Genomic DNA, 57671 nt, shown 5'->3' with positions numbered 1-57671 from the left:
TAGCGTAAAAGCCGATGTCATTTCCATTATTCCGCCTCCAGAACCATTGCCGCACCCAGACCACCTGCTGCACAGGCTGTCACTAAACCAAAACCACCACCACGACGTCGTAACTCATGGAGAGTTTGGGTGATCATGCGAGCACCGGTGGCGGCGAAGGGGTGTCCATAGGCAATCGATCCGCCCAGCACATTAAATTTACTGTCATCAACCTCGCCCGTGGCATGCGCCCTGCCGAGCACTTCGCGGGCAAAACGTTCGCTACCCAGCAGTTGAAGATTCGCCAGCGTTTGTGCGGCAAATGCTTCATGCATATCGATCAGGGTTAAATCAGCCATGGTCAGACCCGCTCTCTCCAGGGCAAGCGGCGTTGACCACGCCGGCCCCAACAGCATGTCCTGCCAGACATCGATGGCGGTAAAGGCAAAACTACGCAGGTATCCCAGCGGCACCAGCCCCAACTCTTTCGCACGCGATTCCGTCATCATAATCACGGCGGCTGCGCCGTCCGTTAGCGGGGTACTGTTCGCCGCGGTAACGGTGCCGTGCTTTCGGTCAAAGGCCGGACGCAGTTTGGCGTAATCGGCCAGCGTAGAGTTACCGCGAATATTGTTATCTTCTGAAAAAGGATCTTTGAAAGGTGGCGCGTAGGTGGTCATCACCTCATCTGCCAGTTTGCCTTCAGACCACGCCTGAGCGGCGCGCTGATGAGAACGGTGCGCCAGGGCATCCTGTTGCTCTCGCGTAATCCCATAAGTTTTGGCCATTTGCTCGGCCGTATCCCCCATGCGTAAACCGGTGGAATACTCGGCGACGGCTGGCGGTACGGGCATCAGGTCACGTAAGCGCAGTCGGGAGAAAAGTTTAAGACGCTGACCGGTGGTCCGGGCCTTATTGACATCCACCAGCATCCGCGCCAGCTTTTTGCTAACGCCAATAGGCAGAACTGACGAGGAGTCCGCACCGCCGGCAATTCCTGCACGAATAGTCCCCGCCATCAGGCTTTCCGCGACATTCGCCACCGCCTGGAAGCTGGTGGCGCAGGCTCGGCTTACGCTGTAGGCATCGGTGTGCACATTCATCCCGGTTCCCAGCACGATTTCACGAGCAATATTTGGGGCCTCGGGCATTTGCACCACCTGGCCAAAGACCAGTTGCTCAATCACATCAGCAGAAATTTCGCTGCGCGCCAGCAGCTCGCCAACGACCATTTTCCCCAAATCTACGGCGGGAATGCCATGAAACGCGGTTGCCTGGCGGGCAAATGGCGTACGCAATCCGCTTACGATGGCGATGCGATCGCCCTGGCGGGTAACCAGCGGTAAAGCCTGACTCATAACACTCCCCTGTAAAAAATAAAAATAAGTGGTCTGACCTGATCACAGTCTTAACCAATTTTTTACATTTAGCCAAGCAGGGAGAAAAGAAAGTGGGAGCTAAGACACAGTGAATAATCACTGACAGTGACGAAAAAGCCCTTGCTACCGGGTAACAAGGGCTTTTAAAGAAGGGATTAACGCAGACCCAGTTGGAAGATCAGCGTTTCAGCTTCACAGGCAAAAACAAAGTCGATATCCAGACGCACACCTTCAGACTCTTCAGTAAAGGTCGAGGTGATTTGGCAAGGCTCAGATTCCACGCCACGCGCCTTCTCAGTCAGAGCGGCCAGCGTTTCTTCTGCCTCTGCACGATTCGCGAACACACGGCTGTATGACGCGGTGCAATCGGAGTTGTCCATGATGGTGCCAACATCCATACAGCAGCAAACCGGGGTTTCATCAGCACTGCATTTACTCATTGTAGATTTCCTCTGTATTCGCACCTGTGGTGCCAGATAAACGATGGGGATATTTTACGCTCCCATTATTCGCCTCTCCAGTCGTTAATTGTATGAAATGGGATAAGTGACCGAAATCACACTTAAAAATGATCTAAAACAAAAATCACCCAAACAGGTGAGTGTGCATACCCGCAATTTTGCCAGCTGGATCGCGTTTCCGAGATCAGAATTGAAAATATTTATAAACATACTTGCAACATTTCAGCTGGTCAGACCTATACTCTCGGCACTGGTCTGATTTCTAAGTTGTACCTCAGACCCTACACTTCGCGCTCCTGTTACGGTATGTAACATTGTTTGTATAAAAATAAATCAATGAGGTTATGGTCATGAGCCAGAAAACCCTGTTTACAAAGTCTGCTCTCGCAGTCGCAGTGGCAATTATCTCCACACAGGCCTGGTCTGCAGGCTTTCAGTTAAACGAATTTTCTTCCTCTGGCCTTGGCCGGGCATATTCGGGTGAAGGCGCTATTGCAGATGATGCAGGTAACGCCAGTCGTAACCCGGCGCTGATTATGATGTTTGACCGCCCTACTTTTTCAGCGGGTGCGGTGTATATCGATCCAGACGTGAATATTTCCGGTAAATCGCCATACACCGGTCGCAGCACCGATGCGGACAACATCGCGCCTACGGCGTGGGTTCCCAATGCTCACTTCGTGATGCCGATCAACGAACAGTTTGGTTGGGGGGCTTCTGTCACGTCAAACTATGGCCTGGCAACCGAATTTAACGATAACTACATCGTCGGCGAATACGGCGGGAAGACCGATCTTAAAACGGTCAACCTGAACCTGAGCGGTGCCTACCGTCTGAATGATAGCTGGAGCTTTGGCGTTGGTTTTAATGCCGTCTATGCCGATGCAAAAATTGAGCGTTATTCCGGTGAACAAACTGCCGCATTGCCAAAAGTCAGCCAGAAAATTGCCAGCCTGAAAGGTGACGAATGGGGTTACGGCTGGAACGCCGGAATTTTGTACGAGCTGGATAAAAATAACCGCTACGGTTTAACGTATCGGTCTGAAGTCAAAATCGACTTCGATGGCGATTACAAGAGCGGCATCCGCACCCAGGCCAACGCGTTACCTGGCGCAGGCACGGCGTTCCCTTGGGGAACCACCAACGCCACCGTCCCAGGTTCTCTGACGCTTAACCTGCCGGAAATGTGGGAACTGTCGGGTTACAACCGCGTTGCACCACAGTGGGCTATTCACTACAGCATGGCTTACACCAGCTGGAGTCAGTTCCAGGAACTGAAAGCAACCGGCACCAACGGGCAGACGCTGTTCTATAAAGAAGAAGGCTTCAAAGATTCTTACCGCATCGCGCTGGGTACGACTTATTACATGGATAAAAGCTGGACCTTCCGTACCGGTATCGCCTATGACGATAGCCCGGTTCCTGCGAGCAAGCGTTCCATCTCCATTCCGGACCAGGACCGTCTGTGGCTGAGTGCGGGTACCACTTACGCCTTCAATGATGACGCGTCCATTGACGTAGGCGTTTCTTATATGCACGGCCAGAAAGTGACCGTCAAAGAAGGCCCGTATACTTTCGATTCTGAAGGTAAAGCCTGGCTGTTCGGTACCAACTTCAACTACGCATTCTGATTTTCTTCAGATATAAAAAAGGTGAGCTTTTTAGCTCACCTTTTTATTTTCATCCTTCCTTACTCAGAATCGATCTCTTTTAAATCGTCCTGAATATCTTTCGCGTTCGGGTTTTCTTCTGGTTTGAGTTTGCCACCGTTCGCAATAAAGTCATGACGCTGGAAGTAAGCTTCTCGCACCATGATGTAAGGGTCGGAAGACTGACGCAGCAGACCGTCGGAATCAAGCAGTTGCGCGCGGGTTTCAATCCCTTCAACCGTCCATTTACCTATCGACAACGGCCAGGTCAGCCAGGACAGTACCGGATACAGCGTATCCACCATGTCGCCGCCATCATCACGCAGCGTGAAGCTGCCGTAGAATGGAAGCTGCATATACGGTCCGTAACCAACGTCATAGTGGCCTAACGTACTACCAAAACGGTGTGGTTCAACGCGCTGTAACTTCGGATTAGCCATACCCGCCACGTCGATAAATCCGCCCATACCTAACAGGGTGTTCAGGAAGAAACGGGTGAAGTGCACCATCCCCTGATAGGGGTCACCTTGCAGGAAGTAGTTGACCATAACGGCCGGCTCTTCAAGGTTGCCGGTAAAATTGCTCAAACCGTTACGCGCCGGCTGCGGGACATAATCACGCCAGGCAACTGCCACCGGTCGAACAACGTATGGATCTAAAACATTAAAGTTGAAGTTGTACATGGTGCGGTTGAACCCTTCAAATGGGTCCGAACGCCCCTGCTGTTCAGTACCAGAGCTCGCACACCCCACCAAAAGTGTGGTTCCCAGCGCAAGCGCCGACAGGCGAAGCTTCATAAGTGTCTCCCTGTGTATTATGGCTATCGCTGATTGCCATCCATGACGGAACGATGACGTATCCGCCTGTTTAGATGTGAGCGATTGTAACAGCACGTCAAATGATGTCTATATACCCTGTGTTACTGATTTGATCATAGCCTGGTAATGCGTACTCCGCGGCGGCTCTATTCTAGCTACCCCAATAAAAACAAACGTTACCATTTTTGCTATCTCAGACTTTCTCCCGCTGATTTTCGGGCAAAAGCCGCTACGCTTTAGCAATACGTGCTAATTCAGGATTCGGCTATGAATGACATTGAGAACGAAAAGATTGATCGGCACAGCGACGAACTCCAGGTCGACAGTGACGAAAAGCTAGAGGGTAAAAAGATTGAGGTCGATGAGGACAGACTCCCCTCCCGCGCCATGGCGATCCATGAACATATCCGCCAGGATGGGGAGAAAGAAATGGAGCGCGACGCGATGGCGCTAATGTGGTCAGCCATCGCTGCGGGACTCTCGATGGGCGCCTCGCTACTGGCTAAAGGAATTTTTCATGTGCAACTGGAAGGTGTGCCTGGAGGATTTTTGCTGGAGAACCTCGGTTATACCTTCGGCTTTATAATTGTCATTATGGCTCGCCAGCAACTGTTTACCGAAAATACCGTCACCGCCGTCCTGCCGGTAATGCAAAACCCTACGCTCGGCAATTTTGGCCTGCTGATGCGCCTGTGGAGTGTGGTTCTGCTAGGTAATATTATTGGCACCGGGGTTGCCGCATGGGCGTTTGAGCATATGCCGATTTTTGATGAAGAAACCCGCGATGCTTTTGTCAAAATCGGCATGGATGTGATGAAAAACACGCCAACGGAGATGTTTTCCAACGCCATCATTTCTGGCTGGTTAATTGCCACAATGGTATGGATGTTTCCCGCCGCCGGGGCAGCAAAAATTGTGGTCATTATTCTGATGACCTGGCTGATTGCGCTGGGCGATACCACGCACATCGTCGTCGGTTCGGTGGAAATTCTCTATCTGGTCTTTAATGGCACGCTGCACTGGAGTGATTTTTTCTGGCCCTTTGCGCTACCAACGCTCGCCGGGAATATCTGTGGCGGAACGTTTATCTTCGCGCTGATGAGCCACGCGCAGATCCGCAATGATATGAGCAATAAACGCAAAGAAGAAGCCAGGTTGCAAGCCAGGCGGGATGAGCAAAAGCAGAAAAACCAGAAAAAACAGGCTTGAATGGTGACGGTTTGAGCAGTTGGGCGGCCTGAGGCTTACCGTTGTGAGTAAAAAACGCTATACTCGTGCCGCTTCGTCCCCTTAGTTAAATGGATATAACGAGCCCCTCCTAAGGGCTAGTTGCAGGTTCGATTCCTGCAGGGGACACTTTTAATTAAATGCATCCGGCTAAATCCTTTCATTTACCTGTCAGTTCATCCCTAAGCCAGGCGATAAAACGGCACATTCCTCACCGTTGCAGTAAGATTGTCGGACACCATTGTCTGCTCAGTAGCTATCCGCATCCCTGATTTTCTCAGCCTCAGTACGTCAGCAGCAATACGTTGGCTGCCAAACCAGAAAAGCCCGTCCAAAGCAGTGACATCAAGGCCTGATTCCAGTGCCAGCTTCAGACGCTCACGCGGTGCTTTCACCATTTTAGCAATTTGCTGATATGGCGCTTCGCTTGAACCTGCACGATTAATGCGTCGAATACGATGCGACAGGCGGTACTGAAATTCATCCGGTATCCCGCCGAGACTGGCTTTCAGGCTGTAAACACAACCAAAGCGTTTACCGTTAAAGATTACGTTTTTCTGACTAAGCTGTAGCTCTTCACGAACGCTGGCAATCAGTTGCGGGGTACGGAGTAATAACAAACGGAAAGGCAGCTCAAAGCTGGTCACATAGTCCACATTCAATAAAGCAATACGCAGACGCTCTTCCGGACCCGCCTTCATTTCCCGACATTCAGCAATAACATCAGCCCACTGGCCAGCCAGACGGGAACTTTCAGTCGCCTCAGTAAAGCTGTATTTTTCAGTCTGATAATCAATACGTTCGGTCACTCGGAATTCCCTTCTGGCCACATCTCGGTATTGGTTGCTCACTTTACCAGCGACAGACTGCAACCGGAAGCCCGCAGGTATAGGCAGTGGAATTATCGCTACTTTGCCCCTTAGTAACTTACTGACTGCTCTTGCATGGTGAGAGACGCGGCCGTCGATAGGGCTGGTGATCCAGGGTAACGCAGAAATTATGCCAACAATGAAACCGTGGCGGTATACGCAACCGGCTCCGGAGAAATGTTTACCCGCACGCTGACCGCATACAACATTATCTTATCAACAAGCATCCCTCTAAAAATACCTGCTGGTAGAAGTCACCAGGGGGCCCGGCATCCGCAGTTACTTCAACCTTGGCAACATAATGAATATTGATTGAACTCATATACTTGAAGGCTTCCACACTGATAATCTCGCAAGATTCATTTGTTGGCAGACAGGATCACTGTGTTAGAAATCTTTTCTTAACCCACTGAAAAATATCTAACAAATATTTTTCTCACATAAAAACGATGGTTCGTTCAAAACGGATCCGAATTTATTTGGGTTAAAAAAGGTACAGTATGAAAGTCACATGGACTGTCACCCCTGTCGGTTACCAGCGCATTGCTAAGCGCTGCCCATCATGTAATGTAAAACGCGAATTCGCACCTTCCGGCGCATTCAGAGTCAATTCGCAAAAGAAAGTGCTCGATATCTGGAGCATTTATAAATGCACCCACTGCGAATATACATGGAATATCTCGCTGTATTCACGACTTCACATCAGCAAAATAAATCGCGAGCTGTATCATCGATTTATCACCAACGATGCCAGTACGGTTCACTATTTTGCCAATGATAAAGCCACCCTGAGCCGTAACAAGGCTGAACTTGCAGGTAAACCTGATTTTCGTATTCAGGAGCAGTGGCAGGTCAGCATCAAAACCGGCCAGAACGTCACCGTAAGCATCAGACTTTCCCATTCTTTTCAGATTAGTGTGCTATCGATCTTGAAGCGCCAGCTTTTCCTCAGCACCGCGGAGATAAAGAAACTGATAGATGAAGGCCATATTAGTGGTATTACGATGAAAGAACTCAAATCCCGAAAACTAATGACAGGATATTTGGATTTTCAGCTGTCAGCAGTCACATTATATGCTCGGCGAAAAGTTGTTATGACCCAACGTTAACAGTATGAAGCTCACGATAAGATGGTGAGGCTTAACCGACCCGGTATGTTGTCCGGGTCGGTTAAACGGCGTCATGTCAGACAACAAAACGATTGACCAGATCCTTCATGGTGACAGACAGATTGTCCAGGCGCTGGCTGTCGCTTGCGGCCTGAGAAACCAACGCCGCGTTTTGCTGCGTGACCTGCTCCATAGGTCGCAGTGCCAGGTTAATCTGAGTTACCCCTTGCGATTGTTCCGTCGCTACACGAGCGATATCCGCAATATATTGCTTCATGCTGGTGGTATTGTCCGCCGCGGCTTCTAGCGCGGTAGCGGACGCCGTAACCCGCTCAACACCCTCACTAATTTTTACCATATTCTGCGCGACCAGCTCGCGGATCTGATTAGCTTCTTTGGCACAACGCTGCGAAAGATTCCGCACTTCACTGGCGACAACCGCAAACCCCCTGCCCATCTCTCCTGCCCGAGCAGCTTCCACTGCCGCATTCAGCGCCAGCAAGTTAGTCTGAAACGAAATATCGTCTATCGAGGTCACAATATTCGAGATTTTCTCACTGGAAGAACGAATATCCCCCATGCTTTGATTTGCCGCACTGGCGACGTTACTGGCCTGGCGGACCTCTTTTTCCAGCCTGATTGTCAGATGCTCCGCTTCGCGGGCATTGTCCGCCGTTTGCGTAATCGTCGTGGAGAGCTGTTCCATACTGGCCACCGCTTGTACTATTGATGCTGCCTGTTCATCCGTGCGTTGGGCCAGGTCCTGATTACCCGCCGTAATGCTGCTGCTGGCATCGGATAAAACCACGGAGCCTTGTTTAATCTCCTGGACGATATGCTGAATACTTTCCAGCATCGTGTTATAGGCGCGATTAAGTGAGGAAAGCTCATCTTTCCCCGGGGTCGCCAGTCGTTGAGTCAGATCGCCGTTCATACCCGCAATCTTGCGGAGCGTGTCACTAAATTGACGATGCATATTGATAGCGATTGCCCCTGCGAACGCCAATGATGCCAGGAGCGCTAACAAGCTGACAATCATATATATTTGCCAGTTTTTTCGTGCATCCTGCGCGAGTTTTTCCGCATTCGCTAACAGAAGATTCGCCGTCACATCTTCTATCTGCCGCATCACTTCAATACGCTGGGTTTGAACCTTGAACCAGACAGTAGGATCGACATCAAATCCACCGTTCGCGGCATGACTAAACGCGGTTTCGCGTAATGAGAGGGCTTTTGACGCTTCTGTGGACTGTAAGCGGCTTTCCAGCATGGCCGCCTGTTCCGGTGGGCTCAGACGCAACGATTGTGCCAACCAGACGTTCTGTTTACTGACGACATCACTGAGTTGATGTAACTGCCCCTCGGCGAAATGACCGGAGGAAAAGATATTTGACAGCAGCGCGCGTTCAATACCTGCTTGTTCTTTCAAATTCAGCAAGTTGTAGTAGGCGGCGAATGCGTTCGCCATCTCGCCTGAATCCGTCAACTGTCCCAACCTGCCCACAAAACTCAGCACATCAGCAATGACATTAGTATAAAACTTAACGACATCGGAGGCCGGAAGCCCCAATCGCGTGACGTTTTCCCTGATGGTGGCGAGCGACAGAATGTTTTTCTTGAACGTGGTGACAGAATTGGCGGCATCCCCTTCTGGTAATGCAGTATCGGACAGTGAACGCACAAAGACCTCGATCTCGCGATCGGTTAAAGCCCGCTGTGCGGTTAACTCATCTTTGAACGTCTTCCCTTCAGCCCCCAGAAATCCGACGCTCATTCCCCGTTCTTTTTGCAGCTCATGCACCACATTTCCGGCACTACGCGCGAGCGCTGTCAGTTGAGCAATATTTTCCATCTGCCGTTCTGTCTCAATTCGCGTCAATATTCCTGAACCAGCAAACCAACATAACGCCAATAATAGTGGTTGTAGCGCGATTATTAACTTCATTTTCATCGGCATTCGATAAACCCACCACATGCCACTTCCCTCCATTGTCCATATTTTCATTATGGTTATCGGCGCAATGAGGCTGCACTTTAAATTTGATCAAGAGACAACTGATTGTTTTTTAGATTAAATACCTGCCAAAATAACTCTATTTGATTACGACAATCAGGATAAATCACTGGAATATTTATATTTATGATATCTATTCTCAAGTTAGTTAAATCATTCAGCATATTATTTCTTATTAAAAAACGGGTTAACTATCAACACGATTCGGAAAGGGAGTAAGACACAGAACGGTGACGCCTACTGGAGATAACCGTCGTGGCACGGCCATTTTCTGGCATCCCGCCGAACGTTAAGGTTATAATCCTGACAACGATTTTATTGGATTAGAAGCGACGATGACAAAACTTACCCTACAAGAACAGATGCTTAAGGCAGGTCTGGTCAGCAGCAAAAAAGTGGCCAAAGTGCAAAGAACGGCGAAGAAATCGCGCGTTCAGGCTCGCGAAGCCAGAGAAGCGGTTGAAGAGAATAAAAAAGCGCAAATTGAGCGCGACAAGCAGCTCAGCGAACAGCAGAAACAGGCCGCGCTGTCTAAAGAATATAAAGCCCAGATCAAGCAACTGATTGAAATGAATAAAATCACCATTACCCGTGGCGATATTGGTTACAACTTTACTGATAATAACCTGATCAAAAAAGTCTATGTTGATAAGGTGACTCAGTCTCAGCTGATCAAGGGCCGTCTGGCCATTGCCCGACTGACGGCTGAAAGCGGCAACGATAGCGAATACGCCATTATCCCGGCTGTCGTCGCCGACAAGATTGCGCAGCGCGATGCAAGTTATATTGTTTTAAATTGCGAGCTGAGCCAGGAAGCGAAGGACGAAGACGATCCGTATGCTGATTTTGTCATCCCTGATGATTTGATGTGGTAAGAAAAACAACCAGATAATCACCCGGACTTCCGTTGCCTATTTCGGTGAACGCCAACGCCGCCACCGAAATACTCTCGACGTCCCTTCTCCCCCAATCCTGGCGACTAAAACTTATAGTGTTCTTTGCTCAGCCCGTATTTTCTCATGCGTAAATACAATTTTTTACGCGGGATTTGTAAATACTCCGCCACTTCATTAATGCGCCCCTGATGAATATTTAGCGCTTCAGTAATGATCTGTCGCTCGTACTCTTCAACCCGCCGATCGAGCGGTGTTGGTTCAGGCAGATGCAGCTGCGGATTCGCGGTTTCAGCCAGCGGGAGTAGCCCAACGGCAAAAAGCTCGGCGGCATTCGCCAGTTCTCGAACATTACTTAACCACACGCGACGCCGCATGCCTTTCAGTAACTCCCCTTCAACCTCGGGCACGGGATGGTTCAGGCGCAGACAGGCTTTCTGCAGGTAATGACGAAACAGCGGCTCAATATCATCCGGACGCTGTGACAGCGGCTGACAACCGATTTGCGTCATCGCAAAACAGTAGTAGAGTTCGGCCACAATCTGGTTGGTTGCCGCCAGTTCCACTAACGATGTGTCACCAATGCCTATCAGACGAAACGGACGCCGCTCCTGACTTTGCAGATGCACCAGATGGTGCTGCTGTTCACGTGTCAGGCACTCAATATGGCTCAGGACCAGCGTTCCTCCTTGCGCCTGTGCAATAAGGTCATTGAGTAGTCCCGCGTTCCCGGGCGTTAGTTCACTGCGGATAAACGGCCCATCAGCGCTGCGCCCAAGCTGATGCAAATACCGGGCTCCGGTCATACGTCCCGTTCCCGGCTCGCCATAAAACCAGACGGCAATATCCGTTTCCGCCAGGTGTTGCAGACGTTGACGATACTGATTGACCCAGTCACTGTAGCCGAGCAGTTCAACCTGAAGCTTTTGCTGGCAATAATGGCGACGGGCAATCACGGATTTTCTCTGACGCAGCGCATCCTCTACCAGCGACAGCAGTTTGCCGGGGTCGACTGGTTTTTGCAGAAAGTCCCATGCGCCTTTCTTTACTGCCTCCACCGCCATCGGGACATCGCCATGCCCGGTGATTAGCAGGATAGGTAGCTGATTATCATCCTGATGAAACAACGTCATCAGGTCTATTCCATTGCAGCCAGGCATACACACATCGCTCAGAACAATCCCCGGCCAGTCGGCTTGCAGCCAGTTTCGGGCATCAAAAGGGTTATTGCATGCATAGACACGGTACCCCTCTTGTTCAAGCAACAGAGTGTAAGCGTCGAGAACATCGGCATCATCATCAATCAGCAGAACAGAATAGTCATCACACAACATCGTTTACATCCGTCAGATTAAATTGCAGAACGACGCAGGCATTACGCCCCGGTGTCGACGCCAGGCGCAGCTCGCCGTTCATTTGCCCCATTAACGATACACAAATCGATAAGCCAATACCGAGCCCCACATCCTTACTGGTGGTAAACGGCTTTAATAGTGATGGCAATAACGCCTCCGGCCAGCCGGGGCCGTTATCGCAGACAAAGACGCACAATCGGCTGCCCTCAGCCTGCCAGTGAACCTCTATTTGCGCGCCAGTCGGACTGGCATCCAGCGCATTTGCCAGTACGTTTACCAGCACCTGCTGAATACGCACTTCATCACCTGTCACCCATACACTCTGGGCTGGAAGCGTCAGCGTACCCTGCTGAGGCTTATGCCGCATGGCCAACAGTTCCCAGGCGGCGCTGAATGTTTGTCGCAGATCGACCGGATGCAAAGGCGCGCCCGGCTCGGCCCGACGTGCAAACTGACGCAGCGAACGGATAATGGCATCAATACGGATAATCAGCCCCTCCGCTTTGGTTAACGTACTTCTGGCCTGAGCGGATTGTCCTTGTTCAATTGCCCTTCCCGCCGTAAACAGGTACATCGACAGCGCATTCAGCGGTTGGTTAATCTCGTGCGCCAGCGTGGTCATGGTCTGTCCAACCACTGCCAGTTTTGCCGTCTGGATCAGTTCATCCTGCGTTGCCCGGAGATCGGATTCTATCTCCTTGCGCTCTGTCACTTCCTGCTCCAGCTGATTTTTTTGCGCACTCAACTGGCCCAGAGTATGGCGCAGCAATCCTGCGATGCGCCCGAGCTCATCGCGCCCATAAACCGGGATGGTGGCATCCGTTCTGCCAAGACCAATTTGCACCACGGCCTGGTTGAGTGCGGTAAAACGCTTCACCAGACGCGAACGAATAAAGTAATGGTTGAGCCCCCAGGCGAGAAGTAGCGCCAGCAGCGTCGCCAGCAGAATAAGTCCACCGCTGACGCGAACAATTTGTTCCAGCCGCTGGTTAAACATCTGCATTTGCTGATGGCTACTCCCCAACTGCGCCTCAAGCAGTGTTCGAAAGCGCCCGAGCGTTGCCTCTCTGGCATGGTTAGCATCAACGAGCGCTTTTTGCGCGGCGACATAATCGCGCATGGTATCGGGCATTTTATTTTTCATCATCCCGATTTCCAGTAACTCATCAATGGTTTGCCGCAGGGTGATAGTACTGGGCCAGTCATCGAGGGTACGGATATTTTCATCCGCCGTTTTCTTCAGGTTCTCCAGATAGCGGATATGATTCTCCACCAGCATTCCGTCGTCGCTACCCGACTTCAGTTCATTGAGCCTGTCGCGTAAATCATCCACGATCTGATTTTCAATTCTTGCCAGGGTGTAAACCTGCTGCTGCTCGTTTTGTACCTCTCTGGCACGTTTGAGATACTGCGCTGCATCGCCGTTTTTGGCCTCAATTTGATCCAGCAACGTCCCCTGCTGCCAGGTAAAATCCTGCACCAGCGAATTCAGCTCAGTAGTAAAATCATCATGTAGCCAGTCGATGCGCGCGGAGAGTTCACTCACCTTTTCGCGCACGAGGAACATGTTGTAGAGCACCCGGTCCAGCTCCGCCATCAGCGCCCGACTGTCTTGCAAAATCACCGCCAACTGCTGTTGTTCTGCCGATTGTAATCCCCGGCTCAGCACCTCAATTTTGTCCAGATGAGAAATAATTTGATTGCGCAGTTGCAGCCTTACCGTGGTGTTGGGGGCCAACAGGAATTCATTAAGCTGATCCACAACCAGGTTGAGATTTCCTTCTATCAAAAAAGCGGAATGTACGCGCGGGAAGTAATCATCAAGTGAATAGCGTATCTGCGAGCTCTGCTCATGCCAGGAGTACAAACTGACGCAGCTTACGCTCAACGTCAGTAATGCGCCCGTCAGAAACGCTCCCCGCAGGCTGCTGCTGATGCTGAGCTGGCGCAGGCGTTGCAGTATCGAACCACCTTTCATTTTAACTCTTCCAGTTTGGATATCGCCTGACGCTGATTTTTAAGAAACCAGAGCTGCCACTCCATCATCTGCTGTTCGGCTACGCTTTTATTCTCAAATTGCGCAAGCCAGGCCTCATCTTCACTACTTCTGGCGTCTATCGGGACGCTGGTCAGTAATGCTCTGATTTCGGGTAGCGGGCGTTTCAGGCGCGCTTCCGCACTGTATAGCGCCCGCCAGGCATCTTTCAGCTGCGCGAGTCGAAAACTGATGGCGGTATCAAACATCCGCTGCACCAACTGTTGCCGCTTAAGGATCAGCCGATAATTAAGCGCGGGCTGGCTCATCAAAATAGCCTGCTGAGCGGCGCGTGGGTTATCAGGCGCGAGCTGCGTGACCGGATATTTCCCCGTGTTCGCATCCGCAAGGATCCGCTGTCCTTCCGGGCTTAACAGATAGCGGATAAAGCGACGCGCTTCGTTGGGGTGCTGGCTATTCTTGAGTACGGCAACATAGGTGGGTGACACCGCCGAGCGAGGGAAATAGGTAAAAGTAAGGTGCGGATCGTTAAGCAACAGGTTGGCATAGTTATCAATAACCGGCCCCGCCACGCCCAGACCGCTCTTAATTTTGTCGGCCACGCCAAAACTGCGTGATGAAATCGTTACCAGATTACCGGCGCTGGCCAACAGCGTCGCCCAGCCCTCTTCCCACCCTTTCTGTTGCAGCAGCGACTCAACCATCAGGTGGTTGGTATCGGAACGCGACGGGCTACTCATCAACAGCGCGTTCTGATATTTAGGCTGCGTTAAATCCCCCCAGTCGGCAGGCGGCGGAAGATGCCGCGCCGCCAGCGCAGAACGATTAATCAACAGGCCAAACCCTGATATCGCCACAGCCACGGAGGTCGAACGAATCGAGTCTGGCACCAGCCGCTGGCTTTCAGGCAGCGCATTATCGAAAGGCGCCAGCTTCTGGTGCTCCTGAAGATGCTGCAACAGCATGGGTGATGAGGTCAAAATCAGATCGACGTTTTCTGCATTCGCAGTATCCAGCAACTGTTCCAGCGAACCGCTGGTCCGGTTTAACGTGCGAATCATCACTGACCCTGGCTCCGTCTGCCAGCGCTGGATAATCCAGGCCGTGGCCCCTGGGGAAAAGGTGGTCGCCATCACCAGCTCTTTACCCAGGACCTGGCAGCTCGCCGACAGCGACATAAAACAGAGCAAGAATGCCCAAAAACGCCCCCGGCCCAACAGTCTGTTTGTGATCCCGTTCATAAATACCAACATGTACAAAAAATAATATTGAGACAAAACTTACCCGTTTATCACCTCTGGGGGGAAGAATAAGGTTATTCGTAAAATAACCAAACGGAAAGTGACGACATCAGTAAAGAATACCCGAAAATGCAGTCTGAATTTGTTAATACCCGCACACGCCGATGATAAAAATGCCCATGAAAGAATAGAATTAAAAATCCATTATTAAAAAAGAGTCAAAATCTGCCACGCCGCCCGAGAATTGAGTCAATAGTGACACATTTCATCAACTTGAGTTTCTTTGCCGTCTATTTCACTCTTCACTGCGAAAAATCCTGATATTCACATCAATAAAAAATTAGGTGATGATATGTTATCAATATTTAAGGCAGGACCAGCGGCGAATAAAGTCCCTGCGGAGAAAGTCCAGGCAACTTATGGCCGATACCGCATTCAGGCATTACTCAGCGTATTTCTTGGCTATCTTGCGTACTATATTGTGCGCAATAACTTCACGCTTTCGACTCCATACCTGAAGGAGCATCTGGATCTCAGCGCTACGCAGATTGGTTTACTCAGCAGCTGCATGCTTATTGCCTATGGGATCAGTAAAGGCATTATGAGCAGTCTGGCAGACAAGGCCAGCCCGAAAGTCTTCATGGCATGCGGCCTGATCCTGTGCGCTATCGTCAACGTAGGCCTGGGGTTCAGTACCGGATTCTGGATATTCGCCGCGCTGGTCGTTTTCAACGGTTTGTTTCAGGGGATGGGCGTTGGCCCTTCATTTATTACCATCGCTAACTGGTTTCCACGTAAAGAACGTGGACGCGTTGGCGCATTCTGGAATATCTCACACAACGTTGGCGGTGGTATTGTCGCCCCGATTGTTGGCGCCGCGTTTGCCATTTTGGGGAGCGAACACTGGCAAAGCGCCAGCTATATTGTTCCGGCCTGTGTTGCCGTACTGTTTGCTTTTATTGTGCTGATGCTGGGGAAAGGTTCACCGCGTCAGGAGGGCTTACCGGCTCTGGAACAAATGATGCCGGAAGAAAAAGTCGTATTAAATTCCCGACACGCTGTCCAGGCGCCAGAAAATATGAGTGCCTTCCAGATCTTCTGCACCTATGTATTGCGTAATAAGAATGCCTGGTATGTTTCACTGGTAGACGTCTTTGTCTATATGGTGCGTTTTGGTATGATTAGCTGGCTGCCAATTTATTTATTAACCGAAAAACATTTCTCGAAAGAGCAAATGAGCATAGCTTTTCTGTTTTTCGAATGGGCGGCAATTCCTTCCACATTACTGGCGGGTTGGCTCACCGATAAACTGTTTAAAGGCCGTCGCATGCCGCTGGCCATGATCTGTATGGCGCTGATTTTCGTCTGCCTGATCGGTTACTGGAAAAGTGAATCGCTGCTGATGGTCACTATTTTTGCCGCCATCGTGGGTTGCCTGATTTATGTTCCGCAGTTCCTGGCCTCCGTTCAGACCATGGAAATCGTCCCCAGCTTCGCAGTAGGTTCTGCGGTAGGGTTACGCGGATTCATGAGCTACATTTTTGGCGCATCGCTAGGAACCAGCCTGTTTGGCGTGATGGTCGATAAAATGGGATGGCATGGCGGCTTCTATCTGTTGATGGGCGGGATTGTCTGCTGCATCCTGTTCTGCTACCTCTCCCATCGCGGCGCGCTGGAGCTCGAACAACAGCGGAAAAACGCTCAGCAAGAGGAAGCGTCACTCCAGTTGGCTGATGCCCGGTAACCGATTTGAGTCTCGCAAAAAGTGCCAGCGATGCTGGCACTTCAATACATTCAGATAAAGCATAAATAGCTCAACGTGATAATTTATTGCTTACCGTAACCCACCATAAAGCGGATGATCAAACCGCATGCTGGGGCAAGAAAAAGGAATAATCCGGTAACCATCTCGTTACCATTGGTCAACTGCATAGTAAAAACGTAAATTAATGCCGTGAGTATGGCCATGCCGATAAAAGCACTTATTGACGCCGCAGCCCCCATAACCTGCCAGATATAGCAACTGACGCTCAGAATGCTCAACGCGAGAAAGATCCAAAAATAGAACATAGCGATACCTCCTGTTTGCCGTAAAAATTTACGTAAGTCCTTACACTCCCTTGAGTTTATATTCTAAGACAATTCCCAATAGTTCGCAATTTAAGCAACATTCTCGTTACAAAAATCACTCAATCGCTGACTACTAATTTATTCGACAGCCGTTTATTTAATCGTCATAAAAACAACGCATTATATATCGACTCATTTTTGACCTTAATCGCCGTAAAAACATTTACGAATCTTGAGTAATTATTTCTGGCTGACATTAATATTCGGGTGTACATTGAGCGTCCGATCATTCATGCCCCTTCCTGGTTTTGTCCTGACTCAGTTTTACACTCTTTACAGGAACCAATGTCGTTCATGGCGGCCTAACGATCAGTACAGACTGTAAAGCGGCAGACTAAAGAATCTTCGCGATACACCTATTTCGTATCAACAACAGGTGCTTATGTTCCCCCAATGTAAATTTTCACGCGCGTTTTTGCATCCGCGCTACTGGCTCACATGGTTTGGCGTCGGTGTGCTCTGGTTACTGGTACAACTTCCCTATCCCGTGTTGTGTTTTCTTGGTACCCGTACAGGAACGCTGGCTCGTCCATTTTTAAAGCGCCGTGAATCTATTGCTCATAAAAATCTCGAACTCTGTTTCCCAAATCTGTCGCAAGAAGAAAGAGACAAACTGGTCGATGAGAACTTCCGTTCACTCGGCATGGCGCTGCTTGAAACGGGTATGGCCTGGTTCTGGCCGGATCGCCGGGTACGCAAATGGTTTGATGTAGAAGGGCTGGACAACCTGAAACGCGCACAGATGCAAAACCGTGGCGTGATGGTGGTAGGCGTACACTTTATGTCACTCGAATTGGGTGGTCGCGTAATGGGACTTTGCCAACCGATGATGGCAACCTATCGCCCGCACAACAATAAGTTGATGGAGTGGATCCAAACCCGCGGTCGTATGCGCTCCAACAAGGCCATGATCGGCAGAAATAATCTGCGCGGTATTGTCGGCGCCCTGAAAAAAGGGGAAGCGGTATGGTTTGCCCCCGATCAGGACTACGGTCGTAAAGGGAGTTCATTCGCCCCCTTCTTCGCAGTCAAAAACGTCGCGACCACCAACGGTACTTACGTGCTGTCACGGTTATCGGGCGCAGCGATGCTGACCGTAACCATGGTGAGAAAAGCAGATAACTCCGGTTACCGCCTGTTCATCACGCCAGAAATGGAAGGTTATCCAACAGATGAAAGCCAGGCAGCGGCGTATATGAACAAAATTATCGAAAAAGAGATCATGCGCGCGCCCGAGCAGTATCTCTGGATCCACCGTCGCTTCAAAACTCGCCCGATGGGTGAAGCCTCGTTATATATCTAAAAAGAAAGGCCGAAAGGCCTTTCTTTTTTTCTGCGCCTGAATTACTTCACGCCCCACTTGTTCTGTAATTCAGCCATTCGCTCATTGTAGTTACGGGCTATACACGCTGGCTTATCCTGCTCTTTCCAGCATTCGTTACGCCCTTTCACCCAGCCACGTTGCTCTGCTTTGAGCGTCGGGTTATTACTCGATTTCACCAGCGCCTGCCTGTAGGCCCCGTTCATTGCCAAATCCATGGCTGAGAGCGAAGGACTTTGACAGATAACCTCTTCGATACTGCCCTTTGCTACCGCAGAACAGGAAAAAGAAGGCCCGTTGCTGGTCGATTTCTTTGCCCCTGAAAAGTCGATATTGTCTTCAGGCAGGCAAATCCCGTGCTTACGATTTGGCCCGGTCCAGGAAACGTCCGGATTCCCGTCATCTTTACGGGAGATAGACACGGTATTGTTACCGCTTTTTGCTTCCCAGTAATTTTCATTGAAGGCCTTTACCGTCGCCTTAGTGCCATCAATCCAGATATTGCCTTTACCATCACTATTCACACCACCAATACTTGCGCAGCTGAAATTGAATGCCATCGGCGAGGCCGCCATCGACGTCACTGGCGTAAGAACGAGTGCTAACATCATTAATCTGGTCATTTTTAACCTTTTCATAATCTCATTCCGCGAAAAATTAACCGCATTAACATCATGGAGATATGAGAATTCTCCGAGTAAACATTTCGTCGCTCAATAGCAATTTATTACCGACAGAAATTAAACTGTCGCCGAATCACGACACTTGTAAGTTATTAAAATTAAATAAAAAAATGCCTCTTGTCTCACCTCATTTTTAGGCGTACATTAGCGCCGTCTGGAGCATAAAAGCTCAGAATTCTGAGGTGATGCAGACAAGCAAACGAAGGGAATTCTCCATTTCGTTTACGCGTGCATCAGCTCTCTGTCAGGTTAGCATATGTTCATTTAGACGTACCTCAGGTACGCGGAGAGATGAAAAGTGAAATATTTCTTTATGGGCATTTCTTTTATGGTCATCGTTTGGGCCGGTACTTTCGCCCTGATGATCTAAATTAAAAGACGCAGCAAAAAAACAGGAGCCTGATGGCTCCTGTTTGCTTTTGGGGAAACGTGTTGTTAGTCGGTACTTTCAGTGGCCGATTTTGCACTGGCAGGCAGTAAGCCATCGGCGCGGAACATTGCTTTGATGCCACGGATCGCCTGGCGGGTACGGTCGCGGTTTTCAATTAACGCAAAGCGCACGTGCGTATCACCATAATCACCAAAACCAATCCCCGGCGAAACGCATACCTTCGCCTCGTTCAGCAGTTTCTTGGCAAATTCAAGTGATCCCATCGCGGCGTATTGCTCTGGGATTTTCGCCCAAACGTACATCGAGGCCTTGGGCATCTCGACCATCCACCCGGCTTCATGCAGCCCCTTAACCAGCACATCTCGACGACGTTTATATTGCTCAGCAATATCCCGCACGCACTGCTGATCGCCTTCCAGCGCGGCGATTGCTGCAACCTGCAACGGAGTAAAGGTTCCGTAATCGTGATAGCTCTTAATTCGAGCCAGCGCGTTCACCAGCGTTTTGTTACCTACCATAAAACCGATACGCCAGCCCGCCATGTTGTAGCTTTTCGATAGGGTGAAAAACTCCACCGCGACATCACGAGCGCCCGGTACCTCCATAATCGACGGCGCTTTCCAGCCATCGTAGACGATATCGGCATAGGCCAGGTCATGAACCACCAGCACGTCATAGCGTTTAGCCAGGGCCACAACTTTTTCGAAGAACTCCAGCTCGACGCACTGCGCAGTCGGGTTGGAAGGAAAACCTAAGATCATCATCTTCGGTTTCGGGTAGCTTTCGCGAATCGCTCGCTCCAGCTCATTAAAGAAATCAACGCCTTCGACCAGCGGCACTGAACGTACCTGCGCGCCGGCAATCACCGCGCCATAAATATGGATCGGATAGCTCGGGTTCGGTACGAGGACCGTATCGCCGTGATCCAGCGTAGCCAGCATCAGGTGCGCCAATCCTTCTTTCGAGCCAATCGTCACAATCGCTTCGGATTCCGGATCGATCTCAACGTCATAGCGTTCCTGGTACCAACGGGAAATCGCCCGACGCAGACGCGGAATGCCGCGCGAGGTGGAGTAACCGTGCGTATCCGGGCGCTGCGCCACGGTACAGAGTTTTTCGACAATGTGAGGAGGCGTGGCCCCATCCGGGTTCCCCATGCTGAAATCGATAATATCTTCGCCGCGCCGACGCGCAGCCATCTTCAGTTCAGCAGTAATGTTAAAAACGTAAGGGGGAAGACGATCAATACGCGTAAAGCGACGTTCAGGGCGGGAGTCAGCCATAATATCCTCAGATTAACGTTAGCGCCCGGACCGTCCGAGCGACGCTGCCACGATGGTGGCACGTTTAGAAAATAGCCTGAATAATTTCCTTCTGTCGAGAGGCAAAACAAAATATTTTTTATTGAGATAAAAGAGGAATAGCCAGAAAAAATGAGGAAATAAAATTTTTCACACTCCGCTTAAAATTACCACTATTTAACATTTTATTGTTAAACATATTACTTTGTGCGCTCCGTTGACAGGACAGGCATTGTAAATACAACAATCATGCAACAATCCCCTTTTAATATTAAGGTTTTTCCCCATTAGCTACAGGCTGCGGGTGTGCTGGTCATCCAGCCTCAGGTTACCTATCATAGAGGTTTAACCCTTGCGCAAGAGTCACCCGTGCACGAAATATTCAATATGCTGCTGGCGGTATTCGACCGGGCAGCGCTGATGCTGTTCTGTCTGTTTTTCCTGATTCGTATCCGCCTGTTTCGCGAACTGTTGCACAAGTCAGCCCACTCCCCGAAAGAGCTGCTCGCCGTTACCGCGATTTTCTCAATGTTTGCCCTGTTCAGTACCTGGTCCGGCGTACCGGTTGAAGGCTCACTGGTTAACGTACGTATTATCGCCGTCATGTCAGGGGGAATTCTGTTCGGTCCCTGGGTCGGTATTATTACAGGCCTGATCGCGGGCACCCACCGCTACCTGATCGACATCGGCGGCGTAACCGCCCTACCCTGCTTTATCACCAGCATTCTGGCAGGCTGCATTGCCGGCTGGATCAACCGTAGGATCCCCAAAGCGCAGCACTGGCGTGCGGGTATTTTAGGCGGAATGCTGTGCGAATCTCTGACCATGATCCTCGTCGTCGCCTGGGCACCCACCACCGAACTGGGGCTGGATATCGTCTCGAAAATCGGCATCCCAATGATTCTTGGTAGTGTCTGCATTGGTTTTATCGTCATGCTGGTGCAAAGCGTGGAAGGCGAGAAAGAAGCCAGCGCCGCGAAGCAGGCTAAGCTTGCTCTGGATATCGCCAACAAAACTCTGCCGCTTTTTCGCCAGGTCAATAGCGAATCGCTTCGCCAGGTGTGCGAAATTATTCGCCATGATATCCATGCTGATGCCGTCGCTATTACCAACACCCAGCACGTGCTGGCCTACGTTGGCGTGGGTGAACTTAACTACCGCGATAATGATGATTTCGTCAGTCCGACTACGCAACAGGCGATCAATTACGGAAAAATCATCATTAAAAACAATGATGAAGCGCACCGTACGCCGGAAATACACTCCATGCTGGTGATTCCGCTTTGGGAGAAAGGTGTTGTCACCGGTACGCTAAAAATCTACTACTGTCACGCCCACCAGATAACCTCCTCGCTACAAGAAATGGCCATCGGCCTGTCGCAAATTATCTCGACTCAGCTGGAAGTCTCCCGGGCGGAGCAGTTACGCGAAATGGCAAATAAGGCAGAGCTGCGTGCGCTACAAAGTAAAATAAATCCCCATTTCCTGTTTAACGCCCTGAACGCAATTTCATCGTCGGTGCGGCTGAATCCAGACACAGCGCGCCAGCTGATTTTTAATTTATCGCGCTATCTTCGCTATAATATTGAATTAAAAGACGATGAGCAGATCGACATCAAAAAAGAGCTGTATCAAATCAAGGATTACATCGCCATCGAGCAGGCCCGTTTTGGCGACAAGCTGACGGTTATTTATGATATCGATGAAGAGGTAAGCTGTTATATTCCCAGCCTGCTGATTCAGCCGCTGGTAGAGAACGCTATCGTCCATGGGATTCAGCCCTGCAAAGGAAAAGGGGTGGTCACTATCAGCGTTGCGGAGTGCGGTAATCGGGTACGAATTGCCGTGCGGGATACGGGCCACGGTATCGATCCAAAAGTGATTGAACGGGTCGAATCCAATGAAATGCCGGGCAATAAAATTGGTCTGTTGAATGTGCATCATCGCGTTAAGCTGCTCTACGGCCAGGGCCTCCATATCCGCCGTCTGGAGCCAGGCACTGAGATTGCCTTTTATGTGCCTAATCAGCACTCGCCCGCAGCCGCACCGGCCACATTGTTGCTTTAACCAGGAGTGAAGTCGTGAAAGTCATCATTGTTGAAGATGAATTCCTGGCCCAACAGGAACTTAGCTGGCTGATAAAAGAGCACAGCCAGATGGAGATTGTCGGCACATTTGACGACGGTCTGGACGTGCTGAAATACCTCCAGCACAACCGCGTTGACGCCATTTTTCTGGATATCAATATTCCCTCGCTGGATGGCGTCCTGTTGGCGCAAAACATCAGCCAGTTCGCGCACAAGCCCTTTATTGTTTTTATTACCGCGTGGAAAGAGCACGCTGTTGAAGCCTTTGAACTGGAGGCCTTTGACTACATCCTGAAGCCGTATCAGGAATCACGCATCGTCGGCATGCTGCAAAAGCTGGAAGCCGCCTGGCAGCAACAGCAAACGGGAACCTCGCCTGCCAGTCCGGTGACCCGCGAAAACGATACGATCAATCTGATCAAAGATGAGCGGATCATCGTGACCCCGATCAACGACATCTACTACGCAGAAGCCCATGAAAAGATGACGTTTGTCTACACCCGGCGCGAATCGTACGTGATGCCGATGAACATCACTGAATTTTGCAGCAAATTGCCTGCTTCGCATTTCTTCCGCTGCCACCGCTCGTTCTGTGTGAATCTGAATAAAATCCGCGAGATCGAACCCTGGTTTAACAACACCTACATTTTGCGCTTAAAAGATCTGGAATTTGAAATCCCGGTGAGTCGGAGTAAAGTGAAAGAGTTCAGGCAGTTAATGCACTTATAGCGCAGAGAAAGAGCGATGAAAGAGCCAGGCCTCCCCGCAGACCAACAGTTTTTCGCCGATCTGTTCAGCGGCCTGGTATTGAACCCGCAGCGTCTTGGCCGCGTGTGGTTCGCGTCCCAGCCCACCACGTTACCGTCCGGCAGTTTGTGTATTGACCTTCCGCGCCTCGATATCGTGCTGCGTGGCGAATACAGTAATCAACTGGAAAAACAGCAGCATAGTCTGCCTGAAGGCGACATGCTGTTTATCCCGGCGAAAGCGGCGAATTTGCCCGGTAGCGATAAACCCGTGATGCTACTGAGTCTGGTGTTTTCCCCGGCCTGGCTGGGGCTCTCTTTTTACGATAATCGAACGGCATCGCTGTTACGTCCGATCCGCCGTATTGAGTTACCACATCCGCAGCGCGGCGAAGGCGAGGCGATGCTCACCGCTTTAACCCATTTAAGCCGCTCTCCTCAGGCCCAGGATATTATTCAGCCGCTGGTGCTTAGCCTGCTGCATCTGTGTCGTAGCGTGGTGAATACCCGCCCTGACACAGAGCGTCCGCGCGCTGAATTTCTCTATCACAGTATGTGTAACTGGGTGCAGGATAACTATGCCCAACCGCTGACCCGGGAAAGCGTAGCGCAGTTTTTTAATATCACGCCCAACCACCTGTCAAAAGTGTTTGCCCAGCACGGCACCATGGGGTTCGTCGAGTACCTGCGGTGGGTCAGAATGGCGAAGGCGCGCATCATCTTACAGAAATACCATCTGTCGATTAGCGAAGTCGCACAGCGGTGCGGGTATCAGGACAGTAATTATTTCTGCCGCCTGTTCCGGCGTCAGTTTGGCCTGACGCCGGGAGAGTACAGCGTACGTTTTCAGTCAGCACGTTAAGTGAGACAACACCAACAGGTTAGTAATATCCGTTTGCATCGTTGTAAAATAACGGCATGTAGCTCCCCCTGCAGGCTTACTCAATAAAGTGAATATGCGATGAAAAACAGACGTGCACTCTCCCTGATGTGTTTTCAGATGCTGGAATCAGGTGCGGATCGTCAGACCGTGAAAAGAGCCCTTACCTCCCGCCGTGTTAAAGCTCGCCAGGCGGTGGTTCTGCTCTGCAAGCAAGAAATGACGCTCTTAAGAGCCGGGAAACTGCCGGTGCCAAACGCGCCGCATTGATGATGTCGCTTTCCGGTCGCGTTCATCCAGCCTGCAACCAGATCGTCGCAGGCTGGAGAGCGCTCTTTCAATGAAGCTTAAAACGTCAGTTCCGCCTCCAGCAACGCGAGAATACTGTCGGCATTTTCAGCGGCAAACAACGACTGGCGGAACGGCTTGTTCACCAGCTTACGCGCCAGCTGCGAAAAGACCTTCACGTGGTTAATGCCTTCATCAGCCCCCAGCGTCAGCATGATAACCAGTTCCACTTCGCCCATCTCTGACTGCCAGTCAACGGGATGAGCAAGCCGGGCAATACTGATGCTGGAATGGCGGATCCACTGGGACTTAGTGTGCGGAATAGCCACACCAAAACCGACAGCAGTGGTGACTATCTCTTCGCGCTGCCAGATATCTTCCTCCAGCTCAAACGGATGTTCAGTTCGCCCATTAACACCAAGATTGCCGCACAGAAACTGAATCACCTGCTCTTTGTTACTCAGAGATTCACCAACAAAGATGTTCTCCCGCGCCAGTAGCGGACGCACGTCTTTCTGCGGTGCAAACTGGTTGAGCAGATCTTCTATCTCCTGAGCGCTACGGCACTCACAGGCCCGTATGGCGAGTTCACGGCATGCCTGGCCCTCCAGTTGACGAAGCTGACTTTTCACCGCCGGAATACGTGGACTGCTCATGCTCAGCTCGTCGAGTCCTAAGCCCAGTAGCAGCGGTAAATAGCGTCCTTCGCCCCCCAGTTCGCCGCAAATGCCCACCCATTTACCGCGTTCGTGCGCCACGCGGACAATCTGCTGCAACATTCGCAGGAACGACGGCGTAATCGGGTTGTACAACGGCGAAACGCGCGGGTTATTACGATCGACGGCGTACAGGTACTGGGTCATGTCGTTTGAACCAATACTGAAGAAATCCACCTCATCGCAGAAATGGTCGATGATGTAACACACCGACGGCACTTCAACCATAATCCCCAATGAAATTGTCGGAGCATGGCGTAAACCGTCGGCTTTCAGTGCCACCAGCGCTTTTTGCAGTTCGCTTTTTACCCACAAAATCTGGTCAAGGCTGTGCACCATTGGGATCATCAGTTGCGCATTGCCGAAGGTTGCCGCACGTAAGATGGCGCGCAGCTGCGTGCGAAACAGTCCGGCAAACTCCGGATAAATTCGCACCGCGCGGTAGCCCAGGAAAGGATTCTCTTCCTGCGGAATATTGAGGTAACGGATATTTTTATCCCCCCCAATATCCATGGTGCGAAAGATAACCGGCTTGTCGCCCGCGGCCAATAAGACCTGCTGGTAGGCTTCAAACTGTTCCTGCTCGTCGGGAGCACTGTCGCGGTCCATAAACAGCATTTCAGTACGAAACAGCCCAATCCCTTCAGCGCCATTGGCAAACGCCCCCGGCGCTTCCAGCGCGGTACCGATATTCGCTGCAACGTCAATACGCTGATTATCTTTGGTCAGCGCGGGCTGAGCGGCATCCAGCGCCTGCCGCCGCTGGCATTCATCGGCCAGCTTCTGCGCAATCGCGTAATAACCGCGAACCGCATCGTCTGGATTGATGGCCAGTACCCCACAGCGGGCATCCAGTACCGCATGCTGGCTTGCATAGCGGCTAATGGCCTCCAGCGGCAAGCCGCTAAGCACCGGTATAGCCGACGCGCGAGCGAGGATCAGGGTGTGCGATGTGCGCCCTGTTTTCTCCAGGATCATGCCTGACAGATGCTGCAAATTGAGGCTTAAAAACTGGCTGGGCGTCAAATCCTCAGCGACCAGAATCGTCGGCTTATTCAGCACCAGCGCATTGCGCGGACGTCTTTCAGGCCAGGTGATGTGCAGCAGTTGTTCGCTGATATCACGGATATCGCTAACGCGCTCGCGCAGGTAATCGCTACCGGAGGCCGACAGCTTGTCGCACACCTGCTCCATATTGGCGATAATCGCCGCCCCTAACCCCAGATGCTGCTCCAGCATTAAGCGACGAATATTCCCGGCAAACTCGTCGTCCTGAATCAGAGACAGATGGGCGCTGAGGATGGTTTTACTCTCACCCTCACGCTCGCGCAGTTGCTGATTGAGCTGTTCGGCAAGCGTCGCCAGACTATGCTCCAGCCGGGTATTGTCTTCCGCACTCGGCGCAATCGCGCGATAGCTTTCCAGATTATCGCTCTGCCAAAGCGTGAGCGAACCTGCCCCCACGCCTCCTGCCAGCACGGTGCCATAAAGAAGGTCTGGGTTGAGGCGAATCAGCGAACGCGGCAACGGATGCGCCGCCAGTTCCGCCGGCGTCGGCTGAACGCTGTCGCTGTCAATAAACCGGTGCAGGAGGTACTCCTCTAGCGCTCGTCGGGCCTGTTCTTCATCGCGACCGGTGATGGTTAAGCTACAACTGTCATTAAACAGCGTCCCGGTGCCAATCAGCGCCAGCGAGCTTTTCGCATCTGCCCTGGCATTCTGGCGATGGTTAAGAAATATCACCTCACTTTGCCACTGGCTGCACTGCTCTTTCAGCTCCCACGCCGGACGCGCATGCAGGCCATTGGGTAACGGGCAAAGAAATTGAATCGTTAGCATAACAACTCCTGATTAGCGCGAAATCAGCACCTGAAATCCGTCAGATGAACCACGGTTTCGCACGTAAGATGTGAAAGAAGAGCCGACAACAACTGCTGCGTCTGGATGATGTCACGGCAGTCGGCAATCGACGCCGCGCAGTGTCCATGCCGCGTAGCTGGCCCCATGACAACCGTGGGGATCCCCGTACCGCTTACGTGCACCGCCCCGCCGTCAGTGCCGCCGTTACTGAACATGTCAAGCTGCAGGGTAATGCCCGCATCGGTGGCCACGCTTTCAACCCACGCGGTCAGCTTTGGCGAGGCAATCAGCGATTTATCGCTTAACACCAGCATCGGGCCATTACCAATCTGTCGATGGTTGGCCGCACCATGATCAAAGTTTTTGGCCCAGCAGGCGGTATCCAGCACGATCGCCACATCCGGGGCGACCGCACGTGCTGCTGTTTGTCCTCCGCGCAGTCCCACTTCTTCACTGGAACTGGCCACCAGCCAGACCTCACATGGGAGAATGGCGTTATGCCATTCGCGCAGCAGCGCCACCAGCAAATAACATCCAAGTCGATCATCAAAGGCTTTGCCCATGACTCGCTGGTGCGGCAAAACCTGAAACGTCGTGTCAAAGGTGACGCGATCGCCAGGGCGTACGCCGGCCTGAAGTACCTCGTCATAAGACCGCGCGCCAATGTCCACCTGCAGCGCACTGACGTCATTACCGCTGCGCACTCCGTCGAGCAGACCGGGAATTTTGCTCTCTTCACGGGTAGTGATCCGCACCGGCTGCAATTGCCTGGCCGCCATACGCACATTTCCCACCGGCAATACATCGATCGCCCCTTCGCTGGAAATACTGCGCACGATAAATCCCACTTCATCCATATGCGCGCAGATCATCACCTTCGGACCGGTTGATTCATTCAGACGGATCAGCACCGATCCCAGGCCGTCAAAGCGCACCTCTTTATGCAGACGATCCGCCTCTTCAAGCAGGATCTGCCGCACTTCCTGTTCTGAAGAGGCGATCGCGTCCGCCTCGCTCAGCGCCTTCAGTAGCGATAAGTCCATTACGCCTCTCCCGTGTGTAACAATGTTTTCGCCATGGTGTAGAGCACCTCGCCGCCGTCTGGCGTAACCAGCACCACATCCTCAATACGCACGCCTCCCTGCCCCGGCAGATAAATACCTGGCTCAACGGTGAGCAGCATGCCAGCCGCCAGAGGCGTCGCGTCGGTGGGGGAAAAACGGGGATTTTCATGCACCTCAATGCCAATAGCGTGTCCGGTATTGTGACCAAACTCATCGCCATAGCCCGCCTGCGTAATGACCCGCCTGGCTGCGGCATCAACCTCATGGCAACGCCGACCTGGTCGAATTGCTGCCACCGCCGCACGCTGCGCCGCCAGGACAATCTGATACACGGAAAACAGCGGACTTTCTTCCGCTGGCTGGTTTGCGTCTGGGATGCGAAATGTTCTCGTCATATCCGAACAATAGCCCTGATACTGCGCGCCAAAATCCAGCGTGATGAACTCACCCGCCTCGACACTCTTGTCGCTGGCTTTACCGTGCGGCAGCGCGCCGCGCCAGCCGCTGGCGACAATGGTGTCAAAAGAGGGTTTGTCTGCACCGAGCGTACGCATGTACCACTCCAGTTCAGCGGCGATTTCGCGCTCACTGAGGCCAGGTTGAATAAAGCGGCGAATATGTTCAGCACTAAGGTCAGCTATCCGGCAGGCTTCGCGAATGCAGGCTATCTCCTGCGCCGTTTTTACCTGCCGGAGCACATCCGGCACGGCACTCACTAGTCGGGCACGCAGTTTGCCCGACCATCCATTCACCGTATTCCAGCTTACCTGCTCGCCTTCAAATCCCACCGTCTGCAGCTTTTCGTCAGCAATAATGTGATTCACCCGTGAATACAGCGTCTGCGCGCCATCAAGTAGATGGATCTGATAGCCCTGAGTACGCGTGGCAACATCGGTGTAGTAACGGGCGTCGACCAGAATATGCGCGCTTTGATGGCTGATAAACACAAACCCTGAACCGCTGGAGATCCCCATATGCGGCTGTTTATTCTGCCGCGATGACAGCAGCACCGCATCGAGATGTTGCGCCGTTAGCCAGTCACGCAGCGAGGCAAGTAAGCTCATGGTCACAATCCTTTTAATCAGAGGCTTTCAATCAGCAATTTGCCTTTGCGGTACATCATGTTGCGCAGGAACACCACCATCAGCGCCGTAATCACCGCACCTAACAGGATCCCCGCCATATAGACGCCGAGGTTAGTGACCAGCGGCCATGCCCAGATAGCCGATTCCGGGAACCACTGCACCGCCCCCAGCCAGACGGCAGCCGTCGATCCGACAATAGCGCCAACCATATAGGATGGAATTGCCGTGATGGGGCTTTCCAGTGCAAACGGGATCGCCCCTTCGCTGATGCCCATAAACGCGAGGAACATTGCCGTTTTCCCTTGCGGGTAGAGCTGTGCGTTGAACAGGCGTTTGCCGGTTAAGCGCCGGTCGAGAAGCGTAGCCAACCCGAGGCCAATTGGAGGAATCACGATGGCAATAGAGCGTGCGGTTACCGGCAGAACGTGATCGGTAGTAAAGCTGAAGGCGACAAATCCTGCAGCTTTATTAATCGGACCGCCGAGGTCAATCGCCGTTGCCGCAGAAATCCCCATCGCGTACATCAGCGTGCCTTTCTCTCCAGCCGCCGTCAGCAGAGAACGAATTCCGCCGTTGATCCACCCGCCAAACGGCGTTATCACGTAATACATCGCCAACATGACGAAGATCGCGGAAAGAATGGGCAGTAAAAAGGTGGTTTTGAATGCCAGCAGGAAATCAGGCAACTGGATTTTTTGGTTCATCCACTTCACCAGATACCCGGCGACAATCGAGATAATCAGCGCGCCAATAAAGGTTGACGGGACGGGAGCACTGGTTGCCCATTGCAGCGTCGCTGGGTCAAAATTCAGTATCTGTGTGGGCTGAGTGGACATCAGTCCACCAATGAACCCCGCCGGAAACGCCAGCTTACCGCCGATAGAGTTGGCGACAAACGCGGCAAACATCGGAATAGCAAAACCAAACAGCACGCCGCCAAAAGATTGCGACAGCCAGGCAAACTTCAGTAATGAGAGATTAAAACCGCTGAATTTTCCGCTGTTCAGCGCATCCATGATGCCGGTGTCAGCAGGAATATCGAGCCAGCTATAGGCGATCAGTTGCGAGAAGGCGAGAATTACCCCGCCCATAATTAACGTCGGTACCATGCGAGAAATACCCGACATCACATGCTGCGGAAGTTCGCCCCAGAAGCTATTGTGGGAGGCCGGTGGATTTTTTATTGCCGCTGCCGCACCAGATGCGCCAGGCACAACGGTTGCACTGCGTTTTTTAATGGCCATACGTAATTCCCTGTCGATGATTATTGTTGTTCAGCGGCAACCATCTCTTCGATCTCTTTGATGATGCCAGCTGCATTTTTTATCGCGTCCTGTAACGTAATTTCGTAGACGTCACGCGACTCAAAACGCTCGTTATCTTCCGGAGTAACGGCAACAGAATGGATGATCAACGTTGCCTCTGCGATATCCTGCGCCGTCAGGCGATTTTGAATTCCGTCCGCACCCTGGGTTTCAATTTTCACTTCATAACCCGCTTCAACCGCGGCTTCTTCCAGCGCCTGGGCCGCCATAAAGGTATGGGCCAGCCCCATTGGGCACGCGCAAACGGCAATCAGTTTTTTGCTCATAATCATTTCCTCGTAATAGTTAACGAGTGAAATTATGGTCCGGGGAAAGTAACGACCGTTATCAGACAAATAATGCTTTTACTGGACAAATAATCCCGCCATTCGGAAATGTGACGAAGGTCGGAAAGGCGGGCGGCAGGCATAAAAAAACCGCGTAATAAACGCGGTTTTGCGGGATATATGTAAGCCGGATAAGCGCTGTGCACCGTCCGGCGTTGGCCTTACAAAATATGACCCAGCGTCTGGCGCAGATGCGCACCGGAACCAAGCAGGCCCGGGTTATCATGCACGATCAGATATACCGGAATATCCTGTACGTAGGCTTTAAAACGCCCCTTATCTTCAAAACCACCACGGAAACCCGAAGCTTTAAAGAAGTCGAGGAAGCGCGGTACGATGCCGCCAGCGATGTACACACCGCCAAACGTGCCCAGCGTTAACGCCAGATCGCCGCCAAAACGCCCCATGATGACGCAGAACAGCGACAGCGCGCGACGACAGTCGATACAGGAATCAGCCAGCGCACGCCCGGTGATATCCTTCGGCTGCAGATTTTCCGGCAGGCGCCCGTCTGATTTGACGATGGCGCGATACAGATTAACCAGCCCCGGACCTGACAGTACGCGCTCTGCGGAAACGTGACCAATTTCCGCACGCAGGACCTCAAGGATAATCCCTTCTTCTTCGCTGTTAGGCGCAAAATCCACGTGACCGCCTTCACCAGGCAAGCTCACCCAGCGTTTATCTACATGCACCAAATGCGCCACGCCGAGTCCGGTACCTGCGCCATAGACAGCAATCGGCTTGCCTTCAACAGGTTCCGCACCGCCAAACTGGATCAAATGCTCTTTCTTCAGCATCGGGATCGCCATCGACACGGCGGTGAAATCATTGATGATTTCCAGATGACTGAAGCCCAGATTTTTTTTCATCTCAGCAATAGAGAATGCCCAGGTATGGTTGGTCATTGCCACCCAGTCACCGGTAATCGGACAGGCAATGGCAATACAACCATCCTCAACGCTGACGCTATGCTCATCCAGGTATACGCGTACTACCGCCTCGAGGCTTGGGTAATCCAGCCCGGAATAGGTTTTTGCCTGCGAAATCTCGCCGCTGGCAATGTCGCACAGAGCAAGACGCGCGTTGGTGCCGCCAACATCACCTACTAAAGCATATTTTGTCATTCTTCCACTGCTCCGCTAAAGTCAGAATAAATCTTTGCCACACTGTAAATTCATGGGGGCATAACAACAACGCCCTGAAGGCTGATGCCCGTGGAAAATCGATCCAGATCACATAATTACTTTATCGTTTCAGCACCATTTGCAGCGATGCGGTTGCGCAGGCTGTGCAAACTATGTCTATGACTCTGTTTTAAGGAATAGAATATGCTTCATCCACGTGCCAGAACGATGCTCTTGCTATCAACTCCTGCGCTAATTATTGGTATTGCCTCCAGCCTGGTGTTGATCGTTGTGATGAAAGTGGCGTCCGTTTTACAGCAATTTTTGTGGGAACGCCTGCCCGTTAGCATCGGTATTGCCCAGGACTCTCCGCTGTGGATTATCGGCATGCTGACGCTCACGGGGATCATGGTCGGGTTAGTTATTCGCTACAGCCAGGGTCACGCGGGACCGGATCCTGCCTGTGAGCCGTTAATTGGAATACCGGTCCCCACCTCAGCAATTCCGGGCTTGCTGGCAGCGCTCATCCTCGGCCTGGCGGGTGGCGTCAGTTTGGGTCCGGAACACCCGATCATGACCGTGAATATCGCACTGGCTGTGGCGCTCGGCAGCCGTATGTTTCCCCGCATTGCTAAGCTGGACTGGACCATCCTCGCCTCTGCCGGCACCATCGGCGCGCTATTTGGCACCCCCGTTGCCGCCGCGCTGGTCTTTTCACAAACGCTGAATAGCTCGGACAATGTTCCCTTATGGGATCGCCTGTTTGCACCGTTAATGGCCGCCGCCGCGGGCTCGCTGACCACCAGTCTGTTTTTTCACCCCCATTTTTCACTGCCCATCGCGCACTACACGCAGATGCACGTGATCGATATCCTCAGCGGTGCGGTCGTTGCCGCCATCGCCATTGCCGCCGGGATGGTGGCTGTCTGGTGTCTGCCGCGTTTACACCATTTAATGCATCGATTGAAACACCCGGTCCTGATTCTTGGGGCTGGCGGCTTAATCCTCGGCATTTTAGGCGTTATCGGCGGACCGCTTACCTTGTTTAAAGGACTGGACGAAATGCAGCAAATGGCATTTAGCCAGACGCTGGGAGCATCGGATTATTTCATGCTCGCCGTGATCAAATTGGCGGCATTAGTGGTTGCAGCTGCGAGTGGTTTTCGCGGCGGGCGAATTTTCCCGGCAGTATTCGTTGGGGTCGCGCTTGGCCTGATGCTGCACGCCCACGTTGAAGCGGTGCCAGCGGCCATTACCGTCTCCTGCGCGATTCTTGGACTGGTGCTGGTCGTCACCCGTGACGCCTGGCTGAGCCTGTTTATGGCAGCAGTGGTGGTGCCAGATTCCACCCTGCTGCCGCTGCTGTGCATCGTCATGCTGCCCGCCTGGCTGCTGCTGGCGGGCAAACCGATGATGATCGCCGAGCGTACCGATAAGTAGTTAGCCTCCGTTACGCGTTTCCAGCGCACGGGTCACCGTGCGCAATAGCTCAGGAAGATCGGCTTTCGGTAGTACCACCTCAATTAACGACAATCGTTGCGGATGGGACAAACGGGCCAGCACTTCTTCCAGTTGTACCGCCTGCTCCACACGCCAGCACTCCGCCTGACATTCACGACGAAACGCCTGCGGCACCTGCATCCAGTTCCAGGCGGCGATATCGTTATAGCGCTGATTTGCCCCATGTATGGCCCGCTCCACGGTATAGCCGTCATTATTTAGCAGCAAAATAACGGGAGATTGCCCGTCTCTGAGCATAGAGCCCAGTTCCTGAATGGTGAGCTGCGCCGCACCATCGCCAATAATCAGGATCACCCGGCGGTCCGGGCAGGCGGTTTGCGCGCCAAATGCAGCCGGGAGCGCGTAGCCGATAGACCCCCACAGCGGCTGAACCAGCACCTCCGCTCCACCGGGTAGCGTGAGCGCAGCCGCGCCAAATGCAGCGGTCCCCTGGTCGACGAGGATAATGTCATTGGGCGCCAGATACTGCTGCACCGTATGCCAGAAATTTTCCTGCGTCAAAGGTCCCTTCTCAACCTGAATACGTCTAACTGGCGGGCGTTCTGGCGGCAGTGAAAAAGACATCTCCAGACACAGCTCCCGCAAGGTGGTTACCGCCTGCTCCATCGGGACGTTAAACCAACGGTTTCCAATCCGTGAGGCATGTGGCTGCACCTCAATCGTGCGCTCCTGTGGTAACTGTTGCGTAAACCCGGCGGTCAAAGTGTCAACAAATTGTGTGCCAACACATACTATCGTGTCGGCATCTTCTATCGCCTGACGTACATAGTCGCTGCTGGCTCCAGCGCTGTAGGTGCCGACAAACGCCGGATGACGCTCATCGAATAGCCCTTTGCCCATCAACAACGTGGCGTGGGCCATCGGCGTTTCCGCCATCCAGCGTTGCAATACCGGCTGCAGGCCAAAGCGCTGCGCGAGAACGTCTGCCAGAAGCGCTACGCGCGGGCTGTCCAGTAACCGCTCGCGGGCATGGTAGCGAAACGCTTCTGCCACGCTGCTTTCCGGCTCGCTCAGAGGAACAATCAGGATGTCATTCGGCGGCGTGGTCCGCTGTTTTGCCACATCAGCAGGTAACATCAGATAGCCCGGTCTGCGTTCGATGAGCATTGTTCGCAGCACGCGGTCAATTTCATAACAGGCGTTTTGTTCATCCAGCACTGCGCTGGCCGTCGTCACCGCCTGCTGCATACGATAAAAATGCTGAAAATCACCGTCCCCAAGGGTGTGATGCATCAACTCCCCGCGACGTTGAGCACCGCGACAGGGCGCGCCAACAATATGCAAAACAGGAACATATTCCGCATAGCTTCCCGCGATACCGTTAATCGCGCTTAACTCACCCACGCCAAACGTGGTGAGCAGCGCCCCCACCCCGGATACCCGGGCATAGCCATCCGCAGCATAAGCCGCATTCAACTCGTTCGCACACCCGACCCAACGTACGCTGGGATGTTCAATCACGTGATCAAGAAACTGCAAATTATAATCGCCAGGCACACCAAAGAGATGGCCAACACCACAGCCTGCCAGCCTGTCCAGCAGATAATCAGCAACGGAATACGGGGTTTGCATGACAGCTTTCCTTCTGACGGTAACCTCATGTTGAGTATCGAAGAACTGTGATGACTGTCCAGGAAAGTCGCTGTGAAGGGGGTGGAAAGCAAGATGTACAGTTTTCATCCCTAAATTTAATTGCAGCTGGCCTTGTGTAAACGTATACACTCAAAGTCACACCTTATCTGACAGGAGGCTATATGGCTTATCAGGCTGCTGAAAATCGTTATCAGACAATGGAGTACCGCCGCTGCGGTCAGAGCGGCCTCAAGCTCCCGATTGTATCACTGGGGTTGTGGCACAATTTTGGTGATACCACGCAGGTCGAGAACAGTCGGGCGCTGTTACAGCGTGCATTCGATCTGGGGATCACCCATTTTGATCTGGCGAATAACTATGGTCCACCGCCGAGTTCAGCGGAGCGAAATTTTGGTCGCATCCTGCAGGAAGATTTTTTACCGTGGCGAGATGAGCTGATCATCTCCACCAAAGCGGGTTACACCATGTGGGAAGGCCCTTACGGGGACTGGGGCTCACGCAAATACCTGATTGCCAGCCTCGATCAAAGCCTGAAGCGTCTGGGGCTGGAGTATGTCGATATCTTCTACCACCATCGCCCCGACCCTGAAACACCGCTCAGAGAAACCATGCGCGCACTGGATCATATCGTCCGTCAGGGCAAAGCGCTGTACGTAGGCCTCTCTAACTATCCGGCTGAACTTGCCAGACAAGCGATTGAAATACTCGACGATTTAGGTACGCCATGCCTTATTCATCAGCCCAAATATTCTATGTTTGAGCGTTGGGTCGAAGAGAGCCTGCTGTCGCTTTTACAGGAAAAAGGCGTCGGTAGTATCGCCTTCTCACCGCTGGCTGGCGGGCAGTTAACCGACCGCTATCTGAACGGTATTCCTGCGGATTCTCGCGCCGCAAGCACCAGCCGTTTTCTGAATCCGGACCAGATCACCCCACAAAAACTGGAAAAAGTTCGAGCGCTGAACGCACTGGCAGAGCGACGGGGACAAAAGCTGTCTCAGATGGCGCTCGCGTGGGTTCTCCGGGAAGACAAGGTCACGTCTGTGCTGATTGGCGCCAGTAAACCGGCGCAAATTGAAGATGCCGTCGGCATGCTGGCAAACCGTCACTTTACGCCTGAAGAGTGCGCGGAGATTGATGCCATTCTGAGTCGGTTGAAATAAAGACACATTTATTAACAAAAAGTGCTCTCACTTGCGATTTAAGAGTTGTGGCGATGAAACGGGGCTTTACTGCCCCGTAATATTACGTTAACAGGCCGGCTACGGCTCGATCGTGAAGGAGAGAAAACATGTTCAGGTCACTGATTCTGGCGGCAGTCTTAATGGCTTTTACACCGCTGGCCGCGAACGCTGGCGAAATCACCCTGCTGCCATCAATAAAATTGCAAATTGGCGATCGCGATAATTACGGTAACTACTGGGATGGCGGCCGCTGGCGCGACCGGGATTACTGGCACCATAACTATGAGTGGCGCAAAAATCGCTGGTGGCGTCATGACAACGGCTACCATCGTGGCTGGGATAAACGCAAAGCTTATGAACGCGGCTACCGAGAAGGCTGGAATGACCGTGACGACCATCGCGGTCGTGGGCGCGGCGGTCACGGGCATCGTCATTAAGAAAAGGAACCTGTGGTAACAGAGAATTTTTAACAATGGCAAAGGGTTCCGTTCACCGTATGTTCATTGTTTCTCTGAAACCCTCATTCCCGTAACGGGCAAGGGAGGCTCACCGTCTCCCTTGCCACCCAGGCTTCCGGCAGGAAAAATCGTCACTTCGTGATCCATTCGCCTTATGTCGTCTTCCTTCGGATCGCTTCAGTACGCTGACTTTCAGTTCAATCCGTTTCGCTTTAATAAAAAATACCTTTGCAGCTAATCAATCCTTAAGTGACCAGCATTAGCCTTCAGGCTGCTTTTTTATGGTCAAATCCTGCGCTTTTTATTTTTCACTATTTGCCCTTGAGCAAAAATCTCCTGAACGTATCTTATCCTCAAGAGAATTCACGTCAGGATTAACTTATGAATGCTAATTTTAAGAATGAAATTCAGACATTCGGTCGATCGCTATTATTACCGATCGCCGTACTGGCGCCTGTGGGGATGGTCATGGGAATTAGCGCTGCGTTAGGGCAGAGCTATATGATTGATAAACTCCCCTTTCTGGGCAATGAAATTTTCAGAGCAATTCTCTCTTCTCTGGGATTAATCAGCAGCGTCGTTTTTAATAATATTCCTTTACTGTTCGCGATGGGTGTCGCCTACGGTATGTCTAAAAAAGAAAAAGGGATTGCTGTATTTGCGTCCGTCGTGGCTTACCTGACTCTGCTTATCGCCATGCATGTGCATCTTAAGCTGGCAGGTACGCTGGCGAAAGAGGATATGGCTTTCGTCGGACAGGGAATGGTATTAGGTATTCAGACGCTGAAAATCGAAGCGCTGGGCGGCATTATTGCCGGGCTGCTGGCAGCTAAAATAACCGACCGTTTTTACCGGCTGCAATTACCTCTCGCTTTCGCCTTTTTCAGCGGTAAAAAATCCGTCGCGATCTTAGCCATTGCTTTTTCCATTCCCGTCGGCTTGATCATTCCTTTTATCTGGGATCTGTTTACCGCAGGTATGCGCGCCATATCAACAATAATGATGGCACCCAACATTGGTGCAGGTATCTATATGACGCTCAATCGCCTGCTGATCCCGTTTGGCCTGCACCACGTCCTCAGTTCCACCGTGCGTTTCACCGCGGCAGGCGGTACGTACCTGATTGACGGGCAGACCTATGTCGGTATTTTGCCCGCTATCAATAAAATCCTGTTTGAGCTTGGTCCCACCCATCCGGCCTGGAAAGAGTATATGCCGACGCTCACCAGCTATCTTGCCTCATCACAAATGCTCACGACGCTGTTCCGCGTTCCGGCGATTGGTCTGGCGATGTACCACATGGCCTATTTCAAGAATAAGAAATTTGCCAAAGGGATGATCCTGACCGTGGTGCTGACCGCCATGCTGGGGAATATTACCGAACCGCTGGAGTTCTCCTTCCTGTTTATCGCGCCAAAACTCTTTATTGTCTATGCGGTACTCTGTGGCTTATTGACCATTCCACTGCAATTACTGGAAGTCTCCATCGGCTATATTCGCGGCACCATTTTTGATTTTGGTATTTTCGGTTTGATGTATGAACACACCCAATGGATTAATTTAATTATCCTCGGCGTGATTAACTTTGTTGTCTTCTATTTCGTCTTCCGCTTCGCGATCGGTAAATTTGATATTAAGACCCCAGGCCGAGAGAGTGAAATCGCTGACAGCACCTTACTGAACAATAAAGAGTACGACAAAGTCGCCGAACTGGTGATTCAGGGGCTGGGCGGGACAGAAAATATCAAGCGCGTTGAAAACTGCGTTTCACGGTTACGTATTGATTTGAAAGATCAGAAAAAAATGGACATGGCCATTCTTAAAGAATCTGGCTCGCTGGGGACCTTTATCCCCTCCAGCAACCATGTTCATGTGGTATTCGGCCCACACGTAGAATTTGTCCGTAACGCGGTAGACGACCGCCTCGTCGGTGCGAAATAAATTCAAGGAGATAGTAATGCGTGCACTGTATGATTCAAAAAGCAAAACGATCGACGATCGAGGAATGAAATCTCTGCTCGCACAGCCAGCGCGGGTACAGTCATGGCTCGATGTTGAAGCCGCCCTGGCTCAGGCACAGGCCGGACACGGCATGATCCCCGCCAGCGCCGCAGTCAATATTACCGCTAACTGCCACGTGGATAAGATTGACCTGACGGAAATGGAACGCCTGCTGCGCGAGATTGGTCACGGCTTCGTTCCGGTCATCAAAGTACTGGTCAAAGCCTGTGACAGTGAAAGCGGAAAATACGTGCATTACGGCGTCACCACGCAGAATATTCAGCAAACGGCACAGCTTTATCTGGCAAAGCAGTTCGATACCATCATGCAGGGTTTTGTGGACGATATTCTGCGTAACCTGGCAAAGATGGCTTCTGACCATAAAGCAACGATTATGGCCGGACGTACCCACGGTAAGCACGCGCTGCCCATCACCTGGGGCTATAAAGCCGCCGTGTGGATTGATGAGTTACTGAGCGCCCGGCAGCGCATGCGAGAAGCGGAAAAACGCGTCTTTACCGTGATGATGGGGGGAGCCGTGGGCGCCTTCCACGCGACCGGTGAAACCGGCCGCCGGGTTCAGGATAGCGTTGCCCAAAAGCTGGGAATGCATTCAATGGCGATTCCCTCCCGTAACTCGCGCATTTACCGCACTGAATACATCAGTAATTTGTGCCTGCTGGCGACGACGTTACACAAAATAGCCGAAGAGGTTTATCAGACCTCAAGCGAAGAGTTTGCCGAAGTTTCAGAAGCCTTCACTAAAGGCACCGTTGGCAGCAGCACCATGCCGCAAAAAGTGAATCCTAAACTGGCGAAGGGGATCATCGCCAACGCGCAGAAATTGTACTCAGTAATGACCTCCTGCCTGTATGTCAGCCCACGTCCCTTCGAAGCAGACAGCTCAGCTTACTTTATCTTTGACGGTAATATTCAGGAGAGTATGGAGTTAATGGCTGAGATTGTGATGCGAGCCGAAGAGTTGACGCGGACGCTGGTCATCAATCCTGGTCGTATGCGCCAGAATGTGCAGTTAACGCATGGTCTTATTAATAGCGAAAAAATCATGATGCAGCTGGTGGAAAGGCTGGGCAAAGATGCCGCACATGAACGCGTCTACCAACTGGCAATGCGCAGCACGCATGAAGGCATCCCCTACGCTGATGTGCTGCGTGATGACCCTCTTATTCGCCAGCACTTTAGCGACTCAGAAATTAATACGCTGCTGGATCCTGCTCACTACATCGGCCTTTGCGCAGAAATCGCCGAGGAAACGGCCGCTCGCGTATGGGAGAAAGACAATGGCTGATCCCCTGCTTTCTCTGGCAAGTGAACGCATTGTCACCCCGAAAGGAATCGAAAGCGGCTATCTGCATATTGAAAGCGGACGTATTTCTGGCCTCGACAGTACACCACGCGGAAAAATCGTCGATTATCGCCATGCCATGCTGATGCCCGGTTTTGTGGATATTCACGTTCACGGCTGGGGGAGAGGGTCGTTTGCCTGGAGAGGTGAACGCCGTTCTTTGCAGGCGATGAGCCGGGATCTGGTTAACGCCGGGGTTACCGCGTGGCTTGCAACATCAGCCACCCAGCCGGAAACGTTCTTGCTGGAGAGTCTTTCCACCGCCGCAGACTGGATTGCAGACGCAAAAGCGGAAGATGGTGCCGAAGCGGTGGGTATTCATATGGAAGGCCCCTTTATTAACCCTGCATACAGCGGAATGCAGAGCAAGGACGCGATTCAACCACCCGGTATCGAAGGATTCAAACGCTATCAGCACGCCGCGAGGGGAAATATCCGTCTGATGACGCTCGCACCCGAACTGCCGGGCGCCCTGGCGCTAATCCGCTATTTACGCCAGTCAGGCGTCACCGTGTCAGCCGGTCATACCGACGCCACCTTTGATGAAACCACCCTCGCCATTGAAGCCGGTTTAACCCACTTTACCCATGCCTTTAGCGCCATGCGCGGGCTGCATCACCGGGAGCCTGGCGTGGTGGGGGCGCTGATGTACCATCAGAATACGTATGCCGAGGTGGCAAAGCAGAGCGGGATTACGTTGCGACCAGAAGTGTTCGACATTCTTTATCGGTTGAAAAAAGATCGCCGGTTGGTCATGGTCAGCGATTGTCTGGGATATGTGGATTTTCCCGAAGGATCTGAATTCCACCATTACCTGCGCCAGGAGACGTTTCGCATTCACAATCATTGTCTTGAAATCACCGACCACAGCGGAAAGACCCGAACGGTTTCACCCACGGAGTGGTCCGAAGTGTGCAAACTGGAGATGAGCTTTCTGGACTCCGTGAAAAATGTGGTCGACAGGCTGGAAAAAGGCTGGGTTTCAGCCGCGCAGATTGCCTGCCTTAATCCGGCAATCCTGGCGGGTGTTGACGCGAGAAAAGGCAGCCTGACGTCAGGAAAAGATGCCGATATTCTCGTGTTGGGTGCAGAGTTAAACCTGGAAGCCGTCTGGTGTCGCGGCGTTTCGCAACCTCTGGCTAAATAAAAATATCACTGTAATGCGTATCAAGAAAAATTTTTAACGCCTCCTGGCTCATTCCCTGAACCTGCTGAATAAAGTCCTCAGCAGGTATTTTTTTGCGCGCGGAGGGAAGTCCATTTTCGCGTAATAACAGGAGATCGTCCTGCGTGAGCCAGAAATTCACTTTGACATAATCCAGCCCGGCGTAGCGGAGATGACTCGATATCTTGTTTGTAAAGGTAATCAGCAGGTCGAATTCGAGCTGCTGAAGCCGCGCAATCTCATTGATGTTGATGCAGGCGGGGATTTCAATATGGAAGCGGGAGAAAAGCATCTCTTTAAAATAACCGACCTTACTCTCTGACGAGTTCGTCACAATAATGACCCGCTTCTTCTTATCGCCAACAACCCGATTTTTGAGCGCATACTTTTTGATAATCAGCACCAGGGTTGCCAGGTGAATAGCAGAAAAGGTCGTTTGCCAGTGATGTTCAATCTCCTTCACCGCATGCTGGACATGATCCCATAGCTCAGGATAGCGTCGCTGGACATCATGGAGCTTTTTATCATCGAACCAGAGATGAAATTTATTCTGGATGATGGCGGCATAGATAAAATTATAAATCTCCGCAAACCAGGCGTGCTGATTGTGAATGGTGTTTTCCAGACATCCGGCTAAATCGTGACAGGTGCGCTTAACGTAAGAGACCAGCCGGGCGTCGTATAATGTGAAGGGGCGATGAGTAAACGTCAGTGAAGCAATCAGCAGGTCCAGACAGATATTTTCATCCGCATCAGGCAATACGCCATAAGGAAAGGTTGTCAAAAACTCAGCCGCCGAACTCTCCGTAATTCTGTGTCCCCTGCGGATACGGTGCAGGGCAAGGCTAAGATAGACCAGTAAGTATTTTCTGCCGTTATATCCCAGGGCGATGACCGGACTGATTTTATCTTCGTAATAGTCTGCCGCCTGGTTTATCTGTGCAGCACACTCATGAAGAAACTGTTCGGCAATTGAACGGCCTGTCGGCTCATTGGCCTGGTGGGCGATAAGTCGGTGATCCTCACCAATTTCGACCGTTTTTAATATCGTCATGCACGCCGCCAGCCGCAGCTGGAACTCATCCCCCGCAAGCCGGGAGCCCTTACGCGGGATACTTTGCACAATCAGATCGCGTTCCTGCACCAGGCTCATCATGACGGGATTATCATTTTTTACCGTTCCCGCACTGACATAAAATTTTTTGTAATAATCATTTTTATTCACCACATCGTGCAAACAGAGCGCCACAAAGAGATCCTTCACCCTCTCTTCTGCCGTAGTGATATAGCGATTAAACTGGACGCGCGCTAAAAACTGTCGGTATTCGCTGTAGCCAATCCGGGTGGTAATAAACTGATTATCCTGATGTAGCTGGACATTTTCTGGCAGAAGTTCATTGAGCTCTTTCATTGTCCGTTTTAGCGTGGAGAGCGTTTTACCGAAACGCTCGACGGCCTCTTCAACGGGGAGCGGACTGTTGTCCTGGAGATATTTCAGGAAAGAGAGATCAAAGTGATTCATGAACGCCTGCCAGTTAATTATGCAGGGCACATAATAGAGGAAAAGCTCAATTAAAACCGTGACCCGTCGCGAGTCACGGTTGATTATAGCCCCATCGCCGTACCTGCCAGTAGCCAGAGATTGAGCGCCACGACCAGTATCACAATGACCCAGCCAATCTGTTTAACGCAACGACGATTGACCAGATCCCCCATCAGCTTACTGTCGCTGGTGAAGATCAGCAGCGGCACCAGCGCCAGCGCGATACCAAAACTGAGCAACACCTGACTCATCACCAGAATACGGGTCGGATCCAATCCCATCAGAATCACAATAAATGATGGCATCATGGTGACGGTACGGCGTACCCATAGCGGAATGTGAAAACGGATAAACCCTTGCATCACCACCTGCCCCGCCAGCGTACCGACCACGGTAGAAGAGAGTCCCGCAGCCACCAGGCTTAAACCAAACACCGTCGCTGCAGCGTGACTCAACAACGGTTCAAGGGTCAGATACGCCTGATCGAGATCGGCAATACCGGTATGCCCGCTAAAATGAAATGCGGCGGCAGCCGTCGCCATCATCGCCAGATTGACAAATCCGGCAATCGTCATGGCGATAGCCACATCCCATTTAGTGGCCGCATAGCGCTGTTGGCGTGTTCCGCCGTGCAAATGCTGAGTTAAGGAAGAGTGCAGATAAATGACGTGCGGCATGATAGTCGCCCCGAGCACCCCAGCGGCCAGGAACACCGCTTCGGAATTAGGCAGGCTTGGGATCACCATTCCCTTACTAAGCTGCGCGAAGTTCGGTTGGGAAAAAACCAGCTCCACAATGTAAGCCGCGGCCACAAACAGCAGCAGGCCGCCAATCACCTTTTCCAGCGGTTTTTGACCGCGACGCTGCAGCATCAGAATTAAGAACGTCGCGATACCGGTGAGTACGGCCCCTTGCAATAAGGAGACGCCGAGGATCAGTTTGAAGCCAATCGCAGCGCCAATAAATTCAGCAAGGTCTGTTGCCATAGCGATAATTTCTGCCTGCACCCAGTAGAACCACACCACCGGGCGAGGATAATGATCGCGAATTTGCTCCGCCAGGTTTTTACCCGTAGCAATGCCGAGTTTTGCCGACAGCACCTGAATCAGCATCGCCATCAGGTTTGCCCAGACCACCACCCACAGCAATTGATAACCAAAGCTGGCCCCTGCCTGGATATTGGTGGCGAAGTTACCCGGATCGATATAGCCGATCGCCGCGATGAACGCAGGTCCCATTAATGCGAGCTTCAACTTGCGCGCTGCCCGCCCACTGCTACTCTCAACGCGATCGTTAGTCATTTTAGTGCCTCAGAAACATAGCCTTTGCTATGTTTCAAGCTACGCCTACTGAGAATGATTATCAAATTCATTTTAATGGGTGACGTTGATTTCTCTGATAGCGTTTGTCTATGGATCGATAAGGATTCTGGAAATACCGGCGAGATGTTTAATTATTGTTATGAGAATAGCACAATGACATAACTTTTCACTTCCATACTAAACATAACGGAAGTGTATCACCGATCACTAATTTTGAATCTCGTCACAGGTCCTTATTATAGTGTGTGTTTGATCTCGTTTTCTTTATGGTTGTTACATAGAATGTGCACGAAAACTAAACCTGCCTCATATTTGGAGCAAATATGGACCGCGTTCTTCATTTTGTCCTGGCCCTTGCCGTGGTTGCGGTACTCGCACTGCTGGTAAGCAGTGACCGTAAAAAAATCCGCATTCGTTATGTTGTTCAATTGCTTGTTATCGAAGTGTTACTGGCATGGTTCTTCCTGAACTCTGATGTCGGTCTGGGCTTCGTGAGAGGCTTCTCCGAGATGTTTGAGAAACTGCTCGGGTTTGCTAATGAAGGGACAAACTTTGTCTTTGGTAGCATGAACGATAAAGGCCTGGCATTCTTCTTCCTGAAAGTGCTTTGCCCGATCGTCTTCATCTCCGCCCTGATCGGTATTTTGCAGCATATCCGCGTACTGCCGGTAATCATCCGCGCGATTGGTTTCCTGTTATCCAAAGTAAACGGTATGGGCAAACTGGAATCCTTCAACGCCGTCAGCTCTCTGATCCTGGGTCAGTCTGAGAACTTTATCGCCTATAAAGATATTCTCGGCAAAATGTCTCGCAACCGTATGTACACCATGGCAGCAACGGCGATGTCGACCGTTTCCATGTCTATCGTCGGCGCGTACATGACCATGCTTGAGCCGAAGTACGTGGTTGCGGCGCTGGTTCTGAACATGTTCAGCACCTTTATCGTGCTGTCGCTGATCAACCCTTACCGCGTTGATGCCAGCGAAGAAAATATCCAGATGTCTAACCTGCACGAAGGCCAGAGTTTCTTCGAAATGCTGGGTGAATACATTCTGGCTGGTTTCAAAGTGGCAATTATCGTTGCGGCGATGCTGATTGGTTTCATCGCACTGATCGCTGCCCTGAACGCCCTGTTCGCCACCGTGACCGGTTGGTTTGGCTACAGCATCTCCTTCCAGGGCATCCTGGGTTACATCTTCTACCCGGTTGCATGGGTAATGGGTGTGCCGTCCAGCGAAGCGCTGCAGGTGGGCAGTATCATGGCGACTAAACTGGTTTCCAACGAGTTCGTTGCGATGATGGATCTGCAGAAAATCGCCGCTACGCTCTCCCCGCGCGCAGAAGGCATCCTGTCCGTGTTCCTGGTTTCCTTCGCTAACTTCTCTTCCATCGGTATTATCGCCGGTGCGATTAAAGGCCTGAACGAAGAGCAAGGTAACGTGGTTTCTCGCTTTGGTCTGAAGCTGGTGTACGGCTCTACGCTGGTGAGCGTACTGTCTGCATCTATCGCCGCACTGGTGCTGTAAGCGTAAGACAACATCGCAGTGATAAGACCGGGGAGATTCATATTCTCCCCGGTTTTTTTATGCCTGCGATTCAGCAAACCAAAGAGATAAAGAGTAAGAACTGGCAGGATGCAGAAACAAAAAACCCCCGCTTTTCAGCGAGGGTTTAAACTTTGGTGGAGCTAAGCGGGATCGAACCGCTGACCTCTTGCATGCCATGCAAGCGCTCTCCCAGCTGAGCTATAGCCCCACGATGCTTTTACGTACGTACCAAATTCATTGGGATTAAATTTGGTGGAGCTAAGCGGGATCGAACCGCTGACCTCTTGCATGCCATGCAAGCGCTCTCCCAGCTGAGCTATAGCCCCATTACGTAAAGCTTGTCGAGTTGACGGGCGGCATCATATGAATTCCCTTCGCGTGTGTCAACGGCAAAATTAACTCATAGAATTCAATCGCTGAAAAAGCAGTCAAATGAAGAACATTGCGTAACAACTCGCATTCAGTAGTTAAACGCGTCACGGTTTCTACTAAAATGGTGCTATAAAATGAACCACTAATTAACCCCACGACTATTCAGGGAATCGTTATGTTCAAGGAACGGATGACGCCAGAAGAACTTGCTAATCTGACCGGATACAGCCGACAGACCATCAATAAATGGGTACGCAAAGAAGGTTGGGCGACATCACCAAAACCAGGCGTTCAGGGCGGTAAAGCCCGGCTGGTTCACGTCACCGAACAAGTTCGTGAATACATTCGCAGCGCTGAGCGTTCAGCCGAAGGTTTATCAAATAACTTATCGTTATCCGGCGATACCTCTGTTGAAGCGCTGCTGATTAGGCTCGCTAAAGAAATGACGCCGACAGAACAGAAAATGTTTACCTCACTGATCCTGCGTGAAGGCATTACGGGTTTATTACAGCGTTTAGGGATCCGCGAAAACAAATAATATGAAAAAATTACGCAGCAAAATGACGACCGAAGAGCTGGCGGAATGTCTCGGAGTTGCCAAACAAACCGTCAATCGTTGGATCAGAGAACAAAACTGGACTACCGAAAAGTTTCCCGGCGTTAAAGGTGGTCGTGCCAGACTGATTCATATTGACTCCAGCGTCCGCGCGTTTCTGCTCAATATTCCCGCTTTTCGCAAAGTTCCTGAAGTTTATCAGGCTGAAGAACCGCTGGCAGAATACACCCACGTAGTACGCAGCCACGCGTGCCGCCAGATAATTAGCGCACTGGACAACATGTCCCCAACGGAACAAGAAAAGCTGGCGATGTATATTTCGCGCGAAGGTATTCGCACTTTTCTTACTCGTTTGGGTATTGATGAGTCTGAATAACAGGCAAAAAAACGGCAGGATACGCTCCTGCCGTTCTTTCATCGGTCAATCAGTCTTATTGCTGGCTTTCTCGCTCAGCAATAAACGCCAGCGCTTTATTAATACGCTCAATGCTGCGGAATTTACCAATCGCATGCACCGTAACGTCTAACGCCGGGGACTGACCCGCGCCGGTAACGGCTACGCGCAGCGGCATCCCGACTTTACCCATGCCAACTTCCAGTTCATCAGCCGTTGCCTGAATCGCATGGTGCACGTTTTCTGCCGTCCACTCGCTAATCGCAGCCAGCTTGTCGCGAACCACTTCCAGCGGCTGACGCGCAACCGGGCGCAGGTGTTTCTTCGCTGCATCAGCGTCGAACTCGGCAAAGTCTTCGTAGAAGTAGCGGCAGCTCTGCGCCATCTCTTTCAGCGTTTTGCAGCGCTCACCGAGCAGTTTAACCAGCTCTGACAGCTGCGGGCCTACGCGGGTATCGATATTTTCCTGCTCAATATGCCACTGCAGATGGGTTGCTACATATTCCGGCGCCAGCGCATTAATATAGTGATGGTTCAGCCACTGCAGTTTTTCAGTGTTAAACGCACTCGCAGACTTGCTCACCGCACCGAGGGAGAACAGTTTGATCATCTCTTCACGGGTGAAAATTTCCTGATCGCCACTGGACCAGCCCAGACGCACCAGATAGTTCAGCAGCGCTTCCGGCAGGTAACCGTCGTCGCGGTATTGCATAACGCTGACCGCACCGTGACGTTTGGAGAGTTTTTTACCATCGTCACCGTTGATCATTGATACGTGTGCGTAAACTGGCACCGGCGCATTCAGCGCTTTCAGGATATTGATCTGACGCGGAGTGTTGTTGATATGGTCTTCACCACGAATAACGTGGGTGATTTCCATATCCCAGTCGTCGACAACAACGCAGAAGTTGTAGGTCGGGGAACCGTCGGTACGGCGAATGATCAAATCATCCAGCTCCTGGTTGCTGAATTCGATCGGCCCACGGATCTGGTCGTCAAAAATAACGGAACCGTCCTTCGGGTTGGCAAAACGTACCACGCAAGGTTCATCAGCGGCATGATGTTCGTGGCCGTGGCGGCAGCGGCCGTCGTAACGCGGCTTCTCACCGTTCGCCATCTGCTCTTCGCGCAGCGCGTCCAGACGCTCTTTAGAGCAGTAGCATTTATATGCAGTGCCTGCTTCCAGCATTTCATCAATCACCGCGTTGTAGCGATCAAAACGTTTGGTCTGGAAGTACGGGCCTTCATCCCATTCCAGATTCAGCCAGTTCATGCCATCCATAATGGCTTCAATAGCTTCCGGAGTGGAGCGTTCGAGATCGGTGTCTTCAATACGCAGCACAAACTCACCGCCATGGTTGCGTGCAAAAAGCCAGGAATAAAGAGCAGTACGCGCACCGCCGACGTGCAGGTAGCCTGTCGGGCTTGGCGCGAAGCGAGTTTTGATTTTCATGAAATGGCCTTACGTTTATAAAGATGCCGACAACCGGCAAATCCAGGGAAGATTATCAGGCTCGTATTCTATCACCGTGGTCTGATTCCTCAATGTTGTTCAGGTTGGAACATTACGCTTTGCCATTTTCGTATACAAATCATGCCGCACGGATTGTTTTGCGATCGTTTTGTTTAAATTTACGACGAACGAACAATTTCTTTAGAAAATGCGTTGACTCATTTTCAACTCTCCCTATAATGCGACTCCACACAGCGGGGGTGATTAGCTCAGCTGGGAGAGCACCTCCCTTACAAGGAGGGGGTCGGCGGTTCGAACCCGTCATCACCCACCAACTACTTTATGTAGTCTCCGCCGTGTAAAACAAGAAATTGAGAAGTGGGTGATTAGCTCAGCTGGGAGAGCACCTCCCTTACAAGGAGGGGGTCGGCGGTTCGATCCCGTCATCACCCACCACTTTCTCGCCAGCTGGATTTCTTGTTAAAATGTGAAGTACCGAAGTGGGTGATTAGCTCAGCTGGGAGAGCACCTCCCTTACAAGGAGGGGGTCGGCGGTTCGATCCCGTCATCACCCACCACTTCGGGTCGTTAGCTCAGTTGGTAGAGCAGTTGACTTTTAATCAATTGGTCGCAGGTTCGAATCCTGCACGACCCACCAATGTAAAAAGGCGCCCTAAAGGCGCCTTTTTGCTATCTGCGATTTATAAGATTCGAACCTGCAGCAGGTCGAGTCGAACGCAGTGAGACAACGGAGCCGTTTACGGCGACGGCCCGAAGGGCGAGCGAAGCGAGTCATCCTGCACGACCCACCAATATAAAAAGGCGCCCTAAAGGCGCCTTTTTGCTATGCAGAGAAGAACCATTTCCCCTCTGATAACCATCAGCGTGAGCGTTATAACTGATACAACGGATCGCGGGCGCGGGCTGCGGTTAATTCACTGGCCTGCATACGCACCACATCCCACAGCGCCTGAGCAGCGGTTGATAAAGAGCGGTTTTTACGTCGGGCCAGCATCAGTTGCCGTTCAACAACCGGCGTCAGGCGCTTAACCTGCAAGTGACTGCCCTGCGGTAAGGGGAGCGCCAGCGCGGGCAGCACGCTGATGCCAATCCCCGCCTCAACCATCGGAAACAGCGTGGCGGGATGGCCAATCTCCTGAACTATATTGGCATCAATGGAAAAATGGGCCAGCGCAGCGTCGATCAGCGGTCGACTACCGGAAGCATAATCCTGTAGCACCAGGCGTTCGTGATACAAATCCTGCCAGTTCACCCACTCTCGTTGGGCTAACGGATGATCCTGGCGACACAGCAGCAGGAACGGTTCGGACAGCACGGCTTCACACTGCAAATCGGTGACTGCGCCGGGATCAATCACAATGCCAAAATCCACTTCTCCCTGGCGAATACTCTCCAGCACCCACTGCTGTGGCCGGTCGTGCAGCACAAAATCGATAGCCGGATAAAGCTGATTACTCTGGGCAATACACTGCGGAATAAGATGAGCAGAGATCGTCTGGCTGGCGGCAACCCGCACCGTGCCGGTTAACTGCGTTCCTACCTGTCCGGCTTCGCGCAGCGTGCTGTGCAATTCATCCAGAATACGTTCCAGCCGCGCCGCCAACTGGTGTCCGGCCTCCGTCAGCACCACTTCCCGCGTCGTTCTGTCCAATAACCGCACACCCGTCTGCCCTTCCAGCTCTTTTACACTATGGCTGACCGCCGACTGGCTTAAGCCGATGATATCCCCCGCCCGGCTAAAGCTTTTGGCTTGAGCGACGGTGACAAAGATACGCAACTGACGCAGAGAGTAATTCATCTATTTGATTCATATATGGATGCAATAAATCAATTTTATTTCTCAAACGGAAAAAAGCAAAATGTTACTACCGAATTTCAGGAGTCTTTATGAAACTTTTTCGTATTCTTGATCCGTTCACGATAACACTGATTACCGTTGTTTTGCTGGCGTCCTTTTTCCCGGCCGAAGGTAGTTTTGTGCCTTTCTTTGAAGGCTTAACCACCGCCGCCATTGCCCTGCTGTTTTTTATGCACGGAGCGAAACTCTCGCGTGAAGCCATTATTGCCGGTGGTAGCCACTGGCGTTTGCATCTGTGGGTGATGTGCAGCACGTTTGTTGTCTTCCCGGTTCTGGGCGTTCTGTTCGCCTGGTGGGCGCCGGTCAACGTTGACCCGATGCTGTACACCGGTTTCCTGTACCTGTGTATTTTGCCTGCCACTGTGCAGTCAGCCATCGCTTTTACGTCGCTGGCGGGCGGTAACGTTGCCGCCGCCGTTTGTTCTGCTTCGGCCTCCAGTCTGCTGGGTATTTTTCTCTCGCCGCTGCTGGTAGGGCTGGTGATGAATATGCACGGCGCAGAAGGTAGCCTGGAGCAGGTGGGAAAAATCATGTTGCAGCTGCTGCTGCCGTTCGTGCTGGGTCACCTTTCACGTCCGTGGATTGGAAACTGGGTTTCTCGACATAAAAAATGGATCGCGAAAACGGATCAATCCTCTATTTTGCTGGTGGTGTACTCCGCCTTCAGTGAAGCCGTCGTTAACGGGATCTGGCACAAAGTGGGGGTGGGTTCACTGCTGTTTATCGTGGTGGTCAGCATCATACTGCTGGCAATCGTGATTGGCATAAATGTCTTTGTTGCGCGCAAATGCGGCTTTAACAAAGCTGATGAAATCACCATTGTGTTCTGCGGTTCGAAAAAGAGCCTGGCGAACGGGATCCCAATGGCAAATATTTTGTTCCCAACTTCGGTGATTGGGATGATGGTGCTGCCGTTGATGATCTTCCATCAAATACAGCTAATGGTGTGCGCCGTGCTAGCGCGTCGCTACAAGCAACAGACGGACGCATTGCAGGCGCAACAGAAAAGCCGCGCCGCGAAGGCTTAAAGAGGACGTTTCAGGGGCTGCACCAGTTGCGTCAGCCCCTCAGTTTTAATCAGCAGTGTGATTTGCATCAGCTCGCCAAGCTTGCCCGGCGGGAATTCATCCTTACGGGCAAACCACAGCAGATACTCTTCCGGGACATCAATCAACCGACGCCCTTTATATTTGCCAAAGGGCATCACAGTATTGGCGATGTCAACCAGCTGCTCTTTTTCCATCTCAGGCACCCAGTAAGCGGATCATTTCAGCTTCATCGATCACGGCAATACCCAGTTCCTGTGCTTTTGCCAGTTTCGAACCCGCCGCTTCACCGGCAATCACCAGATCGGTTTTCTTCGACACGCTACCGGCCACTTTTGCACCTAACTCGGTCAGTCTCGCTTTGGCGTCATCGCGCGACATCAGGCTCAGGCTCCCGGTCAGCACCACCGTTTTACCTGCGAAGGGGCTGTCGATTTCTTCAGCGTTAATGACCACCGGCGCTGGCCAGTGGATCCCCTGCGCCAGCAGTTGAACAATCACCTCGCGGTTGCTCTCCTCGGCGAAGAAATTAAACACGTGCGTCGCCACCACGATGCCGACATCCGGCACTTTTTGCAGCTCTTCAATGGAAGCGGCTTCCAGCGCGTCGAGCGTGCCAAAATACGCCGCCAGACCTGCAGCCGTGGCTTCGCCGACTTCACGAATGCCTAGCGCATAGAGGAAACGGGCAAACGTGGTTTCTTTCGCTTTTTCCAGCGCGTTGACCACGTTTTGCGCCGACTTCGGCCCCATACGATCAAGCCCCGTCAGTTTACCGGCGGTCAGGGTGAAAAGATCCGCCGGCGTGTGGACATACTCTTTCTCGACCAGTTGATCGATAATTTTGTCGCCCATACCGTCAACGTCGAGCGCGCGGCGGGAAACAAAGTGTTTCAGCGATTCCTTACGCTGTGCTCCACAGATTAAACCGCCGGTGCAGCGAGTGACCGCTTCGCCTTCCACACGTTCAACATCAGAGTTGCAAACCGGACAATGCGCTGGAAACACAATTTCGCGGGTATCTTCCGGGCGTTCAGAAAGCACGACGTTCACCACCTGCGGGATGACATCGCCCGCACGGCGAATGACGACTTTATCGCCAATACGCAACCCCAGACGCTCGATTTCATCAGCGTTATGCAGCGTTGCGTTACTGACCAGCACCCCGGCAACCTGGACCGGCTCAAGGCGAGCGACGGGCGTAATCGCCCCGGTACGTCCAACCTGAAACTCAACATCGCGTACGAAAGTCATCTGCTCCTGTGCCGGGAACTTAAAGGCCACAGCCCAGCGCGGCGCGCGGGCAACAAAGCCCAGTTGCTCCTGCAACGCCATGGAGTTGACTTTGATCACCACGCCATCGATATCAAATCCCAGCGTTGGTCGGTCTTCTTCAACCTTGTGATAGTAAGCAAGTACTTCCTCCGGGGAGTCGCAAAGCGCCACTCTGTCGCTTACCGGCAGGCCCCACTTTTTAAATTGCAGCAGGCGGCCCAGATGGGTATCTGGCAGCGTGCCGCCTTCCAACACACCAACGCCATAGCAGAAGAAAGTAAGCGGTCGCTTCGCTGTGATACGCGGATCGAGCTGGCGCAATGAACCGGCCGCTGCGTTACGCGGGTTAGCAAACACTTTGTTGCCAGTGCGGCGGGCCTCTTCGTTAATTTTTTCAAATCCGGCCTGCGGCAGGAACACTTCACCGCGCACTTCCAGACGTGAAGGGATGTTTTCGCCACGCAGTTTTAACGGGATTGCGCGAATGGTGCGCACGTTAGAGGTAATATCCTCACCCGTGGTGCCATCACCACGCGTTGCGGCGCTGACCAGCACACCGTTTTCATACAGGATACTGACTGCCAGGCCGTCCAGTTTCAGTTCACAGCACCAGGTCAGTTTATCGGTACTCTTTAGTCTGTCCTGCACGCGCTTGTTGAAGGCGAGAAAACTCTCTTCATCAAACACGTTATCCAGCGACAGCATCGGCACTTCATGACGAATCTGGCTGAACGCGGTTAACGGCGCGGCGCCAACGCGTTGGGTTGGCGAGTCGGGGGTAACAAGGTCCGGATGCTGCGCTTCCAGCTCGCGCAGTTCGCGCATCAGGCGATCGTATTCCGCATCGGGAATTTCCGGCGCGTCCATCACATGGTAGAGATACTCATGATGGCGAAGCGTGGTTCGCAGTTCTGTCAGTTGTTGTTCGATTGATTCCATATCGCACCATCAATGATAAAAAACCCCCGACAGGCGGGGGTTTAGAAAGGAAATGTCACGCCAGAGGAAAATCAGGCGCGAGATTCTTTAACTTCGCGGATGCGGTCCTGATACTCGCGCAGTTTCTGCGGCGTCATCATGCGACGTTGATCGTCGAGCACCACACCACCCACTTCATCGGCAATGTGCTGTGCGGACTGCAGCATCAGCTTAAAGTTTTGCAGCTCGTCCCCGTAGGACGGAACCTGCATAAAAATAGTCACACCAGGGGTGCTGAAGTCGCCCGTCATTTCTGGGTCAAACGTTCCCGGATTAACCATATTAGCGAGGCTGAACAGCGACGGACCGCTGCCATCCGGGCTCAAATGACGATGGAAAATATTCATATCGCCAAATTTGAAACCGGCCTGCTGAATGCTGTTGAGCAGCACTTCCCCGTTGAGCTCGCTACCATGATGAGCCGCAACGTTCATAATGATGACCGCTTCTTTACGCTGCGGTTTTTCAGCAACAGGCGCTTCTTCTACTACCGGCTCGGGCTGCGGTTGATGTTCAACAACAGGCTCTGCTGGCTGGAAGGTCTGCGGCGCAGGTTGCGGTGCTTGCTGAGCAGGTTGCTGAACCTGCGGGGCAACAGGTTGCTGCACAGGTGGCTGCTGAACAGGCTGATGTTGCACCGGCTGCTGCGGTTGTACAGGCTGCTGCTGAACATGCGGCGGCGGTACCGGCGCTTGTGCAGGCTGCTGCGCAGGCTGACGCGGCTGAGCAGACGCATAAGGCGGCTGGTACTGGTGTTGCGGCGACTGAGGAGGAACACCATGTTCCTGCGCATTACCGGGAGCATGATTCACACGATGAACGCGAACTTCACCCACGCCTTCGTCTTCCTCGACGTTGTCGTCGAACGAATCCTCGTCTTCACGTTTAGACTTCATGCGTTTCAGTGGGCGATCGCGGAATATAGAAGACCGCTCTTTACGGCTAGTCCAAAAACCATGTACCAGTAAAGCGATTATGGCGATCGCGCCAACAATGATTAATATCAGACGCAAATCCTGCATCATTATATTCTCTGTTGTTCTAACACCTTGCCACCACGGCAAACATTTACTCACTAAGAGTATTTGTCGATTACGCCAAGTGCAAGTGTACTCTTGGCTTTCACGGCATAAAGATGAACAAAATTGTGCTTTTTGCTGTTTTTTCGAACATTTCCGAACAGCTTAACGCTCAACAACCCGGTAAGATACGCACAGTTTACCAGAGCTTATATAACAAGGAGTACGTCCTGACCATGGTTTCATCATCTGCAGTTGTACCTCGCAGCGGCCTTTATTACTTTTCTCAGGGATGGAAGCTCATCACCCAACCGGGCATTCGTCGTTTTGTTATTCTGCCTTTGCTGGTGAATATCCTGCTGATGGGCGGCGCATTCTGGTGGTTATTTACACAACTCGGTAACTGGGTTCCCGCGCTGATGAGTCACGTCCCTGACTGGCTTCAGTGGCTCAGCTATTTACTGTGGCCGATTGTGACCATTTCCGTGCTGTTGGTGTTCGGCTACCTGTTCTCCACTATCGCCAACTGGATCGCCGCACCGTTTAACGGTCTGCTGGCTGAACAGCTGGAAGCGCGCTTAACGGGCGCAACACCGCCCGACACCGGCATTCTCGGCATTATGAAAGACGTTCCGCGCATTATGAAACGCGAATGGCAAAAGCTGGCGTGGTATCTCCCGCGCGCCTTCGTATTGCTGATTCTCTATTTTATTCCTGGCATTGGGCAGACCGTCGCCCCGGTCCTGTGGTTCCTGTTCAGCGCGTGGATGCTGGCTATTCAGTACTGCGATTATCCTTTTGATAACCATAAGGTCCCTTTTAAGGAGATGCGCGTCGCGCTGCGCACGCGCAAGGTGACCAATATGCAGTTTGGCGCATTGACCAGCCTGTTCACCATGATTCCGGTGCTCAATCTGTTCATCATGCCGGTAGCGGTTTGTGGTGCCACGGCGATGTGGGTAGACTGCTATCGTGCTAAGCATGCGTTATGGAAGTAATGCAAAAATGTGTAAAAGCGGGCTGGCTTATGCCCGCTCTTATTCCATACTGCTACGCATTATTTCTCATCAGCATATAGATATGCGAATTCCTTACTTCCCCATACTTTCTCAACAGGTATGCTGAAGCGGTATCCCAATTTCATACAGTTAAGGACAGGCCATGAGTAAGATTTTTGAAGATAACTCGCTGACTATCGGTCATACGCCGCTGGTTCGACTGAACCGTATCGGTAACGGACGCATTCTGGCGAAGGTGGAATCACGCAACCCAAGCTTTAGCGTCAAATGCCGTATCGGTGCCAATATGATTTGGGATGCCGAAAAACGTGGTGTACTGAAACCGGGCGTTGAGCTGGTAGAACCGACCAGCGGCAACACGGGGATTGCGCTGGCCTACGTTGCCGCCGCCCGTGGTTACAAACTGACTCTGACCATGCCGGAAACCATGAGCATTGAGCGCCGCAAGCTCTTAAAAGCGCTGGGCTCGAACCTGGTGCTGACTGAAGGCGCAAAAGGTATGAAGGGCGCAATTCAGAAAGCGGAAGAAATCGTAGCCAGCGATCCGGAAAAATTCCTGCTGCTGCAGCAGTTCAGCAACCCGGCGAACCCGGAAATTCACGAAAAAACCACCGGCCCGGAAATCTGGGAAGATACCGATGGCCAGGTTGATGTCTTTATTTCCGGTGTCGGCACCGGCGGTACGCTAACTGGCGTGACCCGTTACATTAAAGGCACTAAAGGCAAAACCGACCTGATCACCGTCGCGGTAGAACCTACTGACTCCCCTGTTATCGCCCAGGCATTGGCGGGTGAAGAACTCAAACCTGGCCCGCATAAAATTCAGGGTATTGGCGCGGGCTTCATTCCTGGCAACCTTGATCTGAAGCTTATCGATAAAGTCGTTGCCATCACCAATGATGAAGCTATTTCTACCGCGCGCCGCCTGATGGAAGAAGAAGGTATTCTGGCGGGGATCTCTTCTGGCGCAGCCGTGGCTGCCGCGCTTAAGCTCCAGGAAGATGAATCCTTTACCAATAAGAATATTGTGGTTATCCTACCGTCATCGGGTGAGCGTTATCTGAGCACTGCACTGTTTGCCGATCTCTTCACAGAGAAAGAACTGCAACAGTAATGCCAGCATGTTAAAAACGCGTAAAAAAGCACCCTTTGGGGTGCTTTTTTGTGGCCTGCTTCAAATTTTCAACTCTCCTGGCATTGATTCAACCCGCCGGAACTGGTATTTAACCAAACTAATTATTTTGATGCGCGAAATTAATCGTTACAGGAAAAGCGCTAGCTGAATCGATTTTATGATTTGGTTCAACTCTTCCTTTCGCGGCATAATGTTTAATGACGAACGAAACGTCAGCGGCAAGAAGTTGCCAGCAACGGATTGCACCGAACTCCTTTTGTGTCGCGTCCAGTTTACGCCGATGCTAACAATACAGGCTAAAGTTGAACCGCCAGGCTAGACTTTAGTTCCACAACACTAAACCTATAAGTTGGGGAAATATAATGTTCCAGCAAGAAGTTACCATTACCGCTCCGAACGGTCTGCATACTCGCCCTGCTGCTCAGTTTGTTAAAGAAGCAAAAGGCTTTACTTCTGAAATTACTGTGACTTCCAACGGCAAAAGCGCTAGCGCCAAAAGCCTGTTTAAACTGCAGACTCTGGGCCTGA

General features: G+C 51.9%; 51 protein-coding genes, 7 tRNA genes and 1 other RNA gene (2 of these 59 cut by a window edge). 30 read left to right on the top strand and 29 right to left on the bottom strand.

Annotated elements, in window-relative coordinates; all coding sequences use genetic code 11:
* The 3 genes from fadJ to O6D90_RS07170 form a co-directional block, all read right to left on the bottom strand.
* On the bottom strand, positions 1-27 hold the start of the coding sequence (gene fadJ / locus O6D90_RS07180) for a fatty acid oxidation complex subunit alpha FadJ (protein ID WP_016157060.1). It extends 2121 nt beyond the left edge of the window; the window shows 27 of its 2148 coding nt (coding positions 1-27); its start codon is at positions 25-27; its stop codon lies beyond the left edge, outside the window.
* Complete coding sequence (gene fadI, locus O6D90_RS07175; RefSeq protein ID WP_016157061.1) at positions 27-1337, bottom strand: acetyl-CoA C-acyltransferase FadI; 1311 nt, start codon at positions 1335-1337, stop codon at positions 27-29. The genes fadJ and fadI overlap by 1 nt, the downstream gene beginning before the upstream one ends.
* Positions 1338-1513: 176 nt before the next feature.
* Positions 1514-1798 (bottom strand): YfcZ/YiiS family protein, encoded by a 285-nt coding sequence (locus O6D90_RS07170; protein ID WP_003834838.1) that lies wholly within the window; start codon positions 1796-1798, stop codon positions 1514-1516.
* 371 nt (positions 1799-2169) lie between these two features.
* Between O6D90_RS07170 and fadL the strand changes: the two genes are divergently transcribed.
* Positions 2170-3450 (top strand): long-chain fatty acid transporter FadL, encoded by a 1281-nt coding sequence (gene fadL, locus O6D90_RS07165; RefSeq protein WP_016157062.1) that lies wholly within the window; start codon positions 2170-2172, stop codon positions 3448-3450.
* A 59-nt stretch (positions 3451-3509) separates the two neighbouring features.
* Here fadL and mlaA read toward each other — a convergent pair whose 3' ends face one another.
* The gene (mlaA, locus tag O6D90_RS07160; protein ID WP_003028190.1) at positions 3510-4265 is read right to left on the bottom strand and encodes a phospholipid-binding lipoprotein MlaA; all 756 of its coding nucleotides are present in this window, start codon (positions 4263-4265) and stop codon (positions 3510-3512) included.
* A 288-nt stretch (positions 4266-4553) separates the two neighbouring features.
* Between mlaA and O6D90_RS07155 the strand changes: the two genes are divergently transcribed.
* Positions 4554-5495 (top strand): formate/nitrite transporter family protein, encoded by a 942-nt coding sequence (locus O6D90_RS07155; RefSeq protein WP_016157063.1) that lies wholly within the window; start codon positions 4554-4556, stop codon positions 5493-5495.
* A 75-nt stretch (positions 5496-5570) separates the two neighbouring features.
* Positions 5571-5642, top strand: a tRNA-Arg gene (locus O6D90_RS07150).
* 53 nt (positions 5643-5695) lie between these two features.
* Here O6D90_RS07150 and O6D90_RS07145 read toward each other — a convergent pair.
* Positions 5696-6322 (bottom strand): hypothetical protein, encoded by a 627-nt coding sequence (locus O6D90_RS07145; protein WP_016157064.1) that lies wholly within the window; start codon positions 6320-6322, stop codon positions 5696-5698.
* 560 nt (positions 6323-6882) lie between these two features.
* Between O6D90_RS07145 and O6D90_RS07135 the strand changes: the two genes are divergently transcribed.
* Positions 6883-7491 (top strand): DUF1062 domain-containing protein, encoded by a 609-nt coding sequence (locus O6D90_RS07135; protein ID WP_016157065.1) that lies wholly within the window; start codon positions 6883-6885, stop codon positions 7489-7491.
* A gap of 76 nt (positions 7492-7567) precedes the next feature.
* On the opposite strand, the gene O6D90_RS07130 is transcribed toward O6D90_RS07135, so the two are convergent.
* The gene (locus tag O6D90_RS07130) at positions 7568-9466 is read right to left on the bottom strand and encodes a methyl-accepting chemotaxis protein (RefSeq protein WP_016153885.1); all 1899 of its coding nucleotides are present in this window, start codon (positions 9464-9466) and stop codon (positions 7568-7570) included.
* A gap of 374 nt (positions 9467-9840) precedes the next feature.
* Here O6D90_RS07130 and O6D90_RS07125 point away from each other — a divergent pair, with 374 nt between their 5' ends.
* Positions 9841-10380, top strand: a complete 540-nt coding sequence (locus tag O6D90_RS07125; RefSeq protein WP_016157066.1) for a DUF2058 domain-containing protein — start codon at positions 9841-9843, stop codon at positions 10378-10380.
* Between the two features lie 104 nt (positions 10381-10484).
* Here O6D90_RS07125 and pgtA read toward each other — a convergent pair whose 3' ends face one another.
* Genes pgtA through pgtC form a run of 3 tightly spaced genes read right to left on the bottom strand, consistent with a single transcriptional unit; the run spans position 10485 to position 14921 of the window.
* Positions 10485-11732 (bottom strand): two-component system response regulator PgtA, encoded by a 1248-nt coding sequence (pgtA, locus tag O6D90_RS07120; protein WP_016157067.1) that lies wholly within the window; start codon positions 11730-11732, stop codon positions 10485-10487.
* Positions 11722-13716, bottom strand: coding sequence for a two-component system sensor histidine kinase PgtB (pgtB, locus tag O6D90_RS07115; protein ID WP_172452809.1), 1995 nt, complete (start codon positions 13714-13716; stop codon positions 11722-11724). The genes pgtA and pgtB overlap by 11 nt, the downstream gene beginning before the upstream one ends.
* A gap of 11 nt (positions 13717-13727) precedes the next feature.
* The gene (gene pgtC / locus O6D90_RS07110; protein ID WP_369707203.1) at positions 13728-14921 is read right to left on the bottom strand and encodes a phosphoglycerate transport regulator PgtC; all 1194 of its coding nucleotides are present in this window, start codon (positions 14919-14921) and stop codon (positions 13728-13730) included.
* Positions 14922-15342: 421 nt separating this feature from the next.
* Between pgtC and pgtP the strand changes: the two genes are divergently transcribed.
* Positions 15343-16734, top strand: a complete 1392-nt coding sequence (gene pgtP, locus O6D90_RS07105) for a phosphoglycerate transporter PgtP (RefSeq protein ID WP_016153890.1) — start codon at positions 15343-15345, stop codon at positions 16732-16734.
* Positions 16735-16817: 83 nt separating this feature from the next.
* On the opposite strand, the gene O6D90_RS07100 is transcribed toward pgtP, so the two are convergent.
* On the bottom strand, positions 16818-17060 hold the full coding sequence (locus O6D90_RS07100) for a DUF2545 family protein (RefSeq protein ID WP_016153891.1): 243 nt from the start codon (positions 17058-17060) through the stop codon (positions 16818-16820).
* Positions 17061-17502: 442 nt separating this feature from the next.
* On the opposite strand from O6D90_RS07100, the gene lpxP reads away from it, so the two are divergent.
* Complete coding sequence (lpxP, locus tag O6D90_RS07095) at positions 17503-18423, top strand: kdo(2)-lipid IV(A) palmitoleoyltransferase (RefSeq protein ID WP_016157070.1); 921 nt, start codon at positions 17503-17505, stop codon at positions 18421-18423.
* A 41-nt stretch (positions 18424-18464) separates the two neighbouring features.
* Here the strand turns inward: lpxP and O6D90_RS07090 are convergent, their stop codons facing one another.
* Positions 18465-19079: a lysozyme inhibitor LprI family protein gene (locus O6D90_RS07090; RefSeq protein WP_016157071.1), complete on the bottom strand. Its 615-nt coding sequence runs from the start codon at positions 19077-19079 to the stop codon at positions 18465-18467.
* Positions 19080-19422: 343 nt separating this feature from the next.
* Here O6D90_RS07090 and ypdK point away from each other — a divergent pair, with 343 nt between their 5' ends.
* Positions 19423-19494 carry a membrane protein YpdK gene (gene ypdK, locus O6D90_RS07085; RefSeq protein ID WP_010723117.1) on the top strand — a complete coding sequence of 24 codons (72 nt, stop codon included), beginning with the start codon at positions 19423-19425 and terminating at the stop codon, positions 19492-19494.
* A 65-nt stretch (positions 19495-19559) separates the two neighbouring features.
* Here the strand turns inward: ypdK and alaC are convergent, their stop codons facing one another.
* Entirely contained in the window at positions 19560-20798 is a 1239-nt protein-coding gene (gene alaC, locus O6D90_RS07080; protein WP_016153894.1) for an alanine transaminase, read from the bottom strand.
* Positions 20799-21185: 387 nt separating this feature from the next.
* Here alaC and O6D90_RS07075 point away from each other — a divergent pair, with 387 nt between their 5' ends.
* The 4 genes from O6D90_RS07075 (at position 21186) to O6D90_RS07060 (ending at position 24799) form a co-directional block, all read left to right on the top strand.
* On the top strand, positions 21186-22883 hold the full coding sequence (locus tag O6D90_RS07075) for a sensor histidine kinase (protein WP_088583162.1): 1698 nt from the start codon (positions 21186-21188) through the stop codon (positions 22881-22883).
* Positions 22884-22897: 14 nt separating this feature from the next.
* Positions 22898-23632, top strand: a complete 735-nt coding sequence (gene ypdB / locus O6D90_RS07070; RefSeq protein ID WP_016153896.1) for a two-component system response regulator YpdB — start codon at positions 22898-22900, stop codon at positions 23630-23632.
* A gap of 15 nt (positions 23633-23647) precedes the next feature.
* Complete coding sequence (locus tag O6D90_RS07065) at positions 23648-24511, top strand: AraC family transcriptional regulator (RefSeq protein ID WP_016157073.1); 864 nt, start codon at positions 23648-23650, stop codon at positions 24509-24511.
* Positions 24512-24610: 99 nt separating this feature from the next.
* Positions 24611-24799, top strand: coding sequence for a hypothetical protein (locus tag O6D90_RS07060; protein ID WP_032931709.1), 189 nt, complete (start codon positions 24611-24613; stop codon positions 24797-24799).
* 77 nt (positions 24800-24876) lie between these two features.
* On the opposite strand, the gene ptsP is transcribed toward O6D90_RS07060, so the two are convergent.
* From ptsP to glk, 6 genes are all read right to left on the bottom strand, one after another.
* Positions 24877-27372 carry a phosphoenolpyruvate--protein phosphotransferase gene (ptsP, locus tag O6D90_RS07055; protein WP_016157074.1) on the bottom strand — a complete coding sequence of 832 codons (2496 nt, stop codon included), beginning with the start codon at positions 27370-27372 and terminating at the stop codon, positions 24877-24879.
* A gap of 23 nt (positions 27373-27395) precedes the next feature.
* Positions 27396-28436, bottom strand: coding sequence for an aminopeptidase (gene ypdE / locus O6D90_RS07050; RefSeq protein WP_016153899.1), 1041 nt, complete (start codon positions 28434-28436; stop codon positions 27396-27398).
* Entirely contained in the window at positions 28436-29521 is a 1086-nt protein-coding gene (gene ypdF, locus O6D90_RS07045) for an aminopeptidase (RefSeq protein WP_016157075.1), read from the bottom strand. Before ypdF ends, ypdE begins: the two co-directional genes overlap by 1 nt.
* Before the next feature lie 17 nt (positions 29522-29538).
* Positions 29539-30786 carry a PTS fructose transporter subunit IIC gene (locus O6D90_RS07040; RefSeq protein WP_016157076.1) on the bottom strand — a complete coding sequence of 416 codons (1248 nt, stop codon included), beginning with the start codon at positions 30784-30786 and terminating at the stop codon, positions 29539-29541.
* 20 nt (positions 30787-30806) lie between these two features.
* Positions 30807-31133, bottom strand: coding sequence for a PTS fructose transporter subunit IIB (locus O6D90_RS07035; RefSeq protein ID WP_003028254.1), 327 nt, complete (start codon positions 31131-31133; stop codon positions 30807-30809).
* A 221-nt stretch (positions 31134-31354) separates the two neighbouring features.
* The gene (gene glk, locus O6D90_RS07030) at positions 31355-32320 is read right to left on the bottom strand and encodes a glucokinase (protein WP_016153902.1); all 966 of its coding nucleotides are present in this window, start codon (positions 32318-32320) and stop codon (positions 31355-31357) included.
* A 204-nt stretch (positions 32321-32524) separates the two neighbouring features.
* On the opposite strand from glk, the gene O6D90_RS07025 reads away from it, so the two are divergent.
* Positions 32525-33760 (top strand): ion channel protein, encoded by a 1236-nt coding sequence (locus O6D90_RS07025; RefSeq protein ID WP_016157077.1) that lies wholly within the window; start codon positions 32525-32527, stop codon positions 33758-33760.
* Here the strand turns inward: O6D90_RS07025 and O6D90_RS07020 are convergent, their stop codons facing one another.
* On the bottom strand, positions 33761-35413 hold the full coding sequence (locus O6D90_RS07020; protein WP_016157078.1) for an alpha-keto acid decarboxylase family protein: 1653 nt from the start codon (positions 35411-35413) through the stop codon (positions 33761-33763).
* 182 nt (positions 35414-35595) lie between these two features.
* Here O6D90_RS07020 and mgrA point away from each other — a divergent pair, with 182 nt between their 5' ends.
* From mgrA to O6D90_RS06995, 5 genes are all read left to right on the top strand, one after another.
* Complete coding sequence (mgrA, locus tag O6D90_RS07015; protein WP_016157079.1) at positions 35596-36594, top strand: L-glyceraldehyde 3-phosphate reductase; 999 nt, start codon at positions 35596-35598, stop codon at positions 36592-36594.
* A 128-nt stretch (positions 36595-36722) separates the two neighbouring features.
* Positions 36723-37052 (top strand): DUF2502 domain-containing protein YpeC, encoded by a 330-nt coding sequence (ypeC, locus tag O6D90_RS07010; protein ID WP_016153906.1) that lies wholly within the window; start codon positions 36723-36725, stop codon positions 37050-37052.
* A 402-nt stretch (positions 37053-37454) separates the two neighbouring features.
* Complete coding sequence (locus O6D90_RS07005; RefSeq protein ID WP_016157080.1) at positions 37455-39014, top strand: PTS transporter subunit EIIC; 1560 nt, start codon at positions 37455-37457, stop codon at positions 39012-39014.
* Between the two features lie 16 nt (positions 39015-39030).
* Positions 39031-40383: a class-II fumarase/aspartase family protein gene (locus O6D90_RS07000; protein ID WP_016157081.1), complete on the top strand. Its 1353-nt coding sequence runs from the start codon at positions 39031-39033 to the stop codon at positions 40381-40383.
* Complete coding sequence (locus tag O6D90_RS06995; RefSeq protein WP_016157082.1) at positions 40376-41587, top strand: N-acetylglucosamine-6-phosphate deacetylase; 1212 nt, start codon at positions 40376-40378, stop codon at positions 41585-41587. The genes O6D90_RS07000 and O6D90_RS06995 overlap by 8 nt, the downstream gene beginning before the upstream one ends.
* Here the strand turns inward: O6D90_RS06995 and O6D90_RS06990 are convergent.
* The 3 genes from O6D90_RS06990 to O6D90_RS26310 all read right to left on the bottom strand — a co-directional run bounded on the left by O6D90_RS06990 (position 41580) and on the right by O6D90_RS26310 (position 44520).
* A complete protein-coding gene (locus O6D90_RS06990; RefSeq protein WP_016157083.1) occupies positions 41580-43127 on the bottom strand; it encodes a hypothetical protein in 1548 nt (515 codons plus the stop codon). The two genes, O6D90_RS06995 and O6D90_RS06990, sit on opposite strands and share 8 nt — an antisense overlap.
* Before the next feature lie 83 nt (positions 43128-43210).
* A complete protein-coding gene (locus tag O6D90_RS06985; protein WP_016153911.1) occupies positions 43211-44449 on the bottom strand; it encodes an Nramp family divalent metal transporter in 1239 nt (412 codons plus the stop codon).
* Positions 44446-44520: a hypothetical protein gene (locus tag O6D90_RS26310; protein ID WP_418135078.1), complete on the bottom strand. Its 75-nt coding sequence runs from the start codon at positions 44518-44520 to the stop codon at positions 44446-44448. The genes O6D90_RS06985 and O6D90_RS26310 overlap by 4 nt, the downstream gene beginning before the upstream one ends.
* A 273-nt stretch (positions 44521-44793) precedes the next feature.
* On the opposite strand from O6D90_RS26310, the gene nupC reads away from it, so the two are divergent.
* On the top strand, positions 44794-45996 hold the full coding sequence (nupC, locus tag O6D90_RS06980) for a nucleoside permease NupC (protein ID WP_016157084.1): 1203 nt from the start codon (positions 44794-44796) through the stop codon (positions 45994-45996).
* Between the two features lie 153 nt (positions 45997-46149).
* Here nupC and O6D90_RS06975 read toward each other — a convergent pair.
* A tRNA-Ala gene (locus O6D90_RS06975) sits at positions 46150-46225 on the bottom strand.
* 42 nt (positions 46226-46267) lie between these two features.
* A tRNA-Ala gene (locus tag O6D90_RS06970) sits at positions 46268-46343 on the bottom strand.
* 221 nt (positions 46344-46564) lie between these two features.
* Between O6D90_RS06970 and O6D90_RS06965 the strand changes: the two genes are divergently transcribed.
* Together O6D90_RS06965 and O6D90_RS06960 are read left to right on the top strand one after the other, a co-directional pair.
* Complete coding sequence (locus O6D90_RS06965) at positions 46565-46927, top strand: YfeC-like transcriptional regulator (protein ID WP_271143281.1); 363 nt, start codon at positions 46565-46567, stop codon at positions 46925-46927.
* 1 nt (position 46928) lies between these two features.
* Positions 46929-47321, top strand: a complete 393-nt coding sequence (locus tag O6D90_RS06960; RefSeq protein ID WP_016153914.1) for a MerR family transcriptional regulator — start codon at positions 46929-46931, stop codon at positions 47319-47321.
* 55 nt (positions 47322-47376) lie between these two features.
* Here O6D90_RS06960 and gltX read toward each other — a convergent pair whose 3' ends face one another.
* A complete protein-coding gene (gltX, locus tag O6D90_RS06955) occupies positions 47377-48792 on the bottom strand; it encodes a glutamate--tRNA ligase (protein WP_016157085.1) in 1416 nt (471 codons plus the stop codon).
* 258 nt (positions 48793-49050) lie between these two features.
* On the opposite strand from gltX, the gene O6D90_RS06950 reads away from it, so the two are divergent.
* The 5 genes from O6D90_RS06950 (at position 49051) to O6D90_RS06930 (ending at position 49604) form a co-directional block, all read left to right on the top strand.
* Positions 49051-49126, top strand: a tRNA-Val gene (locus tag O6D90_RS06950).
* 46 nt (positions 49127-49172) lie between these two features.
* Positions 49173-49248: transfer RNA gene (locus tag O6D90_RS06945), tRNA-Val, on the top strand.
* A gap of 46 nt (positions 49249-49294) precedes the next feature.
* Positions 49295-49370 (top strand) — tRNA-Val (locus tag O6D90_RS06940).
* Positions 49371-49374: 4 nt separating this feature from the next.
* A tRNA-Lys gene (locus O6D90_RS06935) sits at positions 49375-49450 on the top strand.
* A 29-nt stretch (positions 49451-49479) separates the two neighbouring features.
* Positions 49480-49604: non-coding RNA, RtT sRNA (locus tag O6D90_RS06930), on the top strand.
* Positions 49605-49684: 80 nt separating this feature from the next.
* Here O6D90_RS06930 and O6D90_RS06925 read toward each other — a convergent pair.
* Positions 49685-50611: a LysR family transcriptional regulator gene (locus tag O6D90_RS06925; RefSeq protein ID WP_016153919.1), complete on the bottom strand. Its 927-nt coding sequence runs from the start codon at positions 50609-50611 to the stop codon at positions 49685-49687.
* Between the two features lie 89 nt (positions 50612-50700).
* On the opposite strand from O6D90_RS06925, the gene O6D90_RS06920 reads away from it, so the two are divergent.
* The gene (locus O6D90_RS06920; RefSeq protein WP_016157086.1) at positions 50701-51699 is read left to right on the top strand and encodes a bile acid:sodium symporter family protein; all 999 of its coding nucleotides are present in this window, start codon (positions 50701-50703) and stop codon (positions 51697-51699) included.
* Here O6D90_RS06920 and O6D90_RS06915 read toward each other — a convergent pair.
* The 3 genes from O6D90_RS06915 to zipA all read right to left on the bottom strand — a co-directional run bounded on the left by O6D90_RS06915 (position 51696) and on the right by zipA (position 54995).
* The gene (locus O6D90_RS06915) at positions 51696-51914 is read right to left on the bottom strand and encodes a DUF3820 family protein (protein WP_016153921.1); all 219 of its coding nucleotides are present in this window, start codon (positions 51912-51914) and stop codon (positions 51696-51698) included. The two genes, O6D90_RS06920 and O6D90_RS06915, sit on opposite strands and share 4 nt — an antisense overlap.
* A gap of 1 nt (position 51915) precedes the next feature.
* Complete coding sequence (gene ligA, locus O6D90_RS06910; protein ID WP_016157087.1) at positions 51916-53931, bottom strand: NAD-dependent DNA ligase LigA; 2016 nt, start codon at positions 53929-53931, stop codon at positions 51916-51918.
* 71 nt (positions 53932-54002) lie between these two features.
* On the bottom strand, positions 54003-54995 hold the full coding sequence (gene zipA / locus O6D90_RS06905; RefSeq protein ID WP_016157088.1) for a cell division protein ZipA: 993 nt from the start codon (positions 54993-54995) through the stop codon (positions 54003-54005).
* 230 nt (positions 54996-55225) lie between these two features.
* Between zipA and cysZ the strand changes: the two genes are divergently transcribed.
* From cysZ to ptsH, 3 genes are all read left to right on the top strand, one after another.
* A complete protein-coding gene (cysZ, locus tag O6D90_RS06900; protein ID WP_016153924.1) occupies positions 55226-55987 on the top strand; it encodes a sulfate transporter CysZ in 762 nt (253 codons plus the stop codon).
* A 163-nt stretch (positions 55988-56150) separates the two neighbouring features.
* The gene (gene cysK, locus O6D90_RS06895) at positions 56151-57122 is read left to right on the top strand and encodes a cysteine synthase A (protein ID WP_218731548.1); all 972 of its coding nucleotides are present in this window, start codon (positions 56151-56153) and stop codon (positions 57120-57122) included.
* 383 nt (positions 57123-57505) lie between these two features.
* Positions 57506-57671: the 5' portion of a phosphocarrier protein Hpr gene (gene ptsH, locus O6D90_RS06890; RefSeq protein ID WP_002913505.1), read on the top strand. Its footprint extends 92 nt past the window's final position; only the first 166 of its 258 coding nucleotides appear in the window; its start codon is at positions 57506-57508; its stop codon lies off the right edge, out of view.

Origin of the sequence: Citrobacter sp. 21OH12SH02A-Citro (assembly GCF_027919895.1) — a bacterium.
Taxonomy (GTDB): domain Bacteria; phylum Pseudomonadota; class Gammaproteobacteria; order Enterobacterales; family Enterobacteriaceae; genus Citrobacter; species Citrobacter braakii.
The sequence above is the reverse complement of the archived record's forward strand: the minus strand, read 5'-3'. Positions and strand labels throughout refer to the sequence as shown.

Coding starts and splice junctions, on each gene's coding strand:
- ypeC (WP_016153906.1), top strand. CDS start 36,723: ATGTTCAGGTCACTGATTCTGGCGGCAGTCTTAATGGCTTTTACACCG.
- cysK (WP_218731548.1), top strand. CDS start 56,151: ATGAGTAAGATTTTTGAAGATAACTCGCTGACTATCGGTCATACGCCG.
- O6D90_RS07025 (WP_016157077.1), top strand. CDS start 32,525: ATGCTTCATCCACGTGCCAGAACGATGCTCTTGCTATCAACTCCTGCG.
- fadL (WP_016157062.1), top strand. CDS start 2,170: ATGAGCCAGAAAACCCTGTTTACAAAGTCTGCTCTCGCAGTCGCAGTG.
- gltX (WP_016157085.1), bottom strand. CDS start 48,792: ATGAAAATCAAAACTCGCTTCGCGCCAAGCCCGACAGGCTACCTGCAC.
- pgtP (WP_016153890.1), top strand. CDS start 15,343: ATGTTATCAATATTTAAGGCAGGACCAGCGGCGAATAAAGTCCCTGCG.
- O6D90_RS07020 (WP_016157078.1), bottom strand. CDS start 35,413: ATGCAAACCCCGTATTCCGTTGCTGATTATCTGCTGGACAGGCTGGCA.
- O6D90_RS07005 (WP_016157080.1), top strand. CDS start 37,455: ATGAATGCTAATTTTAAGAATGAAATTCAGACATTCGGTCGATCGCTA.
- fadI (WP_016157061.1), bottom strand. CDS start 1,337: ATGAGTCAGGCTTTACCGCTGGTTACCCGCCAGGGCGATCGCATCGCC.
- mlaA (WP_003028190.1), bottom strand. CDS start 4,265: ATGAAGCTTCGCCTGTCGGCGCTTGCGCTGGGAACCACACTTTTGGTG.
- O6D90_RS07090 (WP_016157071.1), bottom strand. CDS start 19,079: ATGAAAAGGTTAAAAATGACCAGATTAATGATGTTAGCACTCGTTCTT.
- O6D90_RS07125 (WP_016157066.1), top strand. CDS start 9,841: ATGACAAAACTTACCCTACAAGAACAGATGCTTAAGGCAGGTCTGGTC.
- O6D90_RS06960 (WP_016153914.1), top strand. CDS start 46,929: ATGAAAAAATTACGCAGCAAAATGACGACCGAAGAGCTGGCGGAATGT.
- O6D90_RS07130 (WP_016153885.1), bottom strand. CDS start 9,466: ATGTGGTGGGTTTATCGAATGCCGATGAAAATGAAGTTAATAATCGCG.
- mgrA (WP_016157079.1), top strand. CDS start 35,596: ATGGCTTATCAGGCTGCTGAAAATCGTTATCAGACAATGGAGTACCGC.
- ligA (WP_016157087.1), bottom strand. CDS start 53,931: ATGGAATCAATCGAACAACAACTGACAGAACTGCGAACCACGCTTCGC.
- O6D90_RS06965 (WP_271143281.1), top strand. CDS start 46,565: ATGTTCAAGGAACGGATGACGCCAGAAGAACTTGCTAATCTGACCGGA.
- ptsP (WP_016157074.1), bottom strand. CDS start 27,372: ATGCTAACGATTCAATTTCTTTGCCCGTTACCCAATGGCCTGCATGCG.
- O6D90_RS07065 (WP_016157073.1), top strand. CDS start 23,648: ATGAAAGAGCCAGGCCTCCCCGCAGACCAACAGTTTTTCGCCGATCTG.
- O6D90_RS06985 (WP_016153911.1), bottom strand. CDS start 44,449: ATGACTAACGATCGCGTTGAGAGTAGCAGTGGGCGGGCAGCGCGCAAG.
- O6D90_RS07170 (WP_003834838.1), bottom strand. CDS start 1,798: ATGAGTAAATGCAGTGCTGATGAAACCCCGGTTTGCTGCTGTATGGAT.
- O6D90_RS07035 (WP_003028254.1), bottom strand. CDS start 31,133: ATGAGCAAAAAACTGATTGCCGTTTGCGCGTGCCCAATGGGGCTGGCC.
- O6D90_RS06920 (WP_016157086.1), top strand. CDS start 50,701: ATGAAACTTTTTCGTATTCTTGATCCGTTCACGATAACACTGATTACC.
- nupC (WP_016157084.1), top strand. CDS start 44,794: ATGGACCGCGTTCTTCATTTTGTCCTGGCCCTTGCCGTGGTTGCGGTA.
- O6D90_RS07155 (WP_016157063.1), top strand. CDS start 4,554: ATGAATGACATTGAGAACGAAAAGATTGATCGGCACAGCGACGAACTC.
- alaC (WP_016153894.1), bottom strand. CDS start 20,798: ATGGCTGACTCCCGCCCTGAACGTCGCTTTACGCGTATTGATCGTCTT.
- O6D90_RS07135 (WP_016157065.1), top strand. CDS start 6,883: ATGAAAGTCACATGGACTGTCACCCCTGTCGGTTACCAGCGCATTGCT.
- glk (WP_016153902.1), bottom strand. CDS start 32,320: ATGACAAAATATGCTTTAGTAGGTGATGTTGGCGGCACCAACGCGCGT.
- O6D90_RS07040 (WP_016157076.1), bottom strand. CDS start 30,786: ATGGCCATTAAAAAACGCAGTGCAACCGTTGTGCCTGGCGCATCTGGT.
- O6D90_RS06915 (WP_016153921.1), bottom strand. CDS start 51,914: ATGGAAAAAGAGCAGCTGGTTGACATCGCCAATACTGTGATGCCCTTT.
- O6D90_RS07000 (WP_016157081.1), top strand. CDS start 39,031: ATGCGTGCACTGTATGATTCAAAAAGCAAAACGATCGACGATCGAGGA.
- pgtA (WP_016157067.1), bottom strand. CDS start 11,732: ATGTTGTGTGATGACTATTCTGTTCTGCTGATTGATGATGATGCCGAT.
- O6D90_RS07100 (WP_016153891.1), bottom strand. CDS start 17,060: ATGTTCTATTTTTGGATCTTTCTCGCGTTGAGCATTCTGAGCGTCAGT.
- O6D90_RS06995 (WP_016157082.1), top strand. CDS start 40,376: ATGGCTGATCCCCTGCTTTCTCTGGCAAGTGAACGCATTGTCACCCCG.
- ypdE (WP_016153899.1), bottom strand. CDS start 28,436: ATGGACTTATCGCTACTGAAGGCGCTGAGCGAGGCGGACGCGATCGCC.
- zipA (WP_016157088.1), bottom strand. CDS start 54,995: ATGATGCAGGATTTGCGTCTGATATTAATCATTGTTGGCGCGATCGCC.
- O6D90_RS07060 (WP_032931709.1), top strand. CDS start 24,611: ATGAAAAACAGACGTGCACTCTCCCTGATGTGTTTTCAGATGCTGGAA.
- O6D90_RS06925 (WP_016153919.1), bottom strand. CDS start 50,611: ATGAATTACTCTCTGCGTCAGTTGCGTATCTTTGTCACCGTCGCTCAA.
- lpxP (WP_016157070.1), top strand. CDS start 17,503: ATGTTCCCCCAATGTAAATTTTCACGCGCGTTTTTGCATCCGCGCTAC.
- O6D90_RS06990 (WP_016157083.1), bottom strand. CDS start 43,127: ATGAATCACTTTGATCTCTCTTTCCTGAAATATCTCCAGGACAACAGT.
- cysZ (WP_016153924.1), top strand. CDS start 55,226: ATGGTTTCATCATCTGCAGTTGTACCTCGCAGCGGCCTTTATTACTTT.
- ypdF (WP_016157075.1), bottom strand. CDS start 29,521: ATGAGCTTACTTGCCTCGCTGCGTGACTGGCTAACGGCGCAACATCTC.